Origin of the sequence: Facklamia hominis CCUG 36813, from assembly GCF_000301035.1 — a bacterium.
GTDB classification, from domain to species: Bacteria; Bacillota; Bacilli; order Lactobacillales; family Aerococcaceae; genus Facklamia; species Facklamia hominis.
Genome location: NZ_JH932292.1, coordinates 671,704 through 729,374, shown reverse-complemented (window position 1 = coordinate 729,374; position 57,671 = coordinate 671,704). Strand labels below are relative to the sequence as shown.

The 57,671-nt window shown below is 41.2% G+C and carries 48 protein-coding genes, 1 tRNA gene and 1 other annotated feature (1 of these 50 running past the window's edge); of the genes, 40 read left to right on the top strand and 9 right to left on the bottom strand.

What is annotated here, in order from left to right; translation table 11 throughout:
• The 5 genes from HMPREF9706_RS03160 to HMPREF9706_RS03140 form a co-directional block, all read left to right on the top strand.
• On the top strand, positions 1-145 hold the end of the coding sequence (locus tag HMPREF9706_RS03160; RefSeq protein ID WP_006907928.1) for an ABC transporter permease. 776 nt of this gene lie to the left of the window's left edge; only the last 145 of its 921 coding nucleotides appear in the window; its start codon lies off the left edge, out of view; its stop codon occupies positions 143-145.
• Between the two features lie 11 nt (positions 146-156).
• Positions 157-1,221 (top strand): ABC transporter ATP-binding protein, encoded by a 1,065-nt coding sequence (locus HMPREF9706_RS03155; RefSeq protein WP_006907927.1) that lies wholly within the window; start codon positions 157-159, stop codon positions 1,219-1,221.
• Complete coding sequence (locus HMPREF9706_RS03150; RefSeq protein WP_006907926.1) at positions 1,214-2,143, top strand: ABC transporter ATP-binding protein; 930 nt, start codon at positions 1,214-1,216, stop codon at positions 2,141-2,143. The genes HMPREF9706_RS03155 and HMPREF9706_RS03150 overlap by 8 nt, the downstream gene beginning before the upstream one ends.
• 72 nt (positions 2,144-2,215) lie before the next feature.
• Positions 2,216-2,445 (top strand) — a binding site (T-box leader).
• A gap of 59 nt (positions 2,446-2,504) precedes the next feature.
• The gene (gene brnQ / locus HMPREF9706_RS03145; RefSeq protein WP_006907925.1) at positions 2,505-3,845 is read left to right on the top strand and encodes a branched-chain amino acid transport system II carrier protein; all 1,341 of its coding nucleotides are present in this window, start codon (positions 2,505-2,507) and stop codon (positions 3,843-3,845) included.
• A 196-nt stretch (positions 3,846-4,041) separates the two neighbouring features.
• Positions 4,042-4,113, top strand: a tRNA-Arg gene (locus HMPREF9706_RS03140).
• A 221-nt stretch (positions 4,114-4,334) separates the two neighbouring features.
• Here the strand turns inward: HMPREF9706_RS03140 and HMPREF9706_RS03135 are convergent.
• On the bottom strand, positions 4,335-4,880 hold the full coding sequence (locus tag HMPREF9706_RS03135) for a hypothetical protein (RefSeq protein ID WP_006907924.1): 546 nt from the start codon (positions 4,878-4,880) through the stop codon (positions 4,335-4,337).
• 332 nt (positions 4,881-5,212) lie between these two features.
• Here HMPREF9706_RS03135 and HMPREF9706_RS03130 point away from each other — a divergent pair, with 332 nt between their 5' ends.
• From HMPREF9706_RS03130 to HMPREF9706_RS03100, 7 genes are all read left to right on the top strand, one after another.
• Positions 5,213-6,493: an HlyC/CorC family transporter gene (locus HMPREF9706_RS03130; protein WP_006907923.1), complete on the top strand. Its 1,281-nt coding sequence runs from the start codon at positions 5,213-5,215 to the stop codon at positions 6,491-6,493.
• A gap of 135 nt (positions 6,494-6,628) precedes the next feature.
• On the top strand, positions 6,629-7,471 hold the full coding sequence (nadC, locus tag HMPREF9706_RS03125) for a carboxylating nicotinate-nucleotide diphosphorylase (RefSeq protein WP_231285829.1): 843 nt from the start codon (positions 6,629-6,631) through the stop codon (positions 7,469-7,471).
• A 122-nt stretch (positions 7,472-7,593) separates the two neighbouring features.
• On the top strand, positions 7,594-8,337 hold the full coding sequence (locus tag HMPREF9706_RS03120; protein WP_040444562.1) for a cyclase family protein: 744 nt from the start codon (positions 7,594-7,596) through the stop codon (positions 8,335-8,337).
• Between the two features lie 76 nt (positions 8,338-8,413).
• Positions 8,414-9,016, top strand: coding sequence for a DUF937 domain-containing protein (locus tag HMPREF9706_RS03115; protein WP_006907920.1), 603 nt, complete (start codon positions 8,414-8,416; stop codon positions 9,014-9,016).
• A 94-nt stretch (positions 9,017-9,110) separates the two neighbouring features.
• The gene (locus HMPREF9706_RS03110) at positions 9,111-9,533 is read left to right on the top strand and encodes a cupin domain-containing protein (RefSeq protein WP_006907919.1); all 423 of its coding nucleotides are present in this window, start codon (positions 9,111-9,113) and stop codon (positions 9,531-9,533) included.
• Positions 9,534-9,923: 390 nt separating this feature from the next.
• Positions 9,924-11,465, top strand: coding sequence for a ribosomal protection-like ABC-F family protein (abc-f, locus tag HMPREF9706_RS03105; RefSeq protein WP_006907918.1), 1,542 nt, complete (start codon positions 9,924-9,926; stop codon positions 11,463-11,465).
• Between the two features lie 14 nt (positions 11,466-11,479).
• Positions 11,480-12,127 (top strand): Maf family protein, encoded by a 648-nt coding sequence (locus tag HMPREF9706_RS03100; RefSeq protein ID WP_006907917.1) that lies wholly within the window; start codon positions 11,480-11,482, stop codon positions 12,125-12,127.
• A 10-nt stretch (positions 12,128-12,137) separates the two neighbouring features.
• Here HMPREF9706_RS03100 and HMPREF9706_RS03095 read toward each other — a convergent pair whose 3' ends face one another.
• The 3 genes from HMPREF9706_RS03095 to HMPREF9706_RS03085 all read right to left on the bottom strand — a co-directional run bounded on the left by HMPREF9706_RS03095 (position 12,138) and on the right by HMPREF9706_RS03085 (position 15,667).
• Positions 12,138-13,640 carry an amidase family protein gene (locus tag HMPREF9706_RS03095; protein ID WP_006907916.1) on the bottom strand — a complete coding sequence of 501 codons (1,503 nt, stop codon included), beginning with the start codon at positions 13,638-13,640 and terminating at the stop codon, positions 12,138-12,140.
• Positions 13,630-14,274 (bottom strand): queuosine precursor transporter, encoded by a 645-nt coding sequence (locus HMPREF9706_RS03090; protein WP_006907915.1) that lies wholly within the window; start codon positions 14,272-14,274, stop codon positions 13,630-13,632. The genes HMPREF9706_RS03095 and HMPREF9706_RS03090 overlap by 11 nt, the downstream gene beginning before the upstream one ends.
• A 133-nt stretch (positions 14,275-14,407) precedes the next feature.
• A complete protein-coding gene (locus HMPREF9706_RS03085; RefSeq protein ID WP_006907914.1) occupies positions 14,408-15,667 on the bottom strand; it encodes an amidohydrolase family protein in 1,260 nt (419 codons plus the stop codon).
• Between the two features lie 333 nt (positions 15,668-16,000).
• On the opposite strand from HMPREF9706_RS03085, the gene HMPREF9706_RS09245 reads away from it, so the two are divergent.
• The 3 genes from HMPREF9706_RS09245 to HMPREF9706_RS03070 are packed head-to-tail and all read left to right on the top strand — an operon-like array spanning position 16,001 to position 17,705.
• Complete coding sequence (locus tag HMPREF9706_RS09245; protein WP_006907913.1) at positions 16,001-16,312, top strand: GNAT family N-acetyltransferase; 312 nt, start codon at positions 16,001-16,003, stop codon at positions 16,310-16,312.
• A gap of 17 nt (positions 16,313-16,329) precedes the next feature.
• On the top strand, positions 16,330-16,818 hold the full coding sequence (locus HMPREF9706_RS03075; RefSeq protein WP_006907912.1) for a prolyl-tRNA synthetase associated domain-containing protein: 489 nt from the start codon (positions 16,330-16,332) through the stop codon (positions 16,816-16,818).
• Between the two features lie 23 nt (positions 16,819-16,841).
• Positions 16,842-17,705 (top strand): glycosyltransferase family 8 protein, encoded by an 864-nt coding sequence (locus tag HMPREF9706_RS03070; protein WP_006907911.1) that lies wholly within the window; start codon positions 16,842-16,844, stop codon positions 17,703-17,705.
• A 584-nt stretch (positions 17,706-18,289) separates the two neighbouring features.
• Here HMPREF9706_RS03070 and HMPREF9706_RS03065 read toward each other — a convergent pair.
• Positions 18,290-19,240, bottom strand: coding sequence for an FAD:protein FMN transferase (locus HMPREF9706_RS03065; protein ID WP_006907910.1), 951 nt, complete (start codon positions 19,238-19,240; stop codon positions 18,290-18,292).
• Positions 19,233-20,303, bottom strand: coding sequence for a lactonase family protein (locus HMPREF9706_RS03060; RefSeq protein WP_006907909.1), 1,071 nt, complete (start codon positions 20,301-20,303; stop codon positions 19,233-19,235). The genes HMPREF9706_RS03065 and HMPREF9706_RS03060 overlap by 8 nt, the downstream gene beginning before the upstream one ends.
• A 118-nt stretch (positions 20,304-20,421) precedes the next feature.
• Between HMPREF9706_RS03060 and HMPREF9706_RS03055 the strand changes: the two genes are divergently transcribed.
• The gene (locus tag HMPREF9706_RS03055; protein WP_006907908.1) at positions 20,422-21,678 is read left to right on the top strand and encodes an AI-2E family transporter; all 1,257 of its coding nucleotides are present in this window, start codon (positions 20,422-20,424) and stop codon (positions 21,676-21,678) included.
• Positions 21,679-21,693: 15 nt separating this feature from the next.
• A complete protein-coding gene (locus HMPREF9706_RS03050; protein ID WP_006907907.1) occupies positions 21,694-22,392 on the top strand; it encodes a DUF554 domain-containing protein in 699 nt (232 codons plus the stop codon).
• A 606-nt stretch (positions 22,393-22,998) separates the two neighbouring features.
• Here the strand turns inward: HMPREF9706_RS03050 and rnhC are convergent.
• Positions 22,999-23,949, bottom strand: a complete 951-nt coding sequence (gene rnhC, locus HMPREF9706_RS03045; protein WP_006907906.1) for a ribonuclease HIII — start codon at positions 23,947-23,949, stop codon at positions 22,999-23,001.
• A 129-nt stretch (positions 23,950-24,078) separates the two neighbouring features.
• On the opposite strand from rnhC, the gene zapA reads away from it, so the two are divergent.
• The 16 genes from zapA (at position 24,079) to HMPREF9706_RS09340 (ending at position 39,474) form a co-directional block, all read left to right on the top strand.
• On the top strand, positions 24,079-24,351 hold the full coding sequence (gene zapA, locus HMPREF9706_RS03040; protein WP_006907905.1) for a cell division protein ZapA: 273 nt from the start codon (positions 24,079-24,081) through the stop codon (positions 24,349-24,351).
• Positions 24,352-24,362: 11 nt separating this feature from the next.
• Positions 24,363-24,899 (top strand): CvpA family protein, encoded by a 537-nt coding sequence (locus HMPREF9706_RS03035; RefSeq protein WP_006907904.1) that lies wholly within the window; start codon positions 24,363-24,365, stop codon positions 24,897-24,899.
• A gap of 16 nt (positions 24,900-24,915) precedes the next feature.
• A complete protein-coding gene (locus tag HMPREF9706_RS03030; protein ID WP_006907903.1) occupies positions 24,916-27,270 on the top strand; it encodes an endonuclease MutS2 in 2,355 nt (784 codons plus the stop codon).
• Between the two features lie 70 nt (positions 27,271-27,340).
• Positions 27,341-27,652 carry a thioredoxin gene (gene trxA, locus HMPREF9706_RS03025; RefSeq protein WP_006907902.1) on the top strand — a complete coding sequence of 104 codons (312 nt, stop codon included), beginning with the start codon at positions 27,341-27,343 and terminating at the stop codon, positions 27,650-27,652.
• Positions 27,653-27,825: 173 nt separating this feature from the next.
• A complete protein-coding gene (gene ald, locus HMPREF9706_RS03020) occupies positions 27,826-28,935 on the top strand; it encodes an alanine dehydrogenase (protein ID WP_006907901.1) in 1,110 nt (369 codons plus the stop codon).
• Between the two features lie 317 nt (positions 28,936-29,252).
• Positions 29,253-31,013 (top strand): hypothetical protein, encoded by a 1,761-nt coding sequence (locus HMPREF9706_RS03015; protein ID WP_006907900.1) that lies wholly within the window; start codon positions 29,253-29,255, stop codon positions 31,011-31,013.
• Between the two features lie 23 nt (positions 31,014-31,036).
• Positions 31,037-31,945 carry an ABC transporter ATP-binding protein gene (locus tag HMPREF9706_RS03010; RefSeq protein WP_006907899.1) on the top strand — a complete coding sequence of 303 codons (909 nt, stop codon included), beginning with the start codon at positions 31,037-31,039 and terminating at the stop codon, positions 31,943-31,945.
• Positions 31,938-33,287 carry an ABC transporter permease gene (locus HMPREF9706_RS03005; protein ID WP_006907898.1) on the top strand — a complete coding sequence of 450 codons (1,350 nt, stop codon included), beginning with the start codon at positions 31,938-31,940 and terminating at the stop codon, positions 33,285-33,287. The genes HMPREF9706_RS03010 and HMPREF9706_RS03005 overlap by 8 nt, the downstream gene beginning before the upstream one ends.
• A 1,163-nt stretch (positions 33,288-34,450) precedes the next feature.
• Positions 34,451-35,293 carry a glutamate racemase gene (racE, locus tag HMPREF9706_RS03000; RefSeq protein ID WP_006907897.1) on the top strand — a complete coding sequence of 281 codons (843 nt, stop codon included), beginning with the start codon at positions 34,451-34,453 and terminating at the stop codon, positions 35,291-35,293.
• Entirely contained in the window at positions 35,274-35,882 is a 609-nt protein-coding gene (locus HMPREF9706_RS02995) for an XTP/dITP diphosphatase (protein WP_006907896.1), read from the top strand. Before racE ends, HMPREF9706_RS02995 begins: the two co-directional genes overlap by 20 nt.
• Positions 35,879-36,415: a metallophosphoesterase family protein gene (locus HMPREF9706_RS02990; protein WP_006907895.1), complete on the top strand. Its 537-nt coding sequence runs from the start codon at positions 35,879-35,881 to the stop codon at positions 36,413-36,415. Before HMPREF9706_RS02995 ends, HMPREF9706_RS02990 begins: the two co-directional genes overlap by 4 nt.
• The gene (cbpB, locus tag HMPREF9706_RS02985; protein ID WP_006907894.1) at positions 36,408-36,926 is read left to right on the top strand and encodes a cyclic-di-AMP-binding protein CbpB; all 519 of its coding nucleotides are present in this window, start codon (positions 36,408-36,410) and stop codon (positions 36,924-36,926) included. Before HMPREF9706_RS02990 ends, cbpB begins: the two co-directional genes overlap by 8 nt.
• Positions 36,927-37,009: 83 nt before the next feature.
• Positions 37,010-37,597, top strand: coding sequence for a DUF948 domain-containing protein (locus HMPREF9706_RS02980; protein WP_006907893.1), 588 nt, complete (start codon positions 37,010-37,012; stop codon positions 37,595-37,597).
• Between the two features lies 1 nt (position 37,598).
• Positions 37,599-38,102 (top strand): YtxH domain-containing protein, encoded by a 504-nt coding sequence (locus HMPREF9706_RS02975; protein ID WP_006907892.1) that lies wholly within the window; start codon positions 37,599-37,601, stop codon positions 38,100-38,102.
• Between the two features lie 225 nt (positions 38,103-38,327).
• Positions 38,328-39,332, top strand: a complete 1,005-nt coding sequence (gene ccpA / locus HMPREF9706_RS02970; RefSeq protein ID WP_006907891.1) for a catabolite control protein A — start codon at positions 38,328-38,330, stop codon at positions 39,330-39,332.
• A 7-nt stretch (positions 39,333-39,339) separates the two neighbouring features.
• Positions 39,340-39,474: a hypothetical protein gene (locus HMPREF9706_RS09340; RefSeq protein WP_256388685.1), complete on the top strand. Its 135-nt coding sequence runs from the start codon at positions 39,340-39,342 to the stop codon at positions 39,472-39,474.
• Positions 39,475-39,643: 169 nt separating this feature from the next.
• Here the strand turns inward: HMPREF9706_RS09340 and HMPREF9706_RS02965 are convergent, their stop codons facing one another.
• On the bottom strand, positions 39,644-40,699 hold the full coding sequence (locus tag HMPREF9706_RS02965) for a selenium metabolism-associated LysR family transcriptional regulator (RefSeq protein WP_006907890.1): 1,056 nt from the start codon (positions 40,697-40,699) through the stop codon (positions 39,644-39,646).
• Positions 40,700-40,850: 151 nt separating this feature from the next.
• Positions 40,851-41,996: an aminotransferase class V-fold PLP-dependent enzyme gene (locus tag HMPREF9706_RS02960; RefSeq protein WP_006907889.1), complete on the bottom strand. Its 1,146-nt coding sequence runs from the start codon at positions 41,994-41,996 to the stop codon at positions 40,851-40,853.
• Between the two features lie 184 nt (positions 41,997-42,180).
• On the opposite strand from HMPREF9706_RS02960, the gene HMPREF9706_RS02955 reads away from it, so the two are divergent.
• The 7 genes from HMPREF9706_RS02955 to HMPREF9706_RS02925 all read left to right on the top strand — a co-directional run.
• A complete protein-coding gene (locus HMPREF9706_RS02955) occupies positions 42,181-43,224 on the top strand; it encodes a sulfurtransferase (protein ID WP_006907888.1) in 1,044 nt (347 codons plus the stop codon).
• Between the two features lie 22 nt (positions 43,225-43,246).
• A complete protein-coding gene (locus tag HMPREF9706_RS02950; RefSeq protein ID WP_006907887.1) occupies positions 43,247-44,473 on the top strand; it encodes an ABC transporter substrate-binding protein in 1,227 nt (408 codons plus the stop codon).
• Positions 44,474-45,379, top strand: a complete 906-nt coding sequence (locus HMPREF9706_RS02945; protein WP_006907886.1) for an ABC transporter permease — start codon at positions 44,474-44,476, stop codon at positions 45,377-45,379. It begins immediately after the preceding gene.
• Complete coding sequence (locus tag HMPREF9706_RS02940; RefSeq protein ID WP_006907885.1) at positions 45,369-46,163, top strand: ABC transporter permease; 795 nt, start codon at positions 45,369-45,371, stop codon at positions 46,161-46,163. Before HMPREF9706_RS02945 ends, HMPREF9706_RS02940 begins: the two co-directional genes overlap by 11 nt.
• Before the next feature lie 16 nt (positions 46,164-46,179).
• Positions 46,180-47,244, top strand: coding sequence for an ABC transporter ATP-binding protein (locus HMPREF9706_RS02935; protein WP_006907884.1), 1,065 nt, complete (start codon positions 46,180-46,182; stop codon positions 47,242-47,244).
• A 382-nt stretch (positions 47,245-47,626) separates the two neighbouring features.
• Complete coding sequence (locus HMPREF9706_RS02930) at positions 47,627-52,753, top strand: Rib/alpha-like domain-containing protein (RefSeq protein ID WP_006907883.1); 5,127 nt, start codon at positions 47,627-47,629, stop codon at positions 52,751-52,753.
• 353 nt (positions 52,754-53,106) lie between these two features.
• The coding region (locus tag HMPREF9706_RS02925) for a Rib/alpha-like domain-containing protein (RefSeq protein WP_006907882.1) at positions 53,107-57,671 on the top strand (4,565 nt) is incomplete at its 3' end.

The window sequence follows — 57,671 nt, the reverse complement described above, 5'->3', positions numbered from 1 at the left end:
GATGGCTTCAGAGGGGGCTAAGGCAATTCTAACGGCTCCTTGGCGACTACTGTTCCCAGCCTTATTGATCTCACTGACGATCTTCGCTTTTAACGCGGTAGGTGACGGGCTTCGTGATGCCTTAGATCCAAAATTAAGAAAATAGGAGGAAAGACCATGACTGAAACTATTTTAGAAGTAAAGGACCTTGCTGTGTCTTTTAAGACCTTTGCGGGTCGTGTGCAAGCTGTTCGCGGTGTGGACTTTTCTCTAAAAAAAGGAGAAACGCTGGCCATTGTTGGCGAGTCGGGGTCTGGTAAAAGTGTGACTTCCAATGCGATTATGCGTTTGATCCCACAACCACCAGGTCAATATGATTCAGGAGAGATCCTTTTTAATGACCGTGATTTATTGAAGTTATCCGAGAAGGAAATGACTCATGTTCGAGGCAATGAAATCGCCATGATCTTCCAAGACCCAATGACCGCTCTAAATCCAACGATTAAAATCGGCAAACAAATTACCGAAGTGATTACTCATCACCGTAAGGATGTTTCGGCCGCTGATGCTCGCAAACGCGCACTTGAACTTATCGAATTGGTAGGCATTTCAAATCCAAAAGCACGGTTCGACCAATATCCGCACGAGTTTTCAGGAGGAATGCGGCAACGGGTTGTCATTGCGATTGCCTTAGCCGCAGAACCGCAACTATTAATTGCGGATGAGCCGACGACGGCTCTTGATGTGACAATCCAAGCTCAAATCTTGGAATTGATGGCGGATATCCAAGAAAAGACTGGTAGCTCGATGATCTTTATTACGCATGACTTAGGGGTCGTGGCGAATGTGGCTGATAGTGTTGCGGTCATGTATGCGGGTCAGATTGTTGAATATGGTGATGTTAATGAAATCTTCTATAATCCAAAACACCCCTATACCTGGGGCTTATTAGGATCAATGCCGGACCTAGAAAGTGATGATAGTGAAGAGCTTTATACGATTCCTGGGGCACCCCCTAATCTGATTAATCCGCCTAAAGGCGATGCTTTTGCACCTCGAAATCGCTATTCCATGAAAATTGATTATGAACAAGAACCACCGATGTTTAAAGTAAACGACTATCATTATGCTAAGACATGGCTCTTGCATCCCCAAGCGCCAAAAGTTCAAGTGCCAGAAATTATTCAAAGACGAATCGACCGATTTGTTCAAGAAGAGGGAGGAGTTTTAACCGATGCGTAAAAAATTACTGGAAGTAAAGAACCTGAAGCAATATTTTTCTAAATCAGGGCAGACGGTTAAAGCCGTAGATGATGTTTCCTTTGATATTTATGAAGGGGAAGTTCTTGGATTGGTTGGTGAGTCAGGGAGTGGAAAGTCCACTACCGGTCGCTCGATTATTGGACTTTATAATATTACGGATGGTCAAGTCTACTATGATGGCAAATTAGTGAATGGTCAAGGAGCCAAAGTCTCTCCCAAAGAAGTGGCAAAAAATATGCAAATGATCTTTCAAGATCCATACGCCTCGCTCGACCCCAGAATGACAGTGGCAGAGATTATTGGAGAGGGCTTCGATATCCATGGTTTGCATAAGAATAAAAAAGAACGGATGGAAGTCATTGGACAGCTATTAGAAAGTGTGGGACTTAACCGTGAACATGCCAATCGGTATGCTCATGAGTTCTCTGGGGGTCAACGTCAACGGATTGGCATCGCTCGGGCCTTATCATTAGAACCACAGTTTATTATTGCTGATGAACCGATCTCAGCTTTAGATGTTTCGATTCAAGCACAAGTCGTTAACTTAATGAAACGTCTGCAAAAAGATAAGAACCTGACTTATTTATTTATTGCCCATGACTTGTCCATGGTTAAATATATTTCAGATCGGATCGCTGTCATGTACCGAGGTAAGATTGTTGAGATGGGCGACGCCGATCAGATCTATCATCATGCGGTGCATCCATATACTCGGTCGCTCTTATCTGCGGTTCCGCAACCAGATCCTATTAGTGAGAAAAAACGAATTCGTGTGCCTTATCAGCATGAAGAAGTGACAGATCCTGTACAGTCTTTTCAGGTTCAACCAGGGCACTCGGTTTATGCGACTGAAGCTCAATTTGAGCGTTGGTTGAAAGAAGTGGGATTGGTTAACGAATAAAATAAATTATATTCAAAAATGGAATTGACAGTCTGTCTTGGGCTTGGTAGAATAAGAGCATCAATTAACGATTAAAAAATTATGAAAAAAAGAGTAGCTTAATGAGAATGCTCAGAGAATAAGCGGTGGGTGTGAGCTTGTGTTTCTCATTTAGACGAAAATCATTTTTCTTCTTGCGGGTCTGAATAAGAGTAAGATCTGCCGCTCTGGTAGGCGTTATCGATACTCGGCATTGTTGGATGCTTGAGCGCTTATGGAAACATAAGAATAAAGGTGGTAACGCGGAATTTTTCGTCCTTTGTCATTCGTGACAAAGGGCTTTTTTTATGGGTTAAATTGAAATAGATTTAGGAGGAAGCTTATGAATAAGTTATCTAGAAGCCAATTTTGGCAAGTTTCGATCATGTTGTTTGGATTATTTTTTGGAGCAGGAAACTTGATTTTTCCACCTTTGCTGGGTAATCAAGCGGGGAATCAAACACTGTTAGCGCTCCTGGCGTTTTCTGTGACGGCGGTTGTTTTCCCAGTAGTTGGAGCGATTGTAGTTGGTAAGACAGACGGTTTGACTAATTTAGCGAATCGGGTAGGTCCTTTATTCTCCTTGGTATTTACGACAGCGATCTATCTTTCGATTGGACCAGGCTTAGGAATCCCTAGGGCAGGGAGTGTTCCTTTTGAGATGGCAATTGCCCCTTATCTGGGTCAACAAGTGAATGTTAGCTTGGCTCGTTTTTTATACACCCTCGTCTTCTTCGGGGTTGCTTTATGGATTTGCCTTAAGCCAAACGAGTTGGTAAGACGAGTAGGTAAGTATTTGACACCCACTTTATTGGGACTCATTTTCTTAATGTTTATCAAAATTGTCTTTCTTCCTTCGCAAGTGAGTACGCCAGTGGGAGATTATGCAGATAATGCGGTGATTAAAGGATTCTTATCAGGTTATGACACGATGGATGCGGTCGCAGCTTTGAACTTTGGTTTTGTGGTTGCATTAGTCATTCAACGTTTTGGCATCAAAGATAAGAAAGAAGTTACTCGTTATACGGTCAAAGCAGGTTTATTGGCGGGAGCGGTCTTATTTGCGGTATATGCGTGTTTAAGTTATATTGGAGCCCTCAGTTCGGCTCGCATTCCAGGAGCAGAGAATGGAGCGGTTGTTTTAACAGATTCTATTCGATTAGCCTTGGGTAATTTTGGGGTTGTTCTATTGGCGATGATTTTCACCTTAGCCTGCTTAACGACTTGTGTCGGTTTGATAACTAGCGGGGGCGAATATTTTTATAAATTATTCAATGAAAAATTATCCTATAAAACATGGGTCTATATCTGGACACTATTTTCCTTTTTAATTGCGAATTTTGGTCTTAACAAGTTGTTGGCTTTCTCGGTACCAGTATTGACCGTCATCTATCCTGTAGCATTAGTATTAATTGTTATGGGAATCAGTCATGATCGACTTAATTATTCAAAATTAACTTATCAAGTGGCTGCTTTTATCTCGGTAGTACTACCTTTCATTGATATGTTGTATCACACCTTTAACCTTCGCTTGCCTTTGCTGACTCAATTAGGAGCATCGATGCCGCTATCTAACAAAGGACTTTCTTGGCTTGTGCCAACGCTATTGGCTGTCGTGTTGGTGACGCTTGTACAAAAACTGTTGGTTGTTTTTAACCGTGTTCCAGCGGTTGAGGAGCTTTAGGAAGATAGTGCTTTTCAAAGTTCTATCAATACACTTGCCTTTTGAAGAGACAAGGCTTAAAATGCCTTGTCTTTTTTTAGTTTAATTCAGGAGTATGACTATTATTGGAAGAGGAGAATCAGAATTATTGGATGAAAGTTAAAGAGACTCTTGAAAATAGGGTAAATATAGCGTATTATAAAATATATGTTGTTGGGTCGCCGTAGTGTAATGGATATCACGAAAGATTCCGGTTCTTTAGATGGGGGTTCGATTCCCTCCGGCGATATTAGGAATGGAATATTAAGGATCTATATCAAACAAGCTTTATGATCCAATTGTAAAATCAGGCAATATCAGATTGCTTTTTTTTGATATAACATTTAAAGCGATGATAGCCTAGTCTCTGGAATTGACTTTATTGATTTGATGAATGCTTTAGCATGAAAAAGAGGGTTAGTGGAAGTTTTATGCTTCCATTAACCCTTGTTTATTTTAAAATCACATTATTTATTCTTTATTGAGCGTCACGTCATCATAGATCAGACTATCATTCTCAAGGTTAAATTCGAGCAATGGATTATTAAACAAAGAAATAATGAGCTTTTGATCGTCTTTTTTGATGTCTGCTTGGCTGATCTTAAGAATTACTTGACCATCTTTAGAGAAATAAGGGTAGATCCCTGGGGTTAAGGATTCAAGTTGGTCAATCACCTCAGAGACACGGGTATTATCCTGGATGTCAAGCAGATCTTTCTTACTCTGGTAGTCTAAACCTAACTCTTTCTGCTTTTTCTCAATGTCTGCTTGATTAGCTTCAGGATTGAGTTGGCTGGTGACTGCATCTGTCGCGTTAAGAAGGCGGATTATCAATCCACGACCATCTTGTGAATCCAAATTGATCGTTAGATAAATTTGGGAATCGCTAAATTGCACTTGTTGGATGGGACTTTCCGCTTGATCGGTTAAGTAAACAGTATCTTCAGCCGCAAAGACTCTTAAGTTGAATGTTAACAGCAACAGGCAAATACTTATTAGGGACTTTAGTGGTTTCATCGTAAGCTCCTTTCACACTTATGCGTTGTAAACAAGGTAAAAATCAAATAAACCTCCATGTATCAATTATATACTGAATATTATTTTTTTGCCATATAATTTTAATCGAATTATCATTGTCGTTCATTTTTTCGATTTAAATTGGAATAGGCCATTTTAGAAATCAATTAAGATGAGGACGTCTTATTCCAGTGACCTATTATTATCTCATTGGGCTTTTACAGTATCGCTTTTTATTTTTGAACAAATAGCTTTTAAATAGGACAAATAACTAGTGATATGATAAAGTTAGGTGAGATAATATCAATAAAATTTTTGGGAGGAATTGTTCAATGGATGACTCTTATGTCGGGAGTATCTTGTTATTTATTGCTTTCGTATTGTTTTCAGCTTATTTTTCAGCGTCAGAGACCGCTTTTACCTCATTAAATCAGATTCGATTAAAAAATGAAGCAGATCTAGGGGATAAAAAAGCAAAACGAGCCTTAGCCTTGCAGTCTCAGTTTGACTCCCTGTTATCGACGATTTTGATTGGTAATAATATTGTTAATATTGGAGCTTCAGCGATTGCAACGGTGGTTTTATTGGCCTGGTTTCCTAAGCAAGGGGCCACCCTATCAACGATTTTGACGACCATTATTTTATTACTCTGTTCTGAAATTACGCCTAAACTCATCGCAAAGTTAGCACCGGAATCCATTGCAAAGTTATCAGCTCCTTTCCTAAAAGCGATTATGTTTCTGTTAAAACCATTGGTTTGGCTAATCAATCAATGGCAAAAATTTATTCAAAGAATCCTTCCCTTGCAAGCTCAAGCCGGAATCTCGGAGCAGGAACTCCTATTTATGGTGGATGAAGCTCGTTTGGGTGGAAGTATTGAAAAGGATGAGCATCGATTAGTTAAGGCGGCGATTAATTTTGATGATCGGACAGTTGCTTCGATTCTTACACCAAGGGTTGATATAGTGGCGGTTGATATTGCAGATTCAGATCAAGTCATCGATGAGACTTTTATGGCCCATCCTTATTCGCGTCTGCTTGTTTATGAAGATCAGATTGATCATATCTTAGGTGTTTTACATGAACGTGATTTTAACCGTTATTTAAGAGCTAAGTTAGAAGCTGATCCAACGGCGAACCTAGAAAGTATTTTGTCGGATGTTCTATTTATACCTCAAACAATGACTTTAGCCCGTTTATTGCATAAGATGCAAAAGCAAAAAGTCCATATGGCGGTTGTCCGCGATGAACATGGGGGTGTGATGGGAATCGTAACCATGGAAGATGTCCTGGAAGCCTTAGTTGGGGAGATATGGGATGAAGATGAAGTCATTATCAATGATTATGAAGTTATGATTCCAGACCAACATTATCAGTTCAATGGATCCTGTTCGATTGAGAAGGCCTTCGCCTTATTACATATGCCCCAAATTGAAAAGGGGCTTTACCATACGATTAATGGTTTCGCCATGCATCATTTGGCCAAAATACCCGAAAAAGGAGACCACTTTAGCGTCGGGGAATGGAACTTTAAGGTTCTGGAAGATGACCGTCAAGGGGTAGAAATTCTTGATGCAGTCCTTCAAACAGAGCTTTTAACCCATCTAGATTAAGAAATGAGTGACGAATCGTTGTCGCTCGATAAGGTCCTGCCTTTCTAGCCTTGCTGGAAGGGCGGGTGTTTTTTTAAGGAGGACGAGTTTCATAGGCCTATGATATACTATTTTTAAGGAAAGGGAGTGTGGGTGGTGTTTTTAGATCAAGAAGAGATCCAAGCATTGATCCGTCGAGGGTTACGAGAAGATGCCCCGTATGGGGATTTAGCGAGTCAGGCTATCTTTAAAGGTCAGTCTGGACAGGTGGATTTAATAGCCAAAGAAGCGGGGATATTTTGTGGCCAGTCGATTTTTGAAGCGGTGTTTTCTAGCCTACAAGAAGATACAAAGTTTAACTGGCGGATTGAAGAAGGAGCAAGCATTCAACCGGGGCAAGTCTTAGTAACAGTCTCAGCGCTAGCAACGACCTTGTTGACTGGCGAACGGCTAGCCTTGAATTTTATCCAACGGCTCTCTGGTATTGCGACAGCGACCCATCGGTTTGTGACCGCATTAGATAATACCGGCATTAAATTAATGGATACGCGGAAGACGACACCGGGACTACGTCGATTAGAAAAGTATGCCGTACGAGTCGGAGGAGGATATAATCACCGTTTTGGCTTATCGGACTTGATAATGTTGAAGGATAATCATATCGCAGCGGCGGGTGGTATTTTGCCTGCGGTTGAATTGGTTAGGCAGCAAGATCCCTATATGCATAAGATCGAAGTGGAAGTTGAAAATTTAGAGATGGTTGATCAAGCCCTTCAAGCTAAGGTTGATATCATCATGTTGGATAATATGTCCATTGAGCAGATGACAGAAGCTCTTCAACGAATTGATGGTCGTGCAATTGTAGAAGCATCTGGGAATATTACTTTGGATAATTGTCAAGATCTGGCACATTTGGGCCTGGATTATATTTCTTCAGGGGCCATTACGCACTCGGCTGGTATATTGGATTTAAGTATGAAGCACTTTCGAGTGATCTAACTTAGTTGCTTGATTGAATGAATGGTTTTTGATAAACATACCTTGTTTTACAAGGATGAAATCATTGGTTAGATCGTGTAAACTAGTTAAAAAGATGATAAATGAAAGAGGTTAATTCATTGATGAATACACAAGAATTATTACAAGTTCTTAAATCAAAAAAATGGCAATCATTGACGCATGATGTATCTTCGGATATGGCGATATATCAAGCCTTTAACCCTTTAAAAGAGCGAATCCTTACGACTCTGGAAGAAACGGGATCGGATAATCGAGAGTATACTTTAGGGACTTCTCATGGAACTCATATTGATGCTCCAGCTCATTTTATGGCTGGAGGTCGTATCTTAAGCGAGATCCCTTTAAAAGAACGCTATTTACCTTTATATGTCTTGCACCTTGAAGACAAGGTAGCCCAAGATTCAGGCTATGCTGTAACGGTACAGGACATTCTTGATTATGAGGCAGAGTACGGTCGGATTCCAGCGGGTGCCTTTGTGGCTTTCTCATCACGCTGGTACCCACGGATTCATTCTCAGGCTGATTTTACCAATGAGAACGAGGAAGGTGTAGAGGTGACTCCAGGCTGGTCGCTAGAAGCTTTGGAATTCTTAAGTCGTGACCGGCAGATTACAGCGATTGGGCATGAGACCTTGAATACGGATGCTGGTCCTCAAGCTGCCCAAGCTGGGGATTTGGTGGCCCAACGCTATTGGCTTAATGAGAATAAATTCCAAGTCGAAGTGATGGCTAATTTGGACTTGGTTCCTGCTTCAGGTGCCATGATTATGATTAATTGTCCACATATCAAGGATGCGGTGGCTTTTCCAGCTGAAGTGATTGCAGTGTGGGATGAGCTGGAATAGCAATCTTTGTGAGCGTATTACTTGCAATCTCGCTTTAAAACCCTTAACTTAGTCTTAAAGACAAGGAGGAGATTGAATGGGAATTTTTGATCAAATAGGTGGTTTGGTTGATCTATTGACCAACAGCCAAGATTTACCAAGTTTAGACAGCTTATCTGCCAAATCAGGAATTGATAAGGGAAGTATTGGGAAGATTCTTTCGCTTGGACTTCCAGCGATTCTTCAAGGAATGAATCATAACAATCAAACGCCGGAAGGATTAGAGTCTTTTTCAGAAGCATTAAATCAGCATGAACAAGTTTTAGACCACTATCAAAGTCCGGATGATTTGTTGAACCAAGCGGATGAAGTGGAAGGCGATAAGGTTCTAGGTCATGTCTTTAAGGATAAGGACTCGATTATTAATCGGATCGCAGATACACTAGGAATTGAACCTGCAGCAGTCAAGCGTGTTCTAATCTTGATCGCGCCCATGGTGTTAAAATATTTGGCAGACCAACGGCGTAAAAATCAACTTGATAATGAAGGCTTAAAAAAAGAGACCGACCAATTAGCACGTAAAGCGCGTGAGGCCAGTCAAGCCAGTGGGTCAATCTTTGATAAATTATTAGGTTCTAAGGACACTGATTCTCAATCATCGGGTGGCCTTTTAGATACGATTTTAGATTTGATTCGTTAGTTTTGGTGAGGGATATTCTTTGAATTTTCTTTTAGGCTTTGACAAGCTGAAAGCGGATAGTATTATCCAAATTATTTAAAAGGAGTGGATTTTCATGACATTTGATTACAAAGATCACGGAAAAGAACCTCAAGTTTTAAATATTGAGGACTATTCTAAGGAAAATGAAAACTACCGGACGACAATCTGGACGGGAGATGAGTTACAAGTCACGGTGATGTCGATTGCGGTGGGCGATGACATTGGTCTAGAAGTGCACCATGGCATTGATCAATTCTTAAGAATTGAAGCCGGCAAGGGATTCTGCCAAATGGGAGATGCAGAAGATCAGTTGACCTTTGAACAAGAAGTGGGTCCTGATGATGCGATCTTTGTTCCCGCTGATAAGTGGCACAATGTGACGAATACCGGCGATGAGCCTTTGAAGCTTTATACCATCTATGCTGGTCCTGATCATGTACCAGGTACGGTTCATAAGACTCACCAAGATGCCAAAGATGATCCAAACGAACATTAATTGTTAATATAAGAAGATGGACTAGGCTAATCGATTAGCCAAGATTCAATAGACTTGAAGGAAGCTGTGATTTTAGATCGCGGCTTCTTTTTTACGATTGAAGTTGGGGTAATTTGGTATACTTACACTCCCAGAAAATAATAGGGACGTATTATGGAGTAAAGCCTTTACATTTTGGCGCATGGAATTTATAATAAGTTTAATCAAAGAAAGTAGAGGTAGTCGACATGAATTTAGGACTTAACTAAGGAGCTGGCTAAAGAATCCTGATTATATAGGGGATTTTATGCGCTAAAGCTCATGGTTAAGTTAACCATGTCTTTTTTATTAGCCATTTTTAGGCAGCTCTTTGGATGTTGTGGTGCAATGATCCAGAAAGGAGTCCTAAAAATGGCTATTTTAGAGTTAAATCACATAAAAAAAGTATGGCAGGCAGAATTAATCCTTGAAATTGACCGTCTATTGGTTCAACCACAGGATCGAATTGGTTTAGTGGGGGCTAATGGGTCGGGAAAGTCGACATTATTGCGGATGATTATGGGGATGGATATGGATTATCAAGGTGAGATCGATCTACGTGTTCCAGCAGACTACCTTCCCCAGATACAAGCTCCCAGCCCCCAATCCGGTGGCGAGGCGACCATGGCTGCTTTAAAGCCTCTTTTTGCCAACCCTAAGGCCCTATTAATCCTAGACGAACCGACTGCTAACCTTGACCTAGACCATAAAAATTGCCTGATTCAAGAAGTGAAAGATTACCCGGGGGCCGTTTTAATGGTTTCTCATGATCGTGATTTTTTGGATCAAACGGTTGATTGGATTTGGGCGATCGAACAAAGAAGATTAAGCATTTATAAAGGCAATTATACGGATTATTTGAGCCTTCAAAAAAGTGAAAGGGCGAAGCAGTGGCAGGATTATTATCAATATCAAAATCGGCTACAGAGACTGCAAGCAAGTGCCCAAAAACGCTTAGATCGAGCCCGATCTTTTAAAAAGAAAAAAGCGAGCATTTCCTGGTCTGATTATAAGGTCAATAACTTTGCTGGCAAGTATGATGCTCAGGAGAAGGCGATGGCTAAGTCAGCTAAGGCCTTAGAACGACGGATGAATCGCTTAGAAAAAGTGCCCAAGCCGGCCAAAGAAAACCGCTATACCTTGAAAGCTCTGGGGCATTTGTCAGATCCATCGAACACCTTGATTCATCTTCAAGATGTTGACGTCCAAGTTGATGATAAACTACTTTTTCATTTGCAGCACTTTAAACTTCAAAAAGGAGATAAGATTGGTCTGTTAGGACCGAATAAAGCGGGTAAGACGACTTTTTTGAAAGGGATGGTTAGTCGAAGTCTTCCAGGCTATTATTATGATCAACTATCAGTGGGGTATTTCTCACAGAATTTTGACCAATTGAATCTCAATCAGTCTATCTTAGAAAATGTGACCCAAGATAGTCTGCAGTCAATGACCTTGGTTCGTAATTTATTAGCAGGTTTAGGTTTTAATATAGATAAACTAGATCAAAGGATATCGACCTTATCTGGCGGTGAACGGGTTCGTTTAAGCTTGGCCAAGGTGCTTTTAGCAGACCACCATCTGTTATTTCTGGACGAACCGACTAATTATTTAGATTTGCCAACTTTGCAAGAATTAGAGGCGTTTTTAAAAAGATATCTTGGGACCTTTGTGTTGGTATCGCATGATCAGAAATTTATAAAAGAGTGTGTTAATCGAAAATATTATATAAAAAATCAGCAATTATTAAATGAGCAGCAAGATACAGACTATTCTGACAGATCACAGCAAACTTTGTCCTTGTTGCAATTTAAACTTCAGGAAGCCATTAGCAATCCAGAGGTATCTTTAACCGAAATTCGCCAATTGCAAGATCAGATTAAAAGGTTAAAAGAAAATTCAAAGTATAAGAAATAGCGAGGAGATAAATAATGCAAACGGTCTATGATTATCAAAAAGAGGGCCAGCTGAATTCCTATCAAGAAGTCATTCTTAAGAGTGGGTCGCCACGCCGACGTGAACTATTAGATTTTTTAAGGCCTCAGGTCTTGGTCGAATCGCTTGATGAAAGAGCGATTGAAGAACGCTATATGGCAAAATATCAGCAAGATCCTTATATTGAGCGGGTGGCTAAGACCTGTTGTGAGATTGCCAAGGAAAAGATTGGGAATGACCTAAAGGAACTTTGTTTGTATATCGCAGCGGACACTGTGGTTGTTCATCATGATCAGATTTATCATAAGCCGAAGGATGATCAAGAGGCCTATAGTATGTTACGGTCCTATTTTGGAAAGACGCATTATGTCATCACGGCGGTATGTATGCGACAGAAAGAATATTTAGATAGCTTCTACTGTGTGACGGCAGTTACCTTTGTTCCTTACTATCCAGACTTAGAAGCCCCGATTCGAGCCTATATTCAAAGTGGATCCTGTCTCGATAAATCTGGGGCTTATGGGATTCAAGAATTAGACCCTCGTTTTGTGGCAAGTATTGAGGGAGATATTCACACGGTGATTGGACTTCCAGTCGCCGAATTAAGCAGACGCTTGAATTTTGGAAAAAGCTTCTTTGTCTAATGGCTCTTCATTAAGCAGGTTCTATAAGCTTGCATATTTCTGCATGAAGCTTACCTTGGGCTTCTAGCGCTTGGGCTATTTGAAGCAGAAGGTATTCCTTTCCGACCGCTGCTGTGAAGTGTACGCCCATGGCAAGCCCCGTTTCATCTTGATAGATTGGCAAGGAAATTCCAGGCTGTCCTGTAATATTGAGTAGCGGGCAATAAGAGGTTCTTAGATAGGTAAAATCAAAGGCGTTATTAGCAACTTGCCATTTTTGTTGGAAGCTCATACTTTTCATGGCTTGAATTTGATCGAGAAGTCCTTGTGGATAGACGAGGTCGCTATTCTTTACAGCAGGGGCTGAACAAGTTGGAGTTAGGAATAGATCCCAATCTTGAAGCAGCATTTGCATGCTTTCTACCCATTGATCTTGTTGACCAGCAAAGTGAATATAAGCACTAGCAGGCATTTGGTCTGCCAGTTGGTAAGTCACCCAAGTTAGTGGATCCAGTGCTTCAAAGTCAATGGACTGACCTTTTTTTTCAAGTTGATGCACTAAGTAACCTGTTTCCGTTGCCATGATGGTGTAGTAGGCCGCCATTACTGCGTCGTAATCAACGGGAAGATCGATTTCAATGACTTCATGACCTAGGTCACGAAGACTTGACACAGCCTTTTTAAGAGCTTTTTTAGCTTGGTTACTAAGTTTGTTTCCACGTGGATCTTGGCTTGAGTAGGCGATTTTTAAGGGACGGTCTAGAGGATGTAAGAGAGATTCTTGAATGACAGGCAAGTGGTGTATGGCTGTAAGCTGGTCTGATTGGAAGACTTTCAGCGCATTAAAAATATCACGAACGGATTTAGCCAGTACCAGTTGAGTGGCTAGACCATTGACTGGACGATAGCGACTAGGGCCTTGAGCAATCCGTCCCCGACTAGGCTTTAAACCGATTAGACCAGTATCGGAGGCCGGGACTCGTATGGATCCACCTGCATCGGATGCAGCCGCAATCGGTGCCATGCCAGACTTAACCGCTGCCGCTGCTCCGCCAGAAGAGCCCCCTGGGTTATAAGCTAAGTTTAAAGGATTGGCAACTTTTCCAAAGTACTTGGAATCAGAAACAGTTTTTAAGCCGAATTCTGGGACATTGGACCGCCCCCAATAGACGAGTCCAGCTTTTTGTCCCTGTTGTAAGGCTAGGTCTGTTTGAGAGGCGCGGTCTTTTAAGAGCAGGCTAGATCCAGCAGTAGTGGGATGCCCCTGGAAGAATTGGCCGAGATCCTTTAACAAATAAGGGAGTCCATAGAATGGGGATAGATTTTGGCGTTCTTGATGATTGAGTTTAGCTAAGGTTAAGTCACGGGCTTTAGCTTGTTCAATTGCAGACTCTGTATAGACTTCGGTGATCGCATTGAGGAGGGGGTCTAATTTTTCTGTATTTGCTAGGCAAGCTTGGGTTAATTCAAGGCAAGACCATTGGCCTTCTTTAATCCCTTGTCCATAATAAGTAGCGTCGTGGCTAAATAGCATCGATTTCATCTCCTAAATAGTTTTGACTAAGACGGATTAATAAGCGTGTTAATGGGTAAAGAACAATTTCATAGATCGTCTCAAAAAGTGTTCCACCAATGACCATCGATATTAAAGCCGATAGAGGTAACACTCCCCAAAAGGCTAGAAAGGCAAAAAGTAAATTGTCGAGTAATTGACCAAAGATTGTGGAAGTAATGGCTCTAAAGAAGAGCGAGTCTGGGTAGCCTCGTTTGAGTTGGTCCATAATCTTAGCGTTGACCAAAGATCCGACCAAATAAGCCGTTAGTGAGGCCAAAGAAATTCTCAAGGTAGTCGATAGGATACTAGCAAAAGCTGCTTGATTGGACCAAAAGTTAGATGGCGGAATGAGGATAGCTAATTGATAGACTAGGCTAGCTACAATTAGGATGACAAAGCCGGTTAGAATCATCCTTTTAGCAATGCGAAAACCAAATACTTCTGTTGCTAAATCTTGAATGATAAAAGCAATGGGCGAAACTAAAATTCCAGTTGTTACGGTAAATTGCCAGAGGTCGAATTGTTTAGTTGCTAAGAGATTCATAGCTAAAAGTGAGCTGGCATAGGCCGCATAGAGCAAGGGCAATAGGGTTAAGAGTCGTTGTTTTTTCATGGTATCTTCCTTTAATTAAGTATTCCACCAAAAAAGGCGCCACTTGAACTAGAGGCGCCTTCCCTAGTTTTGTTTTGAGACAGGATGGTGTTAATGAACTGTCTATGATAAAAGTTAATTAGTCGCGGTATGTTTAATCTAATTTAAGTTCGATTTGATAACTTGGCCAAGCTTTTTGGAAGAGGAAGCGGCCTTGGCGGATAGAGGCCAGGCATTCTACCCGTCTTCTTTGGGCATCGAAGGCTGAATCAGCATCGAGGACAATGAAGTTAGCCGGTTTACCCGGTTCAAGGCCATATTCCGCTTCAAGTCCCATGAGTTTGGCACCGTTATAAGTGATAAGGTCTAAGTTATGGTCGAAGTCGCTTTCGCGCATTAATTGGCTAGCATGAATTCCATTGTCGAGAATATTCATCATGTTACCAGAGCCTGCAGGATACCATAAGTCAACAATCGAATCTTGTCCGAAGGCGACATTAATTTGATTATCGACAAACTCCTTAACACGAGTTAAACCACGCCGCTTTGGATAGGTATCTTGACGACCTTGAAGGAAAAGATTCTCTGTTGGGCAAGCTACAAAATTAATTCCTGATTGTTTGAAGAGCCCCATCATACGAAAGGCATAGGAATCATTGGCAGAGCCAAAGGAACAAGTATGAGAGGCAGTGGTCAGGCGACCATAGCCTTGTTTAAGGGCTTGGGCATTTAGTAGCTCTAAGAACCGAGCTTGGTCGTCATCCGTTTCATCACAATGGACATCAATGAGCTTATTGTACTTAATAGCCAATCGAACAATTTCTTTGATTGAAGCTTCTCCATCTTCTCGGCACCATTCATTGTGAGGGATTCCGCCGACACAGTCTGCTCCGAGTTGAAGGGCTTCTTCAACTAAATCTCGACCCGTCTTTCCAGCTTCACAATAGGAGTACATGCCATTTTGAGGGAAGGCAACGACTTGAATCGTTACTAGGTCTTTTAATTCTTCTCGGATAGCAATGGCTGCCTTGATACCTGTCAGATTAGGATCGGTACAGTCTGTTTGAGCTCGGATATATTGGGTACCGTAGGATACAACATCTTTAATGGATTGTTTCATTCGAGCTTTCATTTCCTCGTAGCTGGTCCCTTTTTTATAATTATTCCATAAGTCGATGGCTTCAAATAAGGTACCAGACTCGTTTTTCACTTTTGGATCCTGCCCGGTAAAATAATAGTCTAGGTGCAGATGCGAATCCACATAAGGGGGAATGACAAAGCGTCCTTTTAAATCAACCACTTCATCAGCTTCTTGTAAATCTTTCCCAAAAGCTTGGAATTTGCCATCTTTGACAAGGATTTCCTGGGCTTGAGGGTGTCCATAGATATGCGCATTGATATATTTTGTAGACATAGCTTACCTCCGTTTCTTTTATTTTATGATAGCTCAAGATGAAGGGGATCTCAAGCGGATCTCCACTTAAAAAAATGATATAATATCAGAAATAACTGAGAAGGAGTGGATCTATGACTGTTCAATTAAGACCCTTTAGATCAACTGATCTTGAGGCACTCTGGCAGCTAGGTTTTTCACAAGCCGATCCAGCATGGACCAAGACGAATGCCCCTTATTTTGAAGAATATCAAGCTTATTCGGATTCAAAAACATTTATCGAAAGTGATTTAGCAAAATTTTTCTTAAGTTCCAATGTTCAGGCTGTTTTTTATCAAGGGGGAATTGGTTGGTATGGTTTCTCGCTATTGGGAAAGCCAAAAAACGCGTTGGATGGAAGTGGGGATTGTGATTTATGCCGATGGCCTGTGGTCAAAAGGAATTGGCACTCAAGCCCTGACGAAGTGGGTTGGTCAGACTTTTGAAGCCTTTCCTAGCATTAATCATATCGGCTTAACGACTTGGTCGGGTAATCCAGCGATGATGGCTTTGGCAGGTAAGATTGGTTTCAAAGAAGAAGGTCGCATTCGTCAAGTGCGTTATTGGAAAGGTTATTACTATGACAGTATGAAGTATGGTGTATTAAGGTCGGAATGGAAATTTTAATAAGGAGTTGAAGTAAAATGGATTTGTATCAAGCAGTGGTTGATAAATTAGCGGAATTATCAATGGATTATCAAATCGTAGAACATCCACCAGCATTAACCACTGAAGAAGCCGATTCCTATATTGAAGGTATTGAAGGGGTTCGGACTAAGACCATGTTTTTAACCAACCGCAAGAAGACGGCTTATTATTTGTTAATTATGGACGATAAAAAGCGTCTAGACATGGATCTTTTTAAGGAGCTGGTAGGGGAGAAGAAAATTCGTATGGCTTCAGAGGAGTCTTTGATGGAAAAGATGCATCTACCGGCTGGAGTGGTTTCTCCCTTTGGGCTATTGAATAATGAAGAGCATGACATCAAGGTATATATTGACCAAGAAATTATGGATCAATCTAGAATGTCTTTTCACCCCAATACCAATGAGAAAACAATCTTTATAGCAAGGCAGGACCTGCTTGATTTCTTAGAATCAATTGGACATCCTGCTCATATTATTGAACTTTAGTCGAATGAGTAAGGAGTAAGTGTATGTCGAATGAACGTGAAGGCTTAGATATTTTAGTAACTTTTGATGCGGGCTATGTTGGTCCTTTTAAGACCCTAGCAAAATCTCTAGCATTGACGAATAGTCATTTTGCGATTCGTTTTTGGTTTCTGCATGACCAAATGGACGAGTATCTGTTAGAGGATTTAAAAGTCTTCTGTCAAGGGTTGGGCTGTCTTTGGCAGGATATTTCATTAGAAGAACAGGTCTTTTCAGGTTCAAAGACCACCGATCGTTATCCAATTGCCATGTATTATCGCTTGTTGGCAGGAGATTTTCTACCTAAATCTTTGAAGCGAGTCTTATATTTAGATCCGGATATCCTAGTGATTAACCCCCTAGACGCCTTATGGAAAATGGATCTTCAAGGTAAGATCTTTGCAGCGGCTTCGCATAATGGCATTTTGAACTTGTCAAAGGGTGTTAATAATGTTCGCCTTAAGACAGACCATGCATTTTTTAATACGGGTGTACTATTAATGGACTTAGATCGAATGCGGCTAGAGGTGAAGCAAGCAGCTATTTTTGATTTGATTGAATCAAAAGACCAGGAACTCATCTATCCGGACCAAGATGTGTTTAATATTCTTTATGGTAAGCATTCGTTGGAAATCGATGATACTTTGTGGAATTTTGATCCTCGTTTTTATCCCATTTATCTTTTGCGAAGTGGGGGAGATAATGACTTGTCTTGGGTGATGGATCATACGGCTATCCTCCATTTTTGTGGTCGTAAGAAGCCTTGGCTTGATTCCGGTTATAATTACTTTACAGGGCTATACAAGCATTATCAAAAGCTGCCTTTGCCTTCACACTATGTGCAATTCAAAGGCGACGACAGCCATTAATGCGTAAGCGGTAGCCTTTTCGCTGGCGTATAAAAATTAAGTCAATAGGTTATGATTTTCCAATCTGAAAATGTATTTCAAATACAGAACCCTTCCTCTGCTGTGGCGGACCGCCTAGAGCCTTCAATAAATGATTACTTTGGGTGAGAAAGCCATGGCCTTTTACTGGCTAATAAAAAAATCCAATCCTACAGCAGTGGTGGACCGCCAGGAGCCTTCTAAGGAAGTCTCCTTGGCTCAGCTGGCTACTCAAAGTCTAAGCGCTAAAGCGCCAAGCCTTTGATGTGCGCCAACTGTCCTTTGACCACGGCTGTGGGATTGGTTTTTTTATTGCCTGTTTTAAGGCTATAGCTTAACGGTCGAACATAATGTTAAACCTGTCTGCTAAGAAACAAATCTTAGATTATTTTTAAAATATTTATATAAGAAAAGTAACTCATTTAATAAATAGAATAAGATTTTGTTTTATTAGAAATTTAAGTCTATAACGGTCAGTATTAAGGTCGGCTCAAAACAATTGGAATTATTGATATAATTTTCATTTTAAAAAAGAGTTGTTGAATATATTCAAACATCAATGATATTCATTTTAATAAAGTATTTTTTAAAAGTGTTTTGATACCAGGACTCACTAGCAACTTAGAGTCTTTTGTGATCGCAATAAATTCGATTCCTTCTTTTTGAGCAAGCGGGGCTTGATTGGTGAAATCAACAAATAGTCTCGTTGACCATATTTCTGCCTGTAGTGATTGGGGACTGAGAACGGAGACGCTCGCCAAAGGACTGTCGCTTGGATAGCCAGTGTTTGAGTCGAGGATATGATGACGTTCAATATGTGTTTGAGGGTCAAGGAAATGACGTTCATAAATCCCACTGGTCACCAGGCTTTGATCATTGAGGGGCAGTGCCATCAACCACTGCCCCCGATTTTTTTTAGGGTCTTGGATACCGACGTGCCAATGACCGTCCGGATGATCGACATTTCCCGCTAAGGCGAGTAGATTTCCTCCTAGATCGATGAGGCCAGATCGAACCCCTTTTTGAATCCAGTATTTTTTAAGTAGATCGGCAAAATAGCCCTTAGCGACCCCTCCTAAATCCAAACTCATTCCTTTTTTTCTGAGGAAGACAGATTGGTCTTTTGAATTGAGTTCAATGTCTTGGGGAGACAACAAAGTAAGACATTTTTTAAGGGTAGACGGTGAAGGGCTGGTTTGACCACCAAATCCAATTTTCCATTGTTTAACAAGCGGGCCAATGGCAATATTCAAGCATCTTTGGCTATCAATGCTGGCTTTCTTGCTAATCTTAATTAAATCATAGAGATCTGCTTCAACCTGAACAGGATGCTGTCCTGCTGCTTGATTGATTTTTTGTAAAGAACTGAACTGACCAAAAGCCGTAAAACGTTGAGCTAGATCTAAGAGAAAGGCCTGGCTTTCCTTTAATAATTGGTCTGCTTGGGGATGTATTAAGCTCAAACGGATCTGAGTGGCCATAGCCAGGAATTCAAGGGTTTGGTATGAGCTAGTCATCATTTTTCCTCAAAGAAGCAGCTGGGTCGGCAATGATGCAGACGCATTCTGGTGCAGGGATGGTGGAATAGAGAAAGTGTAAGCTTCCATTTTGTGGATGACGCTTAAAAACAGATAAAAACTCAGAATCTTGATGGGGAACGAGTAGATAATCTTCTGTTTGACTAAGACAACAATCCCTCGGAATTTGACCATGGCTAGGGATGGTTTGAATACACTTCAACTGGCCGGTTCTTTGATTTACTGCATAAACGGTAATTTGGTTGATAAATCGCGAGGACACATATAAAAAACGTCCATCTTGGCTTAATTTGATGGCGGCACCGCTAGCTTCTTGTTGATTTACTTTCTCACTAATCAGGATATTTGGATAGGAGTCGACCCATTCAAGTTGTCCGTCGAGTTGGATTCTTAGGAATGCGGTTGTATTGGCTAACTCATTAACCAAGTATCCCCATTTCCCGTTATGATGAATCACTAAATGACGGGGACCACTGCCAGCTGGAGTGGATAGATGTTGTTTAAGAGTTAAGTCGCCCAGAGAATCGATGCGATAGGATAAGATTTCATCACCACCGAGATTACAGACGTAGAGCCAATTTTGATCGCTACTTAAACTAGCGCAGTGGATACGTGATTGATCTTGCGCTGGGAGTAGGGATCTTTTATGGTGGTTTAGGGTTTGGCGATGGTGCAGTTGGCATTGATCATCAAAATGATAGTGATCGAGGGTGCCTAGATGATAATTTGAAAGATAGAGACTCCGTGAAGCTTCCCGGTAACAGATATGACAAGCTGAGACTTGGCTGGTTAAGCATCGGTCGACTTCTTGAAAGCTGCCATCAGTCTGGCGTTGATAGGCGATTACGCCGCTTAGAGGCTGATCTTTAATGATTGAGAAGAGGAATCTTCCATCCTGTGACAGGCAGAGATAGGTGGGACTATTTAACTCGGCAATCTGACGCCGGCTATGAGTCGTATTTTTTGAAAAATCAAGAATAGTTAACTGAGAAATTCCTTTGTTGGTTAGACGGGTGTATCCGCCAAGAATGAAGTTTTCCATGTTTACCTCCTAAAAATGATGACGGTGACTTTAGCATTTTCTAACGGTTTTCAAATCGACTCTTCATCCCCACTTATGTTAGAATGAGATTGATTAAATTTATAAGAAGGGGTGCCCTATGAATTCAAAACAACACACCCAATCCAAGACCCCTTGGAAAAGGCCGATCGTAGAGAATCGATTATTTATGAATTTATTAATGCTTTTATTGGTTCTCTTAGTTTTGTTTGTTTTTACTAAGATCGCCTATCTTTTTGAACCAGTATGGATCTTTTTTCAATTTTTTGCTTTTCCTTTTGTAGCAACGGGGATTTTCTATTATCTATTTTCGCCGATTGTGGTTAAATTATCAAGACGTGGTATGAACCGCCATTTGGCGATCTGGTTGATCTATGTAAGTGTTATTCTCTTGGCTATTTGGGGGGTAGCGACTTTAGTACCGATTGTTCAATCACAGACTCGGTCCTTTATGGACAACTTACCTAGCTACCTTCATTCGCTGAACAGCATTTTAGAGAGAAATCCGCTCCTGCCGGACTTAGAGACGACTTACCCGAGTCTGGCCCACCAGCTCGATCAGTTGGATATTAATCGTTTTATTCAGGATGTTCAGCCCTTGGTATCAACGACCTTTGGTGGTTTAACTAACGTTCTAGGAACTGTCTCAACGGTGGTAGCAGGCTTAGTAACGATACCGGTCTTGCTCTATTATATGCTCTTAGAAGGCTACCACTTAATTCCAACTATTCTTTATTTTGTGCCGAATAAATATCGATCGACCGTTAAAACGATCATTTACCAATCGCATTATCAAGTCGGACGTTATATTCGAGGACAGATCCTGGTTGCGATCGTTGTCGGTTTAATGTTTGCATTTGGTTTTTCGGTGATTGGATTAGATTATTCGATTACACTCGGGCTTTTAGCCATGGTATTAAATGTGGTGCCTTATATTGGATCGATCTTGGCAGCGGTGCCGGCCTTGATTATCGGCCTAACCGTTTCACCTTTTATGTTTATAAAAGTCGTGATGGTCTTAGCTATTGAGAACTTTATTGAAGGGCGTTTAGTGCAACCACATATCCTGGGATCTAATTTGAAAATTCATCCTGTAACGATTCTTCTGGTTCTCTTAGGAGCTGGCCGTTTGTTTGGTTTAACGGGAGTGATCTTAGGAGTACCTGCTTTTGCGGTGATTAAAGTTGTTTTTACAGAGCTTTATCAAATTTATCGCGACCGTTCGTCCTTATATAAAGATGACGATATCAAAGATTCGCAAAAATATGACTCAAAAAGGACGTTGGAAGAGGAAACTGGTCAATTTAAACCAGATTCCCAAAAAGAATCGGTGACAGATGATCAACTTGATAACTAAGAGAGGAGCTTAGTAATGGGTGTGTTAATCAATGGACTCGTGATAATTGTGTTTAGTATGGTAGGCTTGCTGTTAAGAGGTGGTATTGAACCTAGAATACACGAACGGTTAATGCAAGGGATCGCTCTTTGTATCTTAACGATTGGAATTCAAGGAACGATAAGTGGAAAAAATACCGTGGTAATGATTCTTTCCATGATTGTAGGAACATATATCGGAGAACGCATTGATATCGATAAGGCGGTTACCAACGGTATTCATTTTTTGGAGCTTAAGTTCGTTGGTCCAAAGAAGGGGCCAGGGGATAATCAATTTGGACAGGCCTTTATATCAGCGGTGATGATCTTCTGTATCGGATCCATGGCAATCTTAGGTTCCCTGCAAGCTGGGCTTCAAGGGGATAATACAACGCTTTATACGAAGTCTATTTTGGACGGAATCACTGCGCTATTATTAGCTTCCTCATTAGGGGTGGGTGTGGCTTTTTCTTCAATCCCAGTAGTGATTGTTGAAGGATGCATCATGTTAATGGCCCAGGTGTTAGCTCCCATTCTATCAGAAGCGGTTGTTACGGAAATTGTATCTGTAGGTTCGCTCTTATTGATTGCATTGGCATTGAATATCATGAACGTGACCAATTTCAAGGTATTGAATCATATTCCAGCTATGTTGCTGCCGCCAGTTTTTATTTATCTACTAAGCTTTTTAATGTAAGTATAAGCAGATTATGACTTTAACGGATCGATTATAAAAATCAATCCTATAGGCTGTTGCATGTCAATCAGAAAATTGACTCCAAAACTGACTTCTCCATCTGTTGTGGCAGACTAACCAGAGTTTTCAATAGAATTACTTTAGGTGGGGAGGCTAAGACCTTTTACTGGCTGATAAAAATTAAATCCAATCCCACAACTGTGGTGGACCGCCAGGAGCCTTCTCAGGAAGTCTCCTTGGCTCAGCTGGCCACTCAAAGCCTAAGCGCTAAAGCGCCAAGACTATGATGTGCGCCAGCTGTCCTTTGACCACGGCTGTGGGATTGGTTTATTTTTATCGCTTGTTTTAAGGATATCGCTTAATTACTTGATAGATGGCATAACCGTATGATTAAAGAAAGTCAATTCTGAGGAATTCTTATAAATATCTAAAATGAATAGTACCCAGTTTAATAAATTGGATAAATCTTTTATTATCTTAAAAATTTAAGATCAGGATTGTCAAATTAAGGCTAGCTTTTATAAACTACCCTAACAAATAGAATTATTTATATCGTTTTCACTCTTTAAAAGAGAGAGGTTAAGTATATTCAATCGTCAATGAGACTCATTTCTTTAATGACTGACCGGCTAATCTTAGAGCTTTTTGAGTATTGGCAAAATGCAATTTGGCTGTTTTTTCAAGCGCTTCGGGTCCATAATCCCTAATTAATTGGGCGGCCATTTGGTCGACTGATTGGCTAGCCCCCGAAGGAAGCACACAGTTGTATGGGGCGCCCAACTTCTCCAAGGATTGTAAAAAATAATCGCGAGCAATAATCGAAGCACAGGCCACACTCAGATGCAGCGATTCTGCTTTTTTAGCAAAAAAGGTCTTACCTGGATAGATGGATTGTCCTTGTTTTTCGAGATGTTGGTAATAATTTCTTTCGGGCGTAAATTGATCAATTAAGGCTCCGTCCAGATCTGCTTGATCTTTTGTCGATAGTTTTTGATAGCAAGCGTTCAGGGTATAATTATGAGCGATCGCCTTAATTGCATTGGCATTGTAATTTTGTGTTAATTGGTTATATTTGTTGGGATTAATGATCGTTAGATGGAAACAAACTTGGTCCTGGATTTGACGAGAGAGTGATTGGATCTTGGCATCAGTTAAATTTTTCGAATCTTGAATACCTAAGTCTTTTAAAGTTTGGATTTGGGTTTGATTTAGATAAACAGCACAGACTGTGAGTGCCCCGAAATAGGAACCATTTCCCACTTCATCAGAGCCAATCAGATTAAGACCTTGATAATGGTTGGTTGGTTTTGGTTTGGAAGGGGGGCTTTTTTTCAGATGAGAGCTTTCAATCTGGTCGCTACTTTGCCATTTATGAGCCTCTTCTTCGGCACGACTGCCTTGGAAGAGGACCTTTCCGGAATGATAGGCAGTGATGATAGTACCGTTGATGCGTAGGCGGTAGTAGGCGTGTGGAACCTTCTCTATCTTGGCTTGTGGATAGTGATCCGCTAGGGATTGGATCGCTTCAGCAGTCATTTTTAGGGTGATAGATGACATCGTTTATCTCCTTTAAATTATTCATTAATTTGTTCATAAGTATCATAAGTGAGTCGGGCAAAAGGTGCAAGTTGCCTGAACTTTTGGTAAACTATGCCTATGAATCTAATCGATAAAAGGGAGTTGCTTATGCAAGAGCAAATGCGTTATAAAGCCCGAATTGGGGGTAAAGAATATACCATTTTAGCCAAACAAACACCTGCTCATATGGATGCGGTGATATCTTTAGTCAATCAGCAGTTAGATCAATTAGAATTATTGGATCCTAGCTTGAGTGTTGAGGATCGGGCGATTTTGATGGCGGTCAACGCTTTGTCGGATCAAATTATTAAGGAAAAGCGAATTTATCAATTGGAGGAAGCCTTAGGGCTTCAATCAGAGACTCTTAAGCAAGATTCATAAGGAGGATGGGCATGTTTTCATTGTTGGTGATCATTATATTAGCCTTAGCTTTTTATGCCGGTTATCGTAGGGGTTTGGTTATGCAAGCAGTGCGGTTGATTGGCTATCTAATCAGTTTTGTCTTGGCAAATTTTTATTTTCAACCGCTCAGTCATTGGTTAGAAATGTTCATTCCCTTTCCAGCCGTTCGTGCAGATACTAATCTAGCCTTGTATTCTGAAGCGGAAAGCTTTTTTGTGGATCAGATTTTCTATCGTTGCTTGACCTTTCTATTAATTTGGTTGATTGGTTGGTTGTTAACGAATCTCATGTCGAGTTTTTTAACCAAATTGTCCTACTACAGTGTTTTAAATATCGTTAATCGTTTGCTAGGTGGGGCGATTAATTTTTTAGTAGCTTATTTTATTGTTTTCATGGTGTTATTCTTGCTATCCTTAATGCCAATCGAGTTTATCCAACAGCAGTTTGTTAATCATCCTTTGCTTTTTTGGATAGTGGATGCTACACCATTGTTAGCTGATTATGTCCGTCATTTAGGTTTAGTTTAGGAGGAAGGGGGAGTCTATGATTCAAGAACGCAGTCTAAATAAATTGGATTTTCCAAAAATTACTCACCATCTAGCAGGCCTCACTCGAACTCAAATGGCTAAAAATAGGGTTTTGAATTTGCATCCAAGTGGTGACTTGGAACAGATTCGTCGTTGGCAGGAAGAAGTGAGTCAGGCTCGTCAAATTCAGGATCAAGGTAAGTCGATTCCGATTCCACGTTTGGAAGAATTAGGCATGGCTTTTAAGCGATTGGAGATTGAAGCTAGCTTGAATGGTCGAGAATTGGCACAGATTGGCCAATTACTATCAACGGTTAGCCAAGTTAAGCATTTTTTTGATCAAGAAGCCGAAGAGGATCGGATTTATCCCGCCTTATCCTTCTGGGCAGATCAGTGCACTGTCTTATCACAGGTGCAGTTGCGGATTGATCAAACAGTCAGTGAGGATGGCACCGTTTTATCGTCCGCCTCGAGCGAACTGGCTCGGATCCGCCGTCAACAAGGACAAACCGAGAACCAAATTCGGACGCAATTGAATCAGTTGCTGAAGTCAAAAGCCAACATTCTCTCCGATGCCCTTATTACTATTCGTAATGATCGCTATGTTTTGCCGGTTAAAGCAGACTTTAGAGGGCAGTTAGCAGGGAACATTCATGACCAGTCCGCTACCGGTCAAACGATTTATGTGGAACCACAAGCAGTGATTGATCTCAATAATCGATTGTCCAGTCTTTATTCCCAAGAAAAGGCCGAGATTGAGCGATTACTCTATGAGATCAGTTTGGAGCTCATTCCTTATCTGGATGCTTTAAAAGGGAATCAAACGGTGATCGGTCAATTGGATTTTATCCAAGCGAAGGCAGAATATGGTAAAGAGCTTCAAGCAACGACGCCACAGTTTTCGAAGGAGAATCAAGTGGCGCTATGGCAGGCTCGTCATCCCTTAGTAGACCCTGATCAAGTTGTCGCTAATGATATTTTGATTGGTGAGACTTATCGTGTGATGCTCATTACCGGCCCAAATACCGGGGGAAAGACGATTGTCCTGAAGACGATTGGACTCATTCAATTAATGGGGCAGGCGGGTCTTCAGGTTCCCTGTCAAGAAGGCAGTCAATTAGGAGTTTTTGACCAAATCTTTGCAGATATCGGGGATGAACAGTCGATTGAGCAGAACTTATCGACCTTCTCTAGTCATATGACAAATATCGTATCTATTATTGAGTCGGCGACTTATCAGTCCTTGATTCTGTTTGATGAGTTAGGTTCTGGAACAGATCCTCAAGAAGGTGCCGCCTTGGCAATGGCTATCCTAGATCATCTGCGCAAGATTGGAGCCGTTATTCTTGCGACAACCCATTACCCAGAACTTAAGGTTTATGGCCATAAGACTCCCAAAACGATTAACGCTGCCATGGAATTCGATGTGGACAGCTTGTCACCGACTTATCATCTGATGATTGGAGTTCCCGGACGATCTAACGCTTTAGAGATATCGCGTCGCTTAGGCTTGGATCCGAGTATTCTAGATCAAGCCAAGCAGGGAATTTCCCAGGACAGTCATTCACTGAATGAGATGGTGGCCAAGTTAGAACGTGAACGACGCGAAGCTTCGACCAAAAATCAGCAAGCTCAGGACCTATTGGATCAGTCGGCTAGTCTATTAGCGGATCTAAGAACCGAATACGACCGTTATCTCCATCAAAAAGCCGACCTCATTGAAAAAGCTAAGCGCCAAGCCAATGAGAAAGTTGCCGAGACGCAAAAGCAAGCCGAAGCGATCTTGCAAGAAATCCGCGATCTTCAACTGGTTCAAGGACAGAATCACACTATTAAAGAGTCTGTCTTAATTGATAAAAAATCGGCTTTGGATCATTTAAAACAAGCTGAGGATTTGCGAAAAAATAAAGTCTTAAAAAAGGCAAAAAATCAACGTCGTCTTAAAGTGGGCGATGATGTCGAAGTGCTACCCTATAGTCAAAGGGGGACTATTGTAGCCATTGATAAGGAACAATATTTAGTCCAAATGGGCATCCTAAAGATGACATTCTCAGAAGCCGACTTGAAGTTGTTGACGAAAGTTGACCGTAAGGAAAAAATCAATCTTCACCGTCAGGCGGGTTCTAAGGTTAAAACGACACTCGACTTACGAGGTGAACGGTATGATTTGGCGATGAAGCGACTCACTCAATACCTGGATCAAGCTCTCTTATCCAACCATCCGATGGTGACCATTATTCATGGAAAGGGGACAGGAGCACTCAGATCAGGGGTCCAAAAGGCTCTGGAGAAGCATCCCCAAGTTGACCACTTTGAATATTCTCCGGCCAATGCTGGTGGAAATGGTTCAACTCAAGTCTATTTCAAGTAGCGGTGAGCATAATAATTTTTTTATCAAGTAAGTGTACTATAATTAAACATATAGGAAGGGAGCGAATGACATGGTAAAATCTATTACAGATAATGAATTCAATACGGAAACAAACGAAGGGTTGGTCTTGGTTGATTTTTGGGCTCCTTGGTGCGGTCCTTGTCGAATGCAATCACCCGTTGTGGATCAACTCGCTGAAGAAATGGAAGGACAAGTCGAATTCTTCAAGATGAATGTTGATGAAGAAACAAAGGTCGCTTCAGAATTTGGCATTATGTCGATTCCAACCATGATTGTTAAAAAAGAGGGTCAAGTTGTCGAAAAACTGGTTGGCTTTCATGATAAAGCCCGTTTAGAAAAAGTTTTACAAGGCCATCTCTAATCATATAGGACCTTGTTAATTTTTAAGGATCTTTCAATAAAATTTTAGCATGCCTAAGAAGGACTCGCTATTCAAAGAGGTAGGGTCACCTCAAACCCTATCTCTTTTATTTTGACATTTTAAGGTAAAAAGCGCATAATTTATGATAATTAGCTAAACAAAAGGAGAAAATTATGAAAATAGGTCTCGTTAAAGAATTGAAAGAAAATGAAGCACGGGTGGGGCTAACTCCTGCCAATGTTCAAGAACTTTGTCAGATGGGACATCAAGTTCTTGTTGAAAGCCATGCTGGAGATGGGTCTGGCTTCATGGATGAAGATTACCGTCAAGCCGGAGCGTCGATCTGCTTAGATCCCGCTCAAGTCTGGCAAGCTCAAATGGTGGTTAAGGTGAAAGAACCGCTTCCGAGTGAATACCAATATTTCTATAAGGGGTTGATTCTATTCACCTACCTTCACTTAGCGCCAGAATATGAATTGACACAGACTCTACTGGAAAAAGGAGTCATTGGAGTAGCCTATGAGACCATGGAATTAGGACACCTTCTTCCCTTGTTAACGCCTATGTCCGAGGTGGCAGGTCGGATGGCCGTCCAAATTGGAGCGGGTCTTTTAGAAAAGGTCAATGGTGGTCCTGGTATTCTTTTAGGAGGGGTACCCGGGGTAAAACGGGCGAATGTAACGGTTATTGGTGGAGGTGTGGTTGGCTTCAATGCGGCTAAATTAGCCTACGGCTTGGGAGCCAATGTGACGATTATTGATATTAATCCACAACGCTTGGCAGAAATCGAAAATATCCTAGGTAATGGTGTTCAAACCTTAATGTCTAATGCGATCAATATTGAACGAGCTGTGACCGATTCGGATCTGGTGATTGGCTCGGTGCTGTTAGCCGGTCGACGAGCTCCGATGTTAGTCAAAGAATCAACCATCAAGGAGATGCGCCCAGGATCTGTCCTCATTGATATTGCTGTCGACCAAGGGGGTAACTTTGAAACGACTCATCCAACGAGCCACCAAGCTCCTACTTATACTAAGCATGGAGTGATTCATTATGCGGTGGCGAATATGCCTGGAGCTGTTCCACGAACATCTACCCTTGCCTTAACCAATGCGAGCTTTTATTATGCTAAGCAAATGGCTGAACTGGGTATTGAAGAAGCTGCTCGCCAAAATGAAACCATTGCGACTGGAATCAATACCTATCGGGGTTATTTGACTTCTAAGGCAGTAGCGCAATCGCAAGATAGAGAATTTACGCCTTTAATGGATTGTCTCCAATAAAAGACAGATTAGACCGGTGAAGATCATTGTCGTTACCGGTTTTTGCAGAAATTGATCATGTCAAAGCTTGGATAAGCCCTTAAAATGATAATAGTAGTTTATGAGGAAAGGGTAAATATTTAGTTAGCGAAAGGTCAAAGCACGTTTTACAATTTATAAGAAATTGAATATAATATAATTAAACCTTTGAAAACAATGTTTGTGTTAAAATGAGACCTTTTACACACACTCTCAAAGGCAATCCTATTAATGATAGAGGCTAGTCAAGGTGCGGGCTTCACTTTATGGGATGATACATTTAATAAGGAGGCGATGTTATGTCACTCAAAGATGTGACCCCGAATGGCTCAGAGTCAATGCTCAATCGACTTAAGCGTTCAAGTTTTAAAATTCGTTATTTATACCTTGCCCTAGTGATTTTAGCTGGACTGTATTACTATATGGCGCTACCTGCCTTTCACTATGCATCCATGGACTTTTGGCTCTTTATTGGCTTGATTGCCTTAGCGGTGATCGGTATTGAGAGCCTGGTTGAAATGCAAGAGAATTGGCAAAAAATAAGGAATAAAAATAAATTTCAGACCATGAATTTAAGCTTTAGCCAATTAAAAAAATTTCGACTCTTAGCTTATTTAGCAGGGACCTTAGCAATAGTGGCGATCGTCTCAAATCTTGTTTTCTCACCCTTTTTTATGGCTAAGCGCTATGCCAACTTGTTGCAACCGCAAGTCGTGAATTTTCAAGAAGACTTCCCCCAAGTAGACCTGAATCAGGTACCTTTGGTGGACCGAGATACAGCGATTCGTCTAGGTAATCGTCGTTTAGGATCACTAACCGACTTAGTATCGCAATTTGAAGTTTCGGAAGAATACACACAAATTAATATTAATGCCAAGCCCTACCGGGTGACTCCCTTGAAGTATGCCGGTTTCTTTAAATGGGTCAATAATTTTAGGAAGGGGATCCCACATTATTTACAAGTGGATAATGTGACGGGCGAAGTCCAAGTTCAAACCCCTTCTAAGCCGATCAAATATTCCTATGCGGATCATTTTAATCGGTATATCTTACGGCATCTACGCTTTAAATATCCTTTCAAAATGTTTGAACGACCCTCTTTTGAAGTGGATGATCAAGGCACGCCATATTATATAGCAACAACCTATGGTCGCAACTTTTTCTTAAGAGAGCCTGAACCACGTGGCTTAATCATTGTTAATGCCATGACAGGGGAAGACCATTATTATAAGATTGATCAGGTTCCAGATTGGGTTGATCGGGTCTACGGTGCAGATCTTGTCATGCATCAATTGGAGTTGAATGGAAAGTACCATAAGGGATTCTGGAATAACCTCTTTGCTAAAGAGGGCGTGACGCGTCCTTCAGAAGGTTATAACTACCTACCAATGCAAGATGATCTTTATCTGTATACGGGGGTGACTTCCGTTTCGGCGGATGAATCGAATATTGGATTCGTCTTAGTGAATCTACGGACTAAGGAAGCGAAGATGTATCCTCTATCTGCAGCAGAAGAACTGTCAGCCATGGAATCGGCCGAAGGATCTGTTCAGGAGAAAGGCTACAAGGCGACTTTCCCATTATTGATTAACCTTCAGGGTCGCCCAATGTATATATTGACCTTGAAAGATTCATCAGGCTTAATTAAGAGCTATGCCTTAGTAGATGTTCAGAACTATCAGAATGTTTATGTCGCCAATTCAATGAAGCAACTTATTAGTCAATACGCTCAAGATCATACGATTGATGTTAAAGCGGCTAATCTTGCAGACCTTAAAGAGATTAAGGCTGATCTCGACCAAATTCAAGCAGTCGTTAAAGAGGGACAAACGATTTATTACTTCATGGTTGATGGACAGGTCTATCAAGCGGATATCAGTCTCAATCCTTACTTACCTTTTGTAGAATCAGGAGATCCCGTTCGCTTCCAAGTGGATGGCCAAGGTCAGGTCCAATCGATGGATCTAAGCGAACGATTTGGTAAGAAAGCTAGTCCTCAAGTGGTTGAAGAGGCCTCAAAAGAAGTTTCGCCAAGTTCTGAGGACCCGTTGGTCGAATAGTTAAAGATAGAAAGGAAAATACGATGCTAGAAGTAAAACACTTATCCAAGTCCTTTGGATCGGTTCAAGCCGTTAATGATGTATCTTTTACCATTGAGCCGGGTACCATAATGGGATTTATTGGGCCCAATGGATCGGGAAAGACAACTGTTTTTCGAATGATTCTTGATTTTTTAACTCCAGAAAAAGGGGGACAAGTCCTTTGGGATAATCAAGTGATTGGAAAGGGAATTTATAACCTTGTGGGTTATCTGCCTGAAGAGCGGGGATTATATGAAAAGATGACCATCGAGGACCAGATTGTTTATTTTGCGAGTCTTCGTGGTATGAAGCATAAAGAGATTCTTGATCAGATTGACGAATGGATGGAAAAATTTGCCGTTAAGGGTCAACGCAAGGATAAAATTAACACCCTATCTAAGGGGAACCAGCAGAAGGTGCAGTTGATTTCAACCTTGATTCATCGGCCGAAATTGGTGATCTTAGACGAGCCATTTTCAGGCTTGGACCCGGTGAATGCAGATCTTCTCAAGCAAGGTATTCTAGAATTAAAAGCCGGAGGTTCGTCCATTATTTTCTCAAGTCACAATATGAATAATGTGTCGGAAATATGTGACAAATTAACCATGATTGTCAACGGTAATCAGGTCTTATATGGCAATGTCAATGAGGTTCGAAATAGTTTTGGGCGTACCAAGCTCTACGTGGAAAGTGATCAGTGGACGAAAGAAAGCTTGAGCCAACTCGAGGGAGTCAAGCAAGTCCTTGAAACTCAACCTGAGCACTTTACCCTCTATTTGGCGGATGAATCCTATGGGCCTGCCTTATTTGATCAAATTACTAAAGGCAAATATATTCGTCAATTTGCTCAGCAACCACCGACCTTAGAAGAAATCTTTAAACAGAAAGCGGGGGAGTTTATTCATGGATAAAATGTGGTTAGTTGCAAGAGAGGTTTATCGTAAGAATATCAAATCCTGGGCTTTTTTCTGGATGATTTTTGGGCCGATAATTATGGGCTTGGTGATTGCAGCAATTGCCTTCTTTATCTATAAGGATCAATCGACTTCTTCAGTTGGAGAAATCGGTATTGTGTCCGATAATTCAGAGTTAATTACAGCCATTAAAGCCATTGACGATGATAATTACTATCAATTTGATTTATCACAAGACCAGGCACGCAAAGAATTGGAAGACAAGGAATTGGATGGCTATCTTGTCACCCAGGAATCAGAGGGGCGTTTATCCGCAAAATTCTACCAATTGAATGATGGAAAGAATATTGCCACGGGCCAATTTGAGAAGATCTTATCGGATATAAACCTGCAGGCAACCATTCAACGATTGGATCTTGATCAATCAGCCATGCAACAAATTCAAGATACGCAAGTCCATTTAGAGACCATTAATCTTTCTAAGGATAAGGCTGGAAATGTGGAAGAAATCTCTAAGGATGACCCGATTCAATTTGCTAAGTTAGGCTTTGCTTACTTAACGAGTATCATTGTCTTCATGTTCATCATGGCCTATGTGACCATGGTGTCTCAAGAGATTGCGGCTGAAAAAGGTTCACGGATTATGGAGATCGTCTTGTCATCCATCTCTCCGATGGCTCATTTCTTTGGCAAGTTGTTAGGGATTTTCCTAGTGATCTTGACACAGATTTTCATCTATATGGTTTTAACTGGTTTGGTCTATTATGTAGTGGGATTATTCCTAGCTGGACAATTTGGTCAGTCAGCGGTGCTTACGAATATCCAGACTGAACTGGGGGCTGTTTCAGGAGAGTCAGTGGATATCAATAACCTAATTGGGCCTTTCATTTCAAGTATTAAGCCGATGATTACTTATTCCATGTTGTTTGCCCTACTTGGAGTCTTTGTTTACTTGGTCATTGCCGCCTTCCTGGGATCTTTAGTTTCCCGGGTGGAAGATGTGAATAAGATGATCTCGCCAATTAGTTTAATTGGGGTTGCTGGCTTTTACATTGCCATGTATGCCTTAAACTCTCCGAATTCAAGCATTGTAAAAATTAGCTCTTTTATTCCACTCTTTTCACCATTTATCATGCCTTTCCGAATTGCAACCGATACTGTTTCAACGGGAGCGATTTGGGGAGCCATTGGAACGATTGGGATCTTTTTGATACTCTGTTTATGGATTTCATCGGTGTTCTACAAGTCGAATACCCTGGTATATTCTGACAAGGGATTGATTGGAACACTCAAACAATCGATTTCGATTTGGCGCAATGAAAAGCGCGTGAAGGAATAAAGGTTAAGATTCTATTTTATGGGTTGATAATTATAACCATGATATTAGAAATATGAAGTTCGAATCTAAAGATTTAATCTTAAAAACTGACCATTTCTCTTTGCTGTGCTAGACTGTCTAGAGCTTCTTTCATAGTCTCACTAGCTTAAGGGATTAATAATGGTAGAGTTATAAGCCTTTCTACTGGCTGATAAAATTAAATCCAATAGGTTGTAATTTTCAAATCCGAAAATTTATTTCAAAAACTGAACTCTTTTTTCTGCTGTGGCGGACCGCCTAGAGCCTCTTTCAGAGTCTCGCCGGCTCAAGGGGCTACTCAAAGGCTAGGCGCTAAAGCGCCAAGCCTTTGATGTGTGCCCCTTGTCCAAATGCCATGGCAGAGGAAGGGTTCTTTTTTTCACAAATTTTCAGATTAGAATTAAGATTAGGCTAATCGTTTTTGTGAGAATAGAAATAACCTATTAAAGATAATCAGTTTCTATAATCCAAAAAAATACTTTATTAAAATGAGTATCATTGATGAATGAATATATATATCAATTTTTTTAAAATGAAAATTATATATAATTTCATTTGATGTTGTATTTTATAAAAGCTAGCCTTAAAATTTACACCTTAATCTTAGATTATTAATATAATGAAAGATTTATCCAATTTATTAAACTGGGTACTATTCATTTTATATATTTATAAAAATGCCTCAGAATTGACTTTTTATAATCATTCAGTTATGCCGTCTATCAAGTAGTTAAGCTATAGCCTTAAAACAGGCGATAAAAATAAACAATCCCACAGCCGTGGTCAAAGGACAGCTGACGCACATCAAAGCTTTGGCGCTTTAGCGCTTAGGCTTTGAGTAGCCAGCTGAGCCAAGGAGACTTCCTTAGAAGGCTCCTGGCGGCCCACCACAGTTGTGGGATTGGATTAAATTTTTATCAGCCAGTGAAAAGGCCCTTACTTTCTTATCTAAAGGGGACTCTAGGCGGTCTGCTACAGCAGAGGGAAGAGTTGATTTTTTGAAATAAATTTTTAAATGGGTATACAAGAAAACCCAAAAACTTGCAGGATCTAAGGATTATCTGCCCTTTAAAAATCTTCCCGCATTAAAGTCGCTTAATAGTCAGGAAATATGTTAAAATAAAGGATGAATGTGAGGTTATATTATGCGAGATTTGCCCATCGGTTTTATCGATTCTGGTTTTGGAGGATTAACCGTCGTTAAACAAAGTCTAAAACAACTCCCCAATGAATCGATCATCTACCTTGGGGATAATGCGCGCTGCCCTTACGGCGTTCGCTCTCTATCCCAGGTTAAAGAATTCATCTATCAATTGACCGACTTTCTCTTAACTAAAGGAATAAAAATGTTGGTTATCGCCTGCAATACAGGCACAGCGGCTGCCTTAGCTGACTTGAAGCACGATCTTTCCATTCCAGTGGTTGGTGTGATTGATGCTGGGAGTCGAGCAGCCATTCGGGTGACACAGAATAATCATATTGGCGTGATTGCAACACCCGCAACCATTGAAAGCCAGGCCTATCCGAATAAAATTCACGAAAAATCCAATCAAGTACAAGTCGATAGTTTAGCTTGTCCTACCTTTGTAGATGTAGTTGAGAAGGGGACTTTAAAGGGGCAAGACTTGGAAGATCATATCCAAGAAACCCTGCAGCCTCTTTTAGAACTAGGGATTGATAGTTTGGTATTAGGGTGTACCCATTATCCTCATCTCTATGAAAGCATTCAAAAAGTGGCAGGTCCTCAGGTAGCTTTGATTGACTCCGGGGTGGAGACCATTAACCAGGTATCCACACTTTTAGATTATTTCAAGTTGAGTCGAACAGTGGCTGATAATAAACGCTTAGCCGCCCAACAAGCTTATTACACAACCGGAGATCCTCAAGTTTTTAGCCAAGTGGCGCGAACTTGGTTGAAGGATCAAACCATACAGATTCAATCCTGCACCATTCAAGGAGGTCAGATCTATGAAGTTGTTGATCGCTAGTCATAACCCAGGAAAAGTCCAAGAATTTAAAGAATTATTTGCTCCCTTTGATTTACAGATTACCTCCCTTTTGGATTATCCAGATATTCCAGAAGTGGAGGAGACGGGGACGACGTTTGAAGCCAATGCCCGTTTAAAGGCGGAGACCATTGCAGAAAGGCTCCATTGCTTGGTGCTATCGGATGATTCAGGTTTATGTGTACCTGTCTTAAAGGGAGCTCCAGGAGTCTATTCAGCACGCTATGCAGGTTTAGCTGTTAAGAGTGATCAAGCCAATCGTGATAAACTCTTAAATGAAATGGTGCCTTACGAAGGTAAAGATCGCCAGGCATATTTTATGACCTGTATTGTTGTTGCCTATCCTAATCATCCTTCCTTAGTGGTTCATGGAAGAGCGGATGGAATGATTACCTATGAAGAGTTGGGTGATCATGGTTTTGGCTATGATTCTCTTTTTTATTATCCAGAAAGTGAAAAAACCTTTGCCCAGATGTCTGCTCAAGAAAAAAACCAAGTTTCTCATCGTTCAAGAGCAGTAAGTGCGTTGTTTAAGGAGTTTGCGGCTTGGTTAGAAGGTGTCAGAGCATGAAGGTATTGATTCTATCTGATAATCATGGTCATTATGAATTGGTTCATTCATTAGTAGATCAATTTAGACCGGAAGTGGACTATATTTGTCACTGTGGTGACTCAGAATTTAAAGCCGAGGATCCTATCTGGCAAGAGGTGGACGCTTATGTTGCGGGGAATATGGACTTTGATCCAGCTTATCCTAGTCAGTCATTACTAGATACTGATCAAGGACGGATCTTAGTCGTCCATGGTCATCGCCACCAAGTGAATCATCATAAATATCATCTCATTGAAGATGCTCAGACCTTAGGGGCACGGATGGTTTTCCATGGGCATACCCATAAGCTCTATGCTCGAATAGAAGAAGGCATCCTCCTAGTCAATCCGGGATCCTTGGCCCAATCTAGAGGCCCAGTCGCTGAACGAACTTTTGCACTGGCGGAGATTGATTCCAAGCAAGCGATGATTCATTTCTATCGTTACGATGGTCAGGAGTTGCCCCAACTAACTTGTATGTTAGATTTTAGTGAAGGAGTAAGTGATGATTGATAAAAAGATTCAAAGCCTTATTATGGATCAAGTGAAAGACTTAATGATCCCTGCTGAAAATGTGGCTTATGTGTTTGATTTTAATAGCTTATATCATGCGCTTTTAGTCTTGACTCAAGTGGCTTATACAATGATTCCAGTCGTTAATAAAGAAGGGAAGATTTGTGGGTTGGTGTCAACGAACCAGATTATTCAAGCTTCGATCACGACGGATCAGATCGATTTTAAGATGATTGAGCAGCTAACCCTCAATCAAATTGAACTTCGCCAAGCGGAGTATGTGACTTTGCAGGATAATTTAGAGACCATTCTTCATAAGTTGATGACCAATAACTTTTTGTGTGTGGTGGATTCAAAGGACCAGCAGGGATTTATTGGGATTATTACCCGTAATGCCCTCCTAAAACGAATTAACGCCTTTCTTCATAGCAATCTGCTTAATGATTGGCTTAAGAATCAAGAAGATCTTCCTTCATTGGATGAACCGCTAAAGACGATCCCAAAAGATTAAGATTCGGGAAGCCTTTGCATTTGAGTAATCTTGAAGAAAGTGGTATATTTAACTTAGTAAATTGATAGTGAGGAGTGTGAAAAGTGACAATCGGTCAAATCGCTCTTGTGATTGTAGCTATCGCATTTGCTGTTTTGGTGGTTTTTCTGTGTATGAGCTTGAGCAAGCTTTCTGGCTTATTAGATCAAGCCAAGGATACAGTGACCCGGGTGAATGCGACCTTGGATATTGTAACCAAGGACGTGGACAATTTGTCGATTGAGGTAGAGGGTTTATTGAATAAAACCAATCACTTGGTGGATGATCTAAACGGTAAGCTCGGTAAAACAGATCCGCTTTTTCAAGCTATTGGGGATGTTGGAACATCTGTCTCTGAGTTGAATGACTCTACCAAGAAGATGACATCGAACTTGGTATCAGGGGTAGGAGGCGGATTAAATCGTAAGAAGAAGCCCTCTACGCTAGGACGTTTTGCTAGAGCAGCGCATTCCTTGAGTAAAAAAGGACGTGGCGCTTCTCCTAATAAAGAAACTGAGCCGTCAAGTTCCCCTTTAAAAGAAGTGGATTCAACGGATCATTTAGTGGAACATCGGTCAAGTTTGGCAGAATTTACGGATCAACTTCCCTCGACCACAGCGGGAGAAATTAATTTAACAAAGGAGAATGATTAATATGAGTAAGAATAATGGAAGCTTTTTATTAGGGGCAATCTTTGGTGCAGCGTTGGGTGGCGTAGCAGCTTTACTCTGTGCACCTAAGTCAGGTCGTGAATTGCGTGAAGACCTAAGTGATGAAATGGACTACTGGTTAGATCGGGCAAATGACTATACAGATTATGCTGTAGAACGTGGTGTTGAAATGTATGATGCGGCCTCAGAACAAGCTGAAGATATTAAGGTTAACTTAAAGGATTCTGCCGAAAAATTTAAAGAAAAGGCTGTTGACTTTAAAGATGAAGCGGCTAAGAATTTCAATCAAGCGAAGAATGAAGCGGACTCAGATTTTGACAAATTCAAAGACGATGCCAAAAAAGCAGCTAAAGATTTAAAAGATGATCTTGAAGATGAAGGGGATAAGTTAGCAGACCGAGCTTCAGCAACTAAAGACCGTGTGAAAGCAGAAGCGAAAGACCTAAAAGCGGACGCTAAAGATGTTAAGGACGACTTAACAAAATAATTAATTAAATGTAAAAGTAATCGACCTAAATTTTGACCCTTATGTGATGCTAATGGAGTGTGAAGAATATCACATTTCTGCTTAGATTTAGATCACATAAGGGGCTTTTTTGCTGATTTATTATGAAAAATGATTGAAAAAGTTAAGTTATTCATCAGAAAACGCTTGCACTTTTAGATAAAACATGGTAAATTTATTGGTAGGAATAAGGAAAGAAGGGGAGTCATGGAAAAGCAAACCATCACAATTTATGATGTTGCCCGTGAAGCAGGGGTATCAATGGCAACAGTATCGCGGGTCGTAAACGGCAACCCCAATGTTAAGCCTAGCACTCGCAAGAAAGTATCAGAAGTTATTGAACGTTTGGATTATCGCCCTAATGCAGTGGCAAGAGGTTTAGCTTCTAAAAAAACAACGACTGTTGGAGTGATTATTCCCAATATTACCAATGTTTTCTTCTCAGCTTTAGCTAGAGGGATTGATGACATTGCTGCTATGTATAAATATGATATCATCTTAGCCAATGCTGACGAGAGTGTGGATAAAGAGATGAATGTCTTCAATAATTTATTGGCTAAGCAGGTGGATGGCATTATCTTTATGGGCTTTACGGTTGAAAATGAAATGAGACAGTTAATCCGTTCAACACGCACACCGGTAGTGGTTGCGGGAACGGTCTGTGAAGATCCGAATCTTTATACAGTTTCGATCGATATTCGAAAAGCGGTCGAAGAGATGACCGAAAGCTTAATCGATACAGGTGGCGATCGTCCAGCGATTGTGACAGATGCTCAGCGTTATTATGTCAATAAAGTTCACCGGATTCCGGGATATAAGTCTGCTTTATCTAAGCACGGTATTGAAGTGGATGATGATTTGATCATTCAAAGTAATTTTAATGATCATGAGGGAGATATTATTGTGGATCAACTACGTGCTGCTAAGGCGAATGGCGTCGTGGTCACCCGCGATGATATTGCCATTGCGATCTTAAATGCCTTGACCGATCAAGGCGTTAAAGTACCTGAAGAATTCCAAGTAATTACCATGGATAATACGGTATTAACACGGTATGCCCGTCCTCAGTTATCAAGTATTCAGTACCCGCTTTATGATGTGGGGGCAGTGGCTATGCGTCTATTGACTAAAATCATGAATGATGAAGAGATCGATAGCCGTCAAATTGTTCTACCTCATAAGTTCATTCACCGTGAATCGACTAAGAATTAGGTGACTTATGGCAAAACAGGAAAGTAAAACAATTAGACGCTTGAAATATTGCTTCTCATTAGGCTTATTATTGATTCAGGCTTATTCGCTGATTCAAAACATCCGTGAAACAGAGTTTTCTTCAGTAGACCATCGATTATAAGCAAAATAAGTAATTCTTGACATAAAGCTACCCGTTTGGGTGGCTTTTTTGATTTATACAAGCCCAAGGAGTTAATGATAGTCGATGGATCAGGCATTATGGTTTTCTATTTTTGGTTACCTTCAAATAAAAAAACGATTGCCCTTAGTGGCGATCGTTTTTTAAAAGACTAATCATTAATTTTACGATGAATTCTTTTCGGTTTTACCATACGGTGAAAATCACGGCTCTTGCTTGAGTTTTTAGTTTTTTTCTTTTTAGTTTTATCTTTGTTTAACGGCTCATCTTCGTCATCTTCATCTTCCTCATCTATTGAAATATCAAAGTTCAGATTATTGAGGTCGATCTTGCGGACGAATTCGACGAAATGCCGACTAGCATCCGTTAAATGTGAATTTTTGCGGTGGACCAAGTAGAAATCACGATTAGATAACTTATGGTCAATTGGAAAGGTTAAAATTTCCTTATTTTTGACCTCGTTGATGACGGCTAACTCTGAAATAATGGAAATGCCGGTTCCTAACTTGATAAATTGCTTAATGGCTTCATTATTGTTTACTTCTAGCACCTTATCAAGTTTAAGGGGGTCGATCTTCATTTCACGAAGTAACATGGCGGATTCTTTGAGCGTTCCAGATCCATCTTCCCGTGAGATAAAAGGATGTCTTAGTAATTCTTGGATGGATGGATTGCTAGCTTGTAGGGCTAAAAAATGGTCATTATAGGCTGTTGCGATAACAAGCTTATCCTGAAAAATCCGTTCAAACTTCAAATTATTATTCATGGATTGAGAGCCCACAATCCCAAGATTCAATGAGCCAAGCGCAATGTCATTGATGACTTTGATGGTATCGCTTTGAAAGAGGGTGATCTCATTATCAGGATACTTGCGGGAAAAGGCCGAGATTAGTTGTGGAAGAATATAGGACGCAGCAATTGAGGAGGCGCCAATCGTGAATTTATGGTTATTCTTCTGGGAGAAGGTATTCTCAATATTATAGGCCATCTGCATAATGGATTTGGCGTATTCGTAGAACTTTTCGCCATGAGGAGTCAGTTCATGACTCTTGGTTGTACGCCCGATCAGTTCAATCCCTAATTCATTTTCTAATTGCTTAATATGTAGGGAGACGGTCGGTTGGGAGAGGTAAAGCTGGTTAGCGGCTTCTGAGAAGCTGCCCCACTCAACAATCGTTATAAAGGTTTTTATTTGTTTTAATTCCATGGTGAATCATTTCTTTCTATGCGTATTTTTAGAATCCCTCATCATGAAAATATAGGTCTCCTTGCTTATTTTAACAGTCTTTTTATGAAAGTGTAGACTTAAAATCTATTTATTTAATATTTCTATAAATGAGCAGATTTCCCCATTCATCTTAGCAAAATTCTGCCTGAATGTCCTTGAGGCACTGAACAGCTTGGTCAAGGTCTTCGCGGCTTGTATAGTGAGATAGGGAAAAGCGAACGACGCCCTGTTCTTTGGTCTTTAAGACTTGGTGCATCAAGGGAGCACAATGTCCTCCAGCCCGGGTCATAATTTCGGCTCGATCGATCAATTCTTCACTGACTAAGGCGGAATCCAAGTCCGCTATATTAAGCGATAAGATCGGGCAGCGGGCAATCTGGGAATCAAAATGCCCATAGATACGTATACCAGGAATAGTCTGGACTGCTTGGTGAAAATAGTCTAAGAGTGCCCGTTCTTCCTTTTGGATGCGGTCGACACCGTAGTCTAACAGATAGTCCACCCCAGCTTTGAGTCCGGCTAGGCCGTGACTATTCAGGGTACCTGCTTCTAAATGAGTGGGGTATTCATCCGGTTGATGGTGGTTGAAAGTATCGACACCCGTACCACCTGATTTAAGGGGACGAATGGCTACTTGACTCTGACGATAAATGCCCCCCGTTCCTTGAGGACCTAGCAGGCTCTTATGTCCTGTAAAGCAGAGCACATCAATCCCAAGATCTTGTACATCGATTGGAATGGCACCCATCGTTTGTGATGCATCTACGATACAAAGGCAACCAGCCTGATGGAGGACTTGGGCAATGGATTTAATCGGGTTGATATCACCTGTGACATTGGAGGCATGGGTTAAGACCATCGCCTTTGTATTGGGACGAATGGCTGCTTGAACAGCGGAAGCTTCAATATGTCCTTGAGGTCCCCTATCTAAGAAGGTCACTTCCAGTCCTTGATCCATGAGATCATAGAGCGGACGCAAGACTGAATTGTGTTCCATTACAGTGGTAATGACATGGTCACCTGCTTGAAAGAGCCCGCGAATCACAGTGTTCAAGCTGTCAGTCGCATTATGAGTAAAGGAAATCCCGTGTGGGTCGGGATTGTTGATGAGTTGGCTAAGTTGAAGCCTTGTCTGGAAGATAGTACGAGTTGCTGCAAGTGCCGATTCACTCGAACCACGTCCGGCGTTTCCAGCGTGATTTAGGGCGTCAACGACAGCATCGATGACGGCTTGGGGCTTCTTCAAGGAAGTAGCCGCATTATCTAGATAGATCATATTTTTTAGCTCCTTTATTAAGCGTTCTTAGCTTCTATTATACTGTTATTTTAAAAAAAGTTGTGCTTTTATGCAGGTACATTTATCAGGTTTTTTAATAAATAACTTTTTGAGAGTACTATCAGTTGAGCAGGCGATTGTTCCATGATAAAATGAGGCGACAATTTTAGAAAGGAGCTGCTTTATGAAAAAAATAGTGGCTATGTTGTTGACCCTAATTGCGGTCGTAGGTATGGTGATTCCTCAAGTTGGTGTGAAGGCTCAAGAAGAAGGGGCTAAGTATCCAGTTGTGGAGGATAAGCAAGTATATGTGACGGCAGACTGGGTAAAAGAACGCTTGGATGAAAATCCTGAAAAAGTGGTTTTAGCAGAAGTAACTTGGGGAGAAGCTGATGCTTCACCTGATTACTTAAAAGAACATATTCCAGGAGCGATTCATATCAATACAGATAAGTTCGAAGAAGGACCTGTCTGGAATCTTCGTTCACCAGAAGAATTAGCAAAAGCCTTGGCAGACTATGGAGTGACTCATGATAACCAATTGATCCTTTACGGACCAGATACAGGCGTAGACCGTGTCGCTTATGCTTCTCTTTATACAGGGGTTGCTGATGTGAAGATCTTAGACGGCGGTCTTAAACAATGGAAAGATGCCGGCTATGATTTGGAAGCTGAAGAAGTGAAGCCAAGCCCTGTAGATGATTTTGGGGTAGAAGCACCCGTTCACCCAGAATACTTATTGAGTTTAGACCAAACAGTTGACGAATTAGCAAACAATGATAACTTCCGCCTTGTTTCCCTTCGTTCTGAAAGAGAATGGTTGGGTCTAGAATCTGGTTATTCCTACATTCCAAAAGCCGGTGAACCGAAAGGGGCTGTTTGGGGACGCCCTGGCCTAAGAGGAAGTGGCGAAGCCAATATCTCCGATATGAAAGACTACAAGAATGAAGATGGCACTAATAAAGACTTTGATGAGATTCTAGCTATGTGGGAAGCAGAAGGATTTGGTGCGGATAACGATCTTTCCTTCTACTGTGGAACAGGTTGGAGATCTTGCTTACCGTGGTTAATGATGTATGAACGTGGTCTAGATGCAACCATGTTTGATGGTGGTTGGAACGAATGGCAAATGCATGACGACTTAGATGTTCAAGTGGGCGATCCAAAGTCAGACGACGTGCAATATGTCAAAGTAAAAGATCTCAAAGAGGGTATGGAAAGTAAGTAGTGATTATAAAGGAGCGAAACTTTTGAAAAAAATTATTAAATCATTATTAATCGGATTATTTACCTGGACCTTGTTTGTACCAACATGTGCGCAAGTTCAAGCAGAAAGCTCGATTGATGATCTATCTTATGAAGAATTGTTAAAAGAAGCCGACGGTCAAACCGTCAACTTCTATGGTTGGGGTGGCGATGATAGTTTGAACCAATGGTTGGACGAAGTCTATGGACCAACCCTTAAGGAAAAATACAACATCACCCTTAACCGAGTGCCAATGGATATTGATCAGATCTTAACTCAATTATCCAATGAAAAACAAGCCAACGCCAGTGAAAGTGATATTGACATGATCTGGATTAATGGTGAAAACTTTAAGACAGCACGTGAGAATGATTTTCTATATGGACCATTCACCGATAAGATGCCTAATTACAAAGACTTTGTTAAAGCGGATGATCCTGAAAATACCCACGACTTTGGTTATCCGATCGAAGGTTTTGAAGCACCTTATTCCAAGGCTCAATTAGTCTTCATTAAGGATAGTGCCGTGACAGAAGCAACTCCTAAATCAGCTCAAGAATTATTGGAATACTGTAAAGCTAACCCTGGAACCTTTACTTATCCTGCGTTACCAGACTTTACGGGATCAGCCTTTGTTCGTAATATTATCTATGAATTCGTTGATTACCAAGAATTCCAAGATATGGAAGCCGATAAGGAAGTCGTTAAGGCAGCGATTCAACCAGTCCTTGACTATCTGAATGAATTGAAGCCTTACTTATGGTCTGAAGGTAAGACTTATCCAGCTGACGCACCTGCTTTAAATAATCTCTTCATGGACGGAGAAGTAGCCTTCTATCAAACCTACGGTGCTTACGAAATTGCTAACCAAATCGAAAAAGGAGCCTATCCTGAAACGGCAGTATCTTTCGTCTTTGATAAAGGAACTATCGGAAATACTAGTTTTATCGCTATTGGTAAGAATGCTAGTCATAAAGCGGCAGCCATTGTAGCGATTAATGAAATGTTATCGCCTGAAATGCAATTGTCTAAATACAAAGAGATTGGTGAAATACCAGTTCTTGAGAATGATCAATTGACAGAAGAACAAAAAGCGGCTTTTGACGAAGTGGACCCAGGTAAAGGAACACTTGGTCAAGACGAGCTATTAGACCATCGTCTTCCTGAAATGCCTGCACAATTAGTACCAATTATTGAAGAGATCTGGTTAGAAGAAGTAGCAGGTAAGTAAATGAACAGATCCCTATTTAAAAGAGGCCAGGCTTGGCTCTTATTTATGCCGCAGCTTTTGGTGACCACTCTTTTAATGATCGGTGTAATTGTAGGAATGGTGCAATCTTTTGGCATCATTCCTTCTTTAGGTTTAACAGACTTTACAACGGACTATTACCGTGAGACCTTGGCTAACCCACGTTTGATTGAAGCCATGGTTTTTTCGCTACGAATTGCTCTGGGATCGTCCTTCTTATCGCTCTTATTCGGCCTGGGAATCATTTATATTTGGATTTCGGCAGTGGGTAAGACACAGTGGACGGAAAGTCTATTACGGATTCCGATCATTATTCCACACATCATTGTTGCTTTGTTTGCCATGCAATTCTTAGGGCGAACTGGGATCTTGGCTCGTTTGTTTTATGCCTTGGGCTTTGATCAGGCACAGTCGCTTTTTAATCAGGTGCTTTATTCGGATAATGCCTGGGGGATTATTATTGCTTTTCTCTGGAAGGAAGTGCCTTTTGTCGTTTTCTATGTCTATCCGATGGTCGCTGCCGTAGGGTCTAGCCTAGGACAAGCAGCACGGACTTTAGGGGCGAATCACCGTCAAGCTTTTTTGCGTATTGTTCTACCACTATCCAAGCAAACGATTTTTGCAGCTTTTTTTATCATCTTTATGTATAGCTTAGGCTCTTATGAACTACCGGCACTCTTAGGACCGACAACGCCTAAAGCCTTGCCCGTTATGGCCTATGAGGCCTACGGTCATCCTGATCTTCACCACCGCCCCTATGCCATGGCTTATAATGGGATCCTGCTGACGATGGGCTTGGTTCTATCTGGGCTATTCTATGGCTTGATTTCCTGGCCTCAACTTAAAAGGGCTTGGCAAGTCAAAAGGAGGGCTAAACATGAAGCGTAAGATTTTGAATTTGGTCTTATTGGTCAGTATAGTCAGTCCAATTTTGGTCTTGTTGCTTTGGTGTGTAACGGCACGTTGGCCTTGGCCAGCCTTATGGCCGCAGCATTTCTCCTTAAGAGGTTGGGAGGATATGACTCGCCAGTCAGACCGACTGTTCAAGAGCATTTTCACTTCGATGAGTCTTTCTTTAATAGTGGCTCTATTGTCAACGACAATCGCACTATTATCCGCCAGAGCTCTAGTCTTAGCGGATCCCTTCTTGCGGCGATTGATTCGAGCTAGCTTGGCCTTGCCCTTTATTGTCCCAGTTATGATATTTGCGACTGGTATTCATCAAAAGATGATTGAGTGGGGCTTAGCCAATAAACTATCCGGTATTATTCTAGTTCATCTAGTCTATTCCTTGCCCTATTGTGCCTACTTAATCTTTGATGCCTATCAAGCAGTTGGGATTCGCCACGAAGAGCAGGCCTGGTTACTAGGAGCTAAGCCTTATCAAGCCTTTATCAAGGTGACCCTGCCATTATTAAGTCCGGTGTTATTTACCGCCTTATCCATGGCTTATATTGTTTCTTTTAGTCAATATTTCTTAACGCTGATGATCGGTGGGGGGCAGGTCCAGACTTTAACGATTTGGATTTTTCCCTATTTGCAGAGTAACGACCGGACCCTGGCAAGTAATTATGCCTTACTCTTCTTGGGGATTACTCTGATCGTGTTAGCGGTCTTTAATGGGATCAATTACCTGCTAAAAAGACGTTATCAAGCCATAGACTTCTATTAGATAAGGAGCTTTTACTATGTCACTTACTATTCAAGCATTAACGACGGTATTGAATCATCGAACCATCTTACAAGGGATCGACTTTGAACTCAAAAAAGGTGAATATTTGGCACTCTTAGGACCTTCTGGTTCTGGGAAGACGACCTTGCTCAAGTCTTTGGCGGGGCTTATTCCCATCCAGGAAGGACGGCTCCTATTAGAAGGACAAGCGATCGATCAGTTAGCTCCTAACCAACGTCCCATTGCGGTCGTCTTCCAAGATTTGCGGTTATTTCCTCATCTGGATGTCTATGATAATCTGGCTTTTCCGATGCGCTTAAAAGGGCTAAAGGCGGCTGAGATCAACCAAGCGGTTCAAAGTCTATTAGCCGATGTTCAATTAATTGGCTATGAGCATTATGCTATCCGTCAACTTTCCGGAGGGCAACAGCAGCGGATCGCTCTAGCACGGAGTTTAGCCTATGATCCGCAAGTCCTTTTATTGGACGAACCTTTTTCTGGATTGGATGAACCCTTAAGACGGGAAATGGGGGCCTTGGTCTATCGGTTGGTTAAGGCTAAGGGAATCTCGACTATTTTGGTGACGCATGATAAGCGGGAAGCGGTCGAGTATGCCGATCGGGTGGCATTTCTCTATCAAGGTCAGATCCAGCAACTGGCCTCACCGACTGATTTATTGAATCAACCAGCTAGCCGTTATCTCGCTAAGTTTTTAGGAAAACTCAATGAATTACCAGTTGACGTAGACTTAGAAGGTCGAGTCCTCTACCAAGGTCAACCCCTAGCCATTCAGACGAATTTGAGTCCGGGTCCTGCCTATCTCTGTTTTAGACCAAGTCAGGCTAGTCTCCAATTAGCTACAGATTCAGCCAGGGATTCGTCACCATTAAAGTGGCAAGCCCCAGTTACTTTAGACCGGGTTGTTCGTTATCCGGAATATCAAGAACTACAAGTCCAGCTGCCAGATCTCAAGCAAAGTCTTTGGGTTCATGATTCGACCCTGCAAGATCTATCGATTCAGCCTGGACAAGCCCTAGTCCTTTCTGTTTATCTTTCGGATTGCTTAATTTTGAGGGGTTAAGGATTTCCAATTTGGACTAGGACTATGCCAGAATGAAATTGTGAATCTGATGTGTCAAGGTTATCTTATAGAAGATGACCTTGATTTTTTTATGGATTAATCTTCCAAAGGATGATACTAAAAAGAGGGTTATCTGTGAATCAATTCAACACGGATCAGATCAATCGAACTAAGTATCATCTTTTGAAGCTTAGAAGAGGATCTTTGTTGAGGTTGATTCGGTAATGTTATTGATCCGTTAGACCATTGTTTGCCTGTGAGGGAGACTAATTATTACAAGTCAGGCTAGTTGGAGACGAATTAATAACAAGGTAAATAAAGAGAGTAAACAAGTTTGCACATATAACTTGTTAGGACTCATAGAGATTATAGGAGGAACAAAATGGTAGGAAAAAACAATGACCAAATGCTTCGTCAAAAAGAAGCAAATCGCATTGAACGCTACGGTATTCGTCGTCTAAGTGTTGGGGTAGCCTCTGTGGCTGTCGCAGGATGGTTGATGATGGCTAATACCCACTTTGCTCAAGCTGCTGAATTGGATCAAAGTGGGAATGCCCCTCAGGCAGAAACACTGGAAACAGATGCCCAAAGTGATCCAGAGCTAGCTTCTGACAATGAAGACAATCAAGCTGAAAGCGAGTCGCAAGCCACTGACCAGGCTGAACCCGAGACCGAAGCGTTAGCCACTGATCCTGAATTAAAGGCTCAAGACCTCGATAAGGACACTGCAGGAATAGAAGAGTTGAGTGATGAATCAAGTCCAGAACTTGTCTCTAAAGCTTACTTGGGGGAACCGGCCTTACGATCGGCTAACATTCAAGAAGTTCAAAAAGAAGCCATTTATTCCCCAGGCCAATCTGGAGATACCCAGTCTTACTCTGGAACTGTCTATCTATACCGTCATAATAAGTTGAGTAGTGTTGGCACAGAGACCCTGAGTGGGGTGAATGTCTACTTACAATGGGTAGATTATGATGGTTATGTATCGCACGTTTATAAGACGGTCTCAAGACCAGATGGAAGCTATACCTTTAACTTCCAAAATTCCGAAGTGGATAAATTCGGCAATGTCCATCACTTCCAATTAGCGGCAAATCCTAATTTCTCGATTCGCACATGGGCGGACAATCCAAACCCAGAAAACTATGAAGTGGTCAAGCCCGGAGATAATAAATATGGTTTTCATACTCGTCTAAATCGAGTGAATGAGAATTGGGACTTTACTGCCGGGGTTAACCGAATTATTAGTGGTCAAGTGGCCTTCCAAGAAAAATCCCGCATGAATGATTGGCTTCATAAACCAGAAGATCAATGGACCAAAGCGCCTAATTCAGAGGGCGTTTGGACGAATCAAGGCGATTACGGTCGTGTTTCCGGTTATGTCTGGTATGAGAATGGCGACCCAAGAGGATCAATTGCTGATGGATGGAAGCAAGATTCGTGGGATGTGAATGCGACTGGAACGAAGGTCGTGGCATCTTATGTGAATGATGAAGTGGCTCGACGTTTTGATGCGTGGAAAGAAGCGAATCCGGAATATGGGATTAATGAGTTAAAAGCCGGTCAAGAAAAGATTATTCGTGAATATGAAGCAGAACATGGTAAAGGATCGCACATTGCGGAGTCGGTTGTGGGAACGGTGGAACAAAATGGTTATTACTATCTTCCATTTAGAGGCTTATATGGTGTGAGTCATACCCAACAAAATGCCGGCTTAGCAGTCTCACATACGATCTCGGATGAAGAATATGGCCAATTAGTAAAGGATGAAGACCTTAGCCATGCGAATCTAATGGCCTGGAATGGAACGATTGGGCAAAAGCATCGCCATATTAATCGTGATTACATGTATGTATCACCAATGATTGATAATTACGCTATCTGGGGAAACACTTCACAAAATAATGTCTTTGAAGCGTTGACTAATAATGCACTTCTTCCAGTGGGTGTTAACAACGTTGCAAGTTACAATATTAATAATGTCAATTTTGCAGCTCTAGCGGCTCAGCCCATGCATGATATTAAAGTCTTTGATTCACATGAAAATTTTGCAAAACCAAGCGATACGGCTGAAAATGACACTGCCGGTCTCTTACCTAATCAACAGTATAAGATCAGATGGTTCAAAGATGGTCAACCTATCGGTGAGGTAAGTACCTTAAATAGTGATCATGTGGGCCGCATTGGCTCAGTTCCGATCACAATACCAAGTGATTTGTCAGCACCAGCTATCTATACTTCAGCGGTATTCTATGGTAATTCTGCAGCGGATGATCTAACGACTGCTCTAGCCGCTGACTCTTTGGTAGCTACACCGGGCATGACCTATCAACCGATTGAGGTCCAAGCTGGCCAGGAAGCCAAGACAGAAGCGCCTTATTTTACTGATAAAGAGAATAAGGAATATAAACCAGACTTTAAAGGGTCCAAAAAGCCAAAATTTGAATATGTTAAGCGTATCGTAACAACAAATGCGAAAGATCAAAAACAGGTAGAATACCAACCCTTGACGACGGTAGAAGTTGATGGTCAAGCAATTAAGGTGTCGGTTGATCCCACAACCGGTGTGGTCACCGTCCCAGCTGAGGAAACCGCCAAGTTAACCCCTGGTACTCAGATAAAAGTACCCGTATCCGTTGTCTTTGAGAATGGCTTACGGATGAATGCGGATGCGGTAATAACAATCGAAGATGGGCGCAAAGATCAGGAAAAATACCAAGCCCATTACCCAGCAGAAACGGCCGAATTTGGCAAGGCATTCACGGGTAAACAACCAAGCTTCAAACAAGTTGATCTTGAAGGAAAGGAATCGGATCTTGAATTTAACAAGGTACCTCTTTCTAAGGATCCGGCTAAGCCAGCCTTTGTTATTAGTAATCCAACACGTGGGGCAAGCATTGATCCGAATACGGGAGCTATTAGCCTTCCAGCAGAAGAATTATCTAAGACACCAGGAGAGACGATCACCGTTCCAGTTACCGTTACTTATGAAGATGGTAGCAGTGACCAAGTGAATGCCGAGATTAAGGTATCGTCGCCCGATGTCATTGACCGAACGGATCATCCGGATGCTCCTGTACCAGAAGGTTACCATAAGGTAGACTTTGCAGCAGGTGAGGGAATCGACAAGCTCGTTGATAATAAGGTCTATCATGTTAAGAAAGGCTCCTCACTTCGTGCAGACCAGTATCCAACACCGCTTGTTAAGGAAGGCTATACAGAGCCTAAGTGGAGTGTGGAAGCTGGGACTCCGATCGAAAGTGATCAGACCGTGACTGTAACGGCTCGCAAACTCGATCCGGAAGAAGCCCATATGACGCTTACCCCTCGTTCTCAAAATGTTTTAGAATATGAGGAGATCACCCCTGTCACTCCAGAGCTAACGAATCTTCCTGTAGGGGGAAGACTTGAGGTAAAAATTGACGGACAAGCAACTTATCCAGGTTTGACTGTCGATCCAGAAACGGGAATAGTGACCGGCACGCCAGAAATTACTAACTGGACTCCAGAAGAAGAAACGCGTCTGATTACGATCGAAGCCCTTCTAACCGATAAAGATGGTCAAGCAGTAGTCGATCCTGAGGGGAATCCTGTTAAGATGACCTCAACAATCACTGTATACCGAGATACGGATCAGGACGGTTATCCAGATAAGGATACCGGTATGCCAGAGGACCCAAATAATCCAGGAGCTCCTGGTGCAAATGGGGACAAGGATGACGATAATGATGGTTGGACGGATGACGAAGAGAAAGAACGTGGTACAGATCCAAAGCAGGACCAAGACTTCCCTAAAGTGACTGAGCCATCGGCTGAGAACCAGCCAGGTAAGGACACCAGCAAGATCACGGGTAAGACCACTCCGAATACCAATGTCATTGTCAAAGACAAAGATGGTAATGTCATTGGAACAGGGACTTCTGACGACCAAGGAAATATCAATATTGATGTACCTAAGCAAGATGCCGATGATAAATTGACCATCACTCCAGGCAAAAAGGATGACAATGGCGATATTATTCCTGCAAAGGACAAGGATGGTAAGGACCGTGGTCAAGCTGAGACGATCGTTAAGGAAACACCTCAGGTCACGGACCTGGAAGCAAGCAACAATCCGAATTCCGATAAGACCAAGCTGACCGGAAAAACAAGCCTCCCTCATACCAAGCTCCTTGTCAAAGATAAAGAGGGTCATGAAATTGCTAGCGGTCAGTCGGATGAACAGGGCAATTTCGATATGGAGATCGACAAACAACCTTCGGGCGAAAAGATCTTGGTCATCCCAACGAAAGACTATCAAGATGGTGACCAACGAATCGGTGATCCGGTGGAAGCAACGGTGGTTGATTCCTCAACAGAGACTCATAAGACGCAAGTTAAGGTGACGCCTAAATCGCAAAATGCCCTTGAGTACCAAGCAATTACACCAGTAACACCAACACTTGAGCAAGTTCCGGCAGGTGCTGGGCTTAAAGTGACCATTGATGGTAAGACAGAATACCCAGGACTAGCTATTGACCCTGAAACCGGTCAAGTGACAGGAAGCCCTGAAATCAAAGATTGGAAGGCAAGCGAAGAAACCCGTACATTTAATGTTGAGTTCGCAGTGATCGACCAAGATGGTAAGCCTGTCCTTGATGAAAAAGGCTTGCCAGTGAAGACAGCGTCTACCATTACGATTTATCGGGACACTGATAAGGATGGCCTTCCTGATAAAGATACAGGTATGCCTGTCGATCCAAACAATCCAACGGTTCCAGCGATCGACCAAGGAGATAAGGATGATGACAATGACGGCTGGACGGATGATCAAGAAAAAGAGAAGGGAACCGATCCTAAAGATCCTAACTCTAAACCAGTCGAAGATACTTCAACCGATGCAGATAAGTATGATCCAGAGGGACAAGATCTTACGACCTCAATCAATGGCCACTTAGATCCATCGGAGGGTATAAAGAACCAGTCCGATCTTCCAAGTGGAACGAGCTATCAGTTTAAGCAACCCGTTGATACGACAAGTCCGGGCGTCAAAGAAGCGACCATCGTGGTTACTTATCCGGACGGTTCCCAGGATGAAGTTCAAATCAAGGTGACCGTTAAGGAAAGCACACCAGAATTAACCGATGCAGATAAGTATGAGCCTCAAGGTCAGACTATTGTTACCGAAGTGGGCGGTCATCCTGATCCTGCAGAGGGAATTAAGAACCTCGATCAATTACCGAAAGGAAGCAAAATTGAGTTCAAAGAGCCGGTTGACACCTCCAGTCTTGGCCATAAAAAAGCCAGCTTAATTGTGAACTATCCGGATGGCTCCCAAGATGAAGTGGAAATAACCGTCACGGTCGTAGAAAAAACCAATGACTCCCACAATGAGACAACAGATCATGCAACACCTGCGAGCCTACTTCCCCAAACGGGTGAACAGGATGCAACCGTGATCTTCGGAGCAGCAGCGCTATCCATCCTTGCAGGATTAGGATTGATCACTAAGAAACGACAAGAAGACTAAAAAATATACCTACCCTTTTCAGCACACTGATTCCCCCAATCAGTGTGCTTTTTTATGCCTATCAAAGAGGATTATTCGTCTTAATGAATATTAATTGGGTAAAATTCTTAGTGTATTTCATCTATAGTTCATAAACATTTTATATTTAATTTATAGGATGTAAATAATTCGCTGAAAGAGGGAGATATGAAATGATTGGATTTAAATGAGTGCTGTCATCCATTCAATCTAGAAAACAAAATAATATTACTTAGTCAATAAGCTGATTGGAATTATAGGATGAGTCAGTCAACGACTAAACACTCAAATGAGTGAGCAATATCAACTAAAGATGAAATTATAGGAGGAGAAAAATGGTAGGTAAAAATAATATCGATGCCTTAAACCGTAAAGCGGCTAATAAGGTAAATCGTTATGGAATTCGTCGTTTATCAGTAGGGGTTGCTTCTGTTGCAGTGGCTGGACTCTTGTTCATGTCGAATACGGTCTTAGCTGAAGCGGCCGAAGTGACTGAAGGAGATGCAAGAGTAGAAAGTGTATCGAATGCAGACCCTGAAGTGCCTTTGGCTGATGATCAAGCAGAGATGACGCCCGTAACGAATGAAGCATCTGTGGAAGCGAATCAAGATGCTGAAGAAAGCGCAGCTGAAGTCAATCAAGATGCTGAAGAAAGCGCAGCTGCTTCGGATCAAACTGTAGATAATGAAGTGAGTGAAACAAGTCAAACAGAAGCCTTCCAATTAAGTGCAGCTCAAGTCCAACAATTACAATCTGCTGGATTAACAAATGAAGAAATTAATAATGTTGTAGCAACGATCCAGGCTCAAGTGGCACAAAACCCTAATTTTGATGTGGATGCTCATATTAATAGTGTGATCCAAACAAAATTAACAAGTGTCAAACAAACAGCAGAAGCTGAAGATAGAGTAGCAGATACGCCTGCAGACCAAAAGGCACTTAATGATGATCAAGCAGGAAAAGAAGATGAAAAATCACTCACTGATTTCAAAGCAAAGAAAAATCAAAAAGGTGAAGAATACTACGAAGACCAAAAAACAAAAAAAGAATTCTTCAAAAAGCCTAATTGGGAAGAAAAAGAAGCTAAAAATGAAGGATTAACCAAATGGGAACTTCACCCAGACCAAAGACTTCGTTCAGTTAACAATATGTCCGAAGCTCAACAACTTGGTCAATTAAACTATGTGGGAAATCACAAAGTAGAAGACGATAAAGATTCTTATACGGTTCTTGACTTTACCTATACTTGGGCGCAAAGAGCTGATTCCGGAGTATGGAAGAATGTTAATCTATTTATGTCTAAAGAGTTAGAAAAAGCTGTAGATTGGACCCGGTCTGGTTATTACTATAACTTTGGAACGGGAAGCGAGAAATTCTATAAATTCGAAAATGGTAAAGTGTCTAATGAGAAAATTATGTACTTTAACCAAATGGTACAAGCTGCACAAGCGGGTAACGTTCATCACACACCATTAAGATTCTATCTAAAGAACAAGACAATGGCGGATATTGATAATATCGATACGACGCTTCAATCACGAGTGACTAATAGTGATAATACACAAGTAATGACTACCCAATTTGGTAAAGACAATAATAGTAACCTCTATATGGATGGGTATGGCGCTTATACCAATGCAACTGCTATTCCAAAATCAAACAAGTCAAATGGTAGAAGTAAAACGAACCCATTATTAAGACAATATGCGTCTCCAGGGGTTGATAGTACGTCGCCGTTCATTGGCTCTAGAAACTTCTCATCTTATAACTCAGATGAAGAAAAACTATATATTGCGAGCCAATGGCGTAAAGATGATACCAATAGCTCAAACTCAAAGATCAACAATAAGAGCTTCGCCTATCGTTTTGCTTTTAGTAAAGACATCCTAGATACCTTACAAGAAGATAAAGATGGTTATGTGGGTTATATCGAACCTTCTAAGACAGCGGGTAATTACAAAGCGATTAACCCATCAGGTTCTCGTACAGGATTTACCAGAGATCAAATCAATATCGATGAAGAGACCGGTCAGGCCTATCTACTCTTTGCGCCGCAAGAATATAAAACGAAACATAAGAATAATGGTAAGCCTGAGCAAGTTGTTACCGTTCAAAATGGGACCATGGGATTTGCGGATAACTTCTCAACCTTATTAGCAGACCAACAGTACACTGTTACTACCCTAAATGTGGACTCTCAAAAATTGAAGGAAAGATACAATTCAATTCAAGATGGTTCTAAACGCAACATGATTGGTCTTGATGTCTACACATCAATAGTTGCTGACAATAGCGAAGGAAATGAATTTGTAAGAACAAAGACAACTGAAAAAGTATCTGCCAAAAAAGGTGACAAGGTAACAGTTAAGTTTAAAGCTTCACCTTGGGCTAAGACAGAAACAAAAGGATCTGAATTTATTGGTATGAGAATAGGTAAGTATCAAGTATTTGGTGACCTATCTGTCTACTCTAGACGTGGTACTCCATCTAGATACAGCTATTCAAACTTCTCATACAATAACAAACCATGGGATACCTATACCTTTACCCTGCCTGAAGATGTCACCTTTGACAAAGATTCATTGGTAGAATTATTTGCTAACTATGGTGGTAACCTAATCGAAAATAGTGCTGATATCTTTATCAATGGTAAGAAGGTAGCAAGCTTTAACAATGGTGATGCTAAGAAGACACACAAGGCGCTAACGGTAGAAGGTACACAATCTAACTCATCAACCTTGTTGGACAATACTCAATACCGTCCAGCGATTAAAGATGTGTATGATACCGATAAAGAAATTAAGGGTTATACCATTCAACCTGATCAACTCGTTGAATTACACTATGGTGATGCGGCTACTAAGACAAGAAAATCTTCGAAGACTCTATCATCAGATACAAATACACCAGGGGCATCTTATTCATATGATGGAAAAGACTATCCAGATCAAAGAGGACTCTATGAATATACAGCTAAGATCGAAGAGGGTACTAAGTTAGTTAAGGATGCACCAATTGTTGCCAGATCGTACAACTATCAAAATTCTAAAGAAATCGATACTAAGGATGCGATAACAGACGGATCTGTTAATAAGTCTGCTGTTGGTTCAGATTCTGTGATCGGTAAAGTTCGTGCTAGAGTTACCTTCGATAAAAACTATGAAGGTGGTGGCGTACTGACAACGGTTGATGCACCAGAAAACAAAAAATTTGCGACAGATCCAGGCTACAAAGCTAATGGACTAAACTACAATGGTATAAATGCTATGCCTACAGAAACGCCTACACGGGAAGGTTATGTATTCAAGGGTTGGTCAACTAATAAAGACTCACAAGTAGCAGATTTTGATGGAAATACAGCAATCATAAACTCAATGACAGTTTATGCAGTATGGTCAAAAGCTGGTACAGGTGACACAATCGAGCCAAAATATGGTCTAACAAATGGTGAAGTAGATAAAGAAGTTACAACAGAAGCTCCAACATTTACTAAACAAGATAGCGATGAAGCTGCAACAGCTCCAGCTGGAACAAAATACAAACTTGTAGGAAACATACCAGAAGGTGCTACAATCGACGAAGACACTGGTAAGATTACCTACACACCAAAACTAAAAGATGCTGGTGAATCAGTAGAATTCGACGTACAAGTAACTTATCCAGATCAATCAACAGACGGAGCAAAAGCTATAATCAATGTTGGCAAAAAGGATGATAACGAAAAATATGAGCCAGAAGCTGGATCAATTACAACAGACATCAACAAAGTTCCAAACCCAGCTGACGGAATCAAGAACAAAAATGATCTTCCAGAAGATACTCAATATGAATGGTCAAAAGAACCAAAGGTAGATGAAGCTGGAAAAACAAAAGGAACTGTAAAGGTAACTTATCCAGATAAAACTACTGATGAAGTTGAAGTTGAAGTTACAGTTGAAGATAATAGAAAAGACAACGAAAAATATCCTGCTAATCCACCACAAATTACTTGGGTAGATGACTTGAATAAGTTAACTCAAGATGAAAAGAATGAAGTGAAAGGAAAAGTTGAGAATGTAAACCCTAAGGCTAATAAAGTAGAAGTAGACCAATACGGAAATGTTATCCTAACTTATCCTGATGGAACAACCAACAACCTCTCAAGATATCAAACAGTTAAGGAAAAAGAAAAGACTGATGCTCAAAAGAACAATCCAGTTCCTGTATCTACACCACTTGTAACAGAAGTAGGAACAGTTCCAAATGCAGCAGATGGAATCGAAAACTTAGCAAAACTTGAAAATGTTGAAAAAGTAGTATGGCATACAGTACCAGATGTAAGTAAAGTTGCTGATAAGGTAATGGGTACTGCACTCGTCGTTTATAAAGATGGATCAACTGATAAGGTTGAAGTACCGGTAAAAGTTGTTGATAAGAAAGATACAACTGCACCAAAGATCAATCGAATTGGTGACCAAACTGTTGTGGAAGGAAACCCAATCAAAGAAGTTGAAGTAAAAACTGATGATCCAAATGCTAAGATATCAATCGAAGGTCAACCAGACGGCGTAGAAATCAAAGAAGGTAAAATCTCAGGAACACCAGAAGTAAAAGACTGGGGTAAAGATGAAGAGAAAGACTTCACAGTAAAAGTTACAGCAGAAGACGAAGCTGGCAACAAGTCTGAGACAGAATTTGAGATCAAAGTTCAAAGAGATACAGACAAAGATGGAATTCCAGATATCCACGACAAAGACGATGATGGAGATGGCGTACCTGATGATGTCGAAAAAGAAAAGGGAACCGATCCAAAAGATCCTAACTCTAAACCAGAAGATAAGAAGACATCTGTTGATGAATCCGGTAAGAAATCTGTCAAACCAACGGATGACAAACAAGACACGGGTGTTAAAGTTACAAA

Coding starts and splice junctions, on each gene's coding strand:
- HMPREF9706_RS03155 (WP_006907927.1), top strand. CDS start 157: ATGACTGAAACTATTTTAGAAGTAAAGGACCTTGCTGTGTCTTTTAAG.
- HMPREF9706_RS03150 (WP_006907926.1), top strand. CDS start 1,214: ATGCGTAAAAAATTACTGGAAGTAAAGAACCTGAAGCAATATTTTTCT.
- brnQ (WP_006907925.1), top strand. CDS start 2,505: ATGAATAAGTTATCTAGAAGCCAATTTTGGCAAGTTTCGATCATGTTG.
- HMPREF9706_RS03135 (WP_006907924.1), bottom strand. CDS start 4,880: ATGAAACCACTAAAGTCCCTAATAAGTATTTGCCTGTTGCTGTTAACA.
- HMPREF9706_RS03130 (WP_006907923.1), top strand. CDS start 5,213: ATGGATGACTCTTATGTCGGGAGTATCTTGTTATTTATTGCTTTCGTA.
- HMPREF9706_RS03120 (WP_040444562.1), top strand. CDS start 7,594: ATGAATACACAAGAATTATTACAAGTTCTTAAATCAAAAAAATGGCAA.
- HMPREF9706_RS03115 (WP_006907920.1), top strand. CDS start 8,414: ATGGGAATTTTTGATCAAATAGGTGGTTTGGTTGATCTATTGACCAAC.
- HMPREF9706_RS03110 (WP_006907919.1), top strand. CDS start 9,111: ATGACATTTGATTACAAAGATCACGGAAAAGAACCTCAAGTTTTAAAT.
- abc-f (WP_006907918.1), top strand. CDS start 9,924: ATGGCTATTTTAGAGTTAAATCACATAAAAAAAGTATGGCAGGCAGAA.
- HMPREF9706_RS03100 (WP_006907917.1), top strand. CDS start 11,480: ATGCAAACGGTCTATGATTATCAAAAAGAGGGCCAGCTGAATTCCTAT.
- HMPREF9706_RS03095 (WP_006907916.1), bottom strand. CDS start 13,640: ATGCTATTTAGCCACGACGCTACTTATTATGGACAAGGGATTAAAGAA.
- HMPREF9706_RS03090 (WP_006907915.1), bottom strand. CDS start 14,274: ATGAAAAAACAACGACTCTTAACCCTATTGCCCTTGCTCTATGCGGCC.
- HMPREF9706_RS03085 (WP_006907914.1), bottom strand. CDS start 15,667: ATGTCTACAAAATATATCAATGCGCATATCTATGGACACCCTCAAGCC.
- HMPREF9706_RS09245 (WP_006907913.1), top strand. CDS start 16,001: ATGGTTTCTCGCTATTGGGAAAGCCAAAAAACGCGTTGGATGGAAGTG.
- HMPREF9706_RS03075 (WP_006907912.1), top strand. CDS start 16,330: ATGGATTTGTATCAAGCAGTGGTTGATAAATTAGCGGAATTATCAATG.
- HMPREF9706_RS03070 (WP_006907911.1), top strand. CDS start 16,842: ATGTCGAATGAACGTGAAGGCTTAGATATTTTAGTAACTTTTGATGCG.
- HMPREF9706_RS03065 (WP_006907910.1), bottom strand. CDS start 19,240: ATGACTAGCTCATACCAAACCCTTGAATTCCTGGCTATGGCCACTCAG.
- HMPREF9706_RS03060 (WP_006907909.1), bottom strand. CDS start 20,303: ATGGAAAACTTCATTCTTGGCGGATACACCCGTCTAACCAACAAAGGA.
- HMPREF9706_RS03055 (WP_006907908.1), top strand. CDS start 20,422: ATGAATTCAAAACAACACACCCAATCCAAGACCCCTTGGAAAAGGCCG.
- HMPREF9706_RS03050 (WP_006907907.1), top strand. CDS start 21,694: ATGGGTGTGTTAATCAATGGACTCGTGATAATTGTGTTTAGTATGGTA.
- rnhC (WP_006907906.1), bottom strand. CDS start 23,949: ATGTCATCTATCACCCTAAAAATGACTGCTGAAGCGATCCAATCCCTA.
- zapA (WP_006907905.1), top strand. CDS start 24,079: ATGCAAGAGCAAATGCGTTATAAAGCCCGAATTGGGGGTAAAGAATAT.
- HMPREF9706_RS03035 (WP_006907904.1), top strand. CDS start 24,363: ATGTTTTCATTGTTGGTGATCATTATATTAGCCTTAGCTTTTTATGCC.
- HMPREF9706_RS03030 (WP_006907903.1), top strand. CDS start 24,916: ATGATTCAAGAACGCAGTCTAAATAAATTGGATTTTCCAAAAATTACT.
- trxA (WP_006907902.1), top strand. CDS start 27,341: ATGGTAAAATCTATTACAGATAATGAATTCAATACGGAAACAAACGAA.
- ald (WP_006907901.1), top strand. CDS start 27,826: ATGAAAATAGGTCTCGTTAAAGAATTGAAAGAAAATGAAGCACGGGTG.
- HMPREF9706_RS03015 (WP_006907900.1), top strand. CDS start 29,253: ATGTCACTCAAAGATGTGACCCCGAATGGCTCAGAGTCAATGCTCAAT.
- HMPREF9706_RS03010 (WP_006907899.1), top strand. CDS start 31,037: ATGCTAGAAGTAAAACACTTATCCAAGTCCTTTGGATCGGTTCAAGCC.
- HMPREF9706_RS03005 (WP_006907898.1), top strand. CDS start 31,938: ATGGATAAAATGTGGTTAGTTGCAAGAGAGGTTTATCGTAAGAATATC.
- racE (WP_006907897.1), top strand. CDS start 34,451: ATGCGAGATTTGCCCATCGGTTTTATCGATTCTGGTTTTGGAGGATTA.
- HMPREF9706_RS02995 (WP_006907896.1), top strand. CDS start 35,274: ATGAAGTTGTTGATCGCTAGTCATAACCCAGGAAAAGTCCAAGAATTT.
- HMPREF9706_RS02990 (WP_006907895.1), top strand. CDS start 35,879: ATGAAGGTATTGATTCTATCTGATAATCATGGTCATTATGAATTGGTT.
- cbpB (WP_006907894.1), top strand. CDS start 36,408: ATGATTGATAAAAAGATTCAAAGCCTTATTATGGATCAAGTGAAAGAC.
- HMPREF9706_RS02975 (WP_006907892.1), top strand. CDS start 37,599: ATGAGTAAGAATAATGGAAGCTTTTTATTAGGGGCAATCTTTGGTGCA.
- ccpA (WP_006907891.1), top strand. CDS start 38,328: ATGGAAAAGCAAACCATCACAATTTATGATGTTGCCCGTGAAGCAGGG.
- HMPREF9706_RS09340 (WP_256388685.1), top strand. CDS start 39,340: ATGGCAAAACAGGAAAGTAAAACAATTAGACGCTTGAAATATTGCTTC.
- HMPREF9706_RS02965 (WP_006907890.1), bottom strand. CDS start 40,699: ATGGAATTAAAACAAATAAAAACCTTTATAACGATTGTTGAGTGGGGC.
- HMPREF9706_RS02960 (WP_006907889.1), bottom strand. CDS start 41,996: ATGATCTATCTAGATAATGCGGCTACTTCCTTGAAGAAGCCCCAAGCC.
- HMPREF9706_RS02955 (WP_006907888.1), top strand. CDS start 42,181: ATGAAAAAAATAGTGGCTATGTTGTTGACCCTAATTGCGGTCGTAGGT.
- HMPREF9706_RS02945 (WP_006907886.1), top strand. CDS start 44,474: ATGAACAGATCCCTATTTAAAAGAGGCCAGGCTTGGCTCTTATTTATG.
- HMPREF9706_RS02940 (WP_006907885.1), top strand. CDS start 45,369: ATGAAGCGTAAGATTTTGAATTTGGTCTTATTGGTCAGTATAGTCAGT.
- HMPREF9706_RS02935 (WP_006907884.1), top strand. CDS start 46,180: ATGTCACTTACTATTCAAGCATTAACGACGGTATTGAATCATCGAACC.
- HMPREF9706_RS02930 (WP_006907883.1), top strand. CDS start 47,627: ATGGTAGGAAAAAACAATGACCAAATGCTTCGTCAAAAAGAAGCAAAT.